We start from the raw sequence: 48,196 nt of genomic DNA on the forward strand, positions 1-48,196 counted from the left end.
TTATAAAAAAGGTATTCAACTAGCAAAATTGATTTTTCAATTATTAAATCACAAACCGTTTGAAAAGGAATTTGGTTTTAAAGATCAGATAAAACGAGCCGTAATTTCTATTACAAACAACATTGCAGAAGGCTCTGAATATAACAATAACAAACAATTGATAAGGTATTTAAAAATTTCAAAAGGAAGTTGTGCAGAAGTAAGAAGTATGTTGATATTATCTCGCGAACTTGGTTTTTGTAACCAAACAGAAATTCAAGAAAGCTATCAAATAAGTATTGAGATTTCACAAAATTTATCAAATTTTATAAAATATCTAAGTACAAAAATTAAAGATTAATTTATAAACACACTGAATTTTTAAATCATTAAATCTTTCAATTTTAAATAAAAAAAATAACAATCATGAACATCCTAGATAAAATAATAGTTGACAAGAAACGTGAAGTCATTCTCAAGAAATCAATAATTCCAGTTTCGCAACTAGAAGCTTCTGTTTTCTTCGAAAGAAAAACTATTTCTTTAAGTCAAAAACTAAAAGTAAGCTCAACAGGAATCATTGCCGAACACAAACGTCGTTCACCATCTAAATCTGTAATAAACCAAAGTTTTACGGTAGAAGAAGTGGTAAAAGGATACGAAAATGCAGGCGCTTGTGGAATTTCGGTTTTAACCGATGGAAAATATTTTGGCGGTTCACTCGATGATTTACTTTTGGCAAGAGCATCGGTAAATATTCCGTTATTGCGAAAAGAATTTATTGTTGATGAATATCAAATTCTAGAAGCCAAAGCTTATGGGGCCGATTTAATTTTGCTTATCGCTGCGGTTTTAACAAGAGAAGAAATCAAGTCATTATCTGAATTCGCAAAAAGCTTAGGATTAGAAGTTTTACTAGAAGTTCATAATCAGGAAGAATTAGAGAAATCGATTATGCCAACGCTGGATATGATTGGGGTTAATAACAGAAACCTAAAAACGTTTGAAGTTAGTCTGGATTTCAGCAAACAATTGGCAGCACAAATTCCTGATGATTTTGTAAAAGTTTCCGAAAGCGGAATCTCCTCTGTCGAAGCCATTAACGAATTAAAACCTTATGGTTACAAAGGTTTCTTAATTGGTGAAAACTTTATGAAAACCGATAACGCAGGACAAGCAGCTATTGACTTTATTAGTCAGCTATAAGCTTTATGCTGTAAGCAATAAGTCTTCTTAACATTACTAATTTAGCTTAAAGCCTAAAGCTTAAAGCTTAAAGCATCAAAAAAATGAAATTAAAAATCTGCGGTATGAAATATCCCGACAATATAACCGAAGTAGGTTCGCTCCTACCCGATTATATGGGATTTATATTCTGGGAGAAATCGGCTAGATATTTTGACGGAATCATTCCCGATTTACCAAAGTCGATTAAGAAAGTTGGTGTTTTTGTGAATCAAAGTCAGGAAGATATTCTAGATAAAATTTCAAAATACAATTTACAAGCCATTCAATTACACGGTCACGAATCGGTTGAATTTTGTCAGGAATTAAAAAATAACATTGATCCTAAAATCGAACTTATCAAAGTGTTTTCTGCCGATGAAAATTTTGATTTTGAAGTATTAAAACCATACGAATCAGTTTGTGATTATTTTCTTTTTGATACCAAAGGAAAATTACCCGGCGGAAACGGAACTGCATTCAATTGGAGCATATTAAACAAATACAATTCGAAAAAACCATTCTTCCTTAGTGGCGGAATCGGAATAGAAGAAGTAGCAACAATAAAAGAGATTTCGAAAACCAATTTACCTATTTATGCCATCGATGTAAACAGTAAATTCGAAATCGAACCAGGATTAAAAGATAAAAACATATTATATAGTTTCAAACAAAACTTGCAACTTTAAACAGTAAAGACGCACCAAATGTATCTCTACGCATAACAATATAAAAAAATAAATCATGTCATACAACGTTAACGAAAAAGGCTATTATGGAGAGTTTGGAGGAGCCTACATTCCAGAAATGTTATATCCAAACGTAGAAGAACTACGCCAGAACTATCTGAAAATTACTGCCGACCCAAGCTTTCAAGCCGAGTTCGATGCACTATTAAAAGATTATGTAGGTCGCCCTACTCCACTATATTTTGCCGAAAGACTTTCGAAAAAATACAATACCAAAATCTACTTAAAAAGAGAAGATTTATGTCATACAGGAGCACATAAAGTAAACAATACAATTGGACAAATTTTGCTTGCAAAACGTCTTGGTAAAAACCGAATTATTGCCGAAACCGGCGCTGGTCAACATGGAGTTGCAACTGCTACAGTTTGTGCATTAATGGGATTGCAATGTATTGTATATATGGGCGAAATCGACATTAAGCGTCAAGCACCAAATGTGGCTCGTATGAAAATGTTAGGTGCCGAAGTTCGTCCGGCACTTTCAGGTTCTAAAACCTTAAAAGATGCTACAAACGAAGCCATTCGCGATTGGATCAATAATCCTGTAGATACCTATTATATCATCGGTTCTGTGGTTGGTCCACATCCTTATCCCGATATGGTAGCTCGTTTTCAGAGTGTAATTTCAGCTGAGATAAAAACTCAATTATTAGAAAAAGAAGGACGCGAAAACCCAGATCACGTTATTGCTTGTGTTGGTGGAGGAAGTAATGCTGCCGGAGCTTTTTACCATTTCTTAGACGAAAAAAACGTAAATATTATTGCTGTCGAAGCAGCAGGTTTAGGAGTTGATTCAGGCGAAAGTGCTGCTACATCGGCATTAGGGAAAATCGGAATCATTCACGGAAGTAAAACATTATTAATGCAAACTCCCGACGGACAAATTACCGAGCCCTATTCTATCTCGGCAGGTTTAGATTACCCAGGAGTTGGACCAATGCATGCCCATTTATTTGCATCTGGCAGAGCCGAATTTATCTCGATTACCGATGATGAAGCAATGCAATTTGGCTTACAATTATCCAAAACCGAAGGAATTATTCCAGCAATCGAAAGCGCACATGCCTTTGCAGTTCTGGAAAAAAAGAAATTTGGACCAGACGAAATTGTAGTTATTAATTTATCAGGTCGTGGCGATAAAGATTTAAATACGTATATCGATTATTTCAAGTTATAGTTGGGCGTTACCGTCAGAAAAAGACGGTCGGGCTTCCCGATAACTATCGGGACGCTATATCTTTTTAAGGCTAAAAAAAAGCCTAAAAAAGGATGTCGCTTTTATCCCTAACGCAAATCGAACATCAGTAGAATTAGTTCCAAAAAAACAATTAAAAATTAAGAATATGAACGGTATAATTCATTATGAAACTTTTATTTTAACGGGATTACTTTTAAATATAACTCCAGGTAATGATACTATTTTCATATTAAGCAGAAGTATGGCACAAGGAAAAAAAGCTGGATTTATGTCTGTATTAGGAATTGCTACAGGCTCCTTAATACACACAATCCTTGCTGCATTTGGACTTTCTATTATTATTGCCAAATCTATACTCGTTTTTAGTATTATTAAATATGCCGGTGCCGCTTACTTATTATATATTGGTTACCAAATGCTCACGGACAAAACTCGACTTAATACAGATGTTTCTTTTTCGGAGAAATCAATTAATCTAAAAAAAATATACAGAGACGGAGTAATAACAAATGTATTGAATCCAAAAGTCGCATTGTTTTTCATTTCGTTTCTACCACAATTTATAGATTCTGGTTTAAAAAATACTATTGTCCCTTTTATAACACTTGGAATAACATTTACAATTACAGGAACAATATGGTGTTTATTTTTAGCGAACTTTTCTTCTATAATTTTTGCAAAACTAAAGTATAACAAGAAACTTTCAAATTATATAAACAAAAGTTGTGGAGCTGTTTTAATAGGTTTAGGAATAAAAGTAGCACTAACAAATAAGAACTAAATAACACAAATTATTAAAATGATATTAGCAGCAGCTCAGACCAAACCAAAACGAGGAGATATAAATTCTAATTTATTAGATCATTATCGTCTTATAGAATTGGCAATAACAAAAAATGCCGATCTAATCGTATTTCCAGAACTATCGATTACAGGTTACGAAAGAGAAAATGCAAGTGAACTTACCTTCACCGAAAATGATACACGCTTAAATCATTTAAAAAAATTAGCAGTAGAAAATAAGATTGTAATTGTAGCTGGAGCACCAATAAAAATTAAGGACGAATTATTTATCGGAGAATTTATCATTTCGCCTGACGATTCGGTTTCTATTTATACCAAACAATTTCTTCATGAAGGCGAAGATGTTTATTATCAATCGTCATTTGATTATAATCCGACAATCGAATTAGAGAATAAAAAAATCTCTTTTGCTATTTGTGCCGATATTGATAATCCGCTGCACCCGAAAAATGCAAGCGAGAATAAAACTGCAATTTATATTGCCAGTATTTTCTTTACGCCAAACGGAATTCCTGTTGCGTATAAAGCGCTACAAGATTACGCCAGCACCTACAAAATGAATGTGCTTATGTCTAACTTTAGTGGTGAATCATGGGGATATCCTTCGGGCGGGAAAAGTGCATTTTGGAATAATAAAGGTGAATTAATCGCTCAAATGAATGATTCGGATGCTGGATTATTGATTGTAAAAAATCAAAATGATACTTGGACAAGTGAGATTGTAAAAATTTAAAAAAATAATGCCACAGATTAAAAGGATTTTCACAGATTAAAGAAAAAGTGAAATAATTTTACAGTAGAAATCAATGATAATTCTTTTAATCTGTGGCAAAAAAAATTAATAATGTACCTAACAGTCCCGAGGCTTCGTGATAAAACTGTTAGACTAAAAAATAAAAAAATGAACAGAATAAATCAAAAACTACAAGAAGATAAAAAGATACTTTCTATCTATTTTTCTGCGGGATATCCTAATCTTAATGACACCGTTCAAATCATTCAGGATTTAGAAAAAAGCGGAATCGACATGATCGAAATCGGATTACCATTTAGTGATCCTTTGGCCGATGGACCAACAATTCAGGCAAGTTCTACTCAGGCATTGCATAACGGAATGACAACTCAGGTTTTATTTAACCAACTAGAAAAAATTCGCGAAAGCGTAACAATCCCGTTGGTAATAATGGGCTATTTTAACCCGATTCTACAATATGGAGTTGAAGAATTTTGCAAAAAATGTGCTGCAATAGGAATCGATGGATTAATTATTCCTGATCTTCCTGTAGATGTTTATGCAGAAGAATACAAAGAGATTTTCGAAAAACACGGCTTAATAAACGTATTCTTAATCACGCCACAAACGTCTGATGAACGTATAAAATTTATTGATAGCGTTTCTAACGGATTTATATACATGGTAAGTTCTGCAAGCGTTACTGGTTCTCAATCTGGTTTTGGTAGCACGCAAGAATCATATTTTAAACGTATTGCCGATATGAACCTTAAAAATCCACAGGTTATTGGTTTTGGGATTAATAATGCTGAAACATTTAATCAGGCAACACAATTTGCAAAAGGAGCCATTATCGGAAGTGCTTTTATCAAACATTTATCTGAAAAAGGAACAGGAAATATTGCTGAGTTTGTAAAGGCTATTAGATAGCATATTAATCTTTTTAATTTTATCTCTCTTTGCGAGCCTGGATTATCTATATAAGGAACGCGGATGACACGGATTTACTAAAGTAAAGACGCGGATAAAAACGGATTTTTTAAAAGGAATAGAAAGAAATCTGTTTTTATCCGCGTTTTCGCCCTGGCGAATCTGCGTCATCCGCGTTCCCTTCGCAAAGAATTAAACACAATTTATTCTGAATAACGTCTATACAAAATGGATTTAGCCTCTCATTACAACAATTTGTTCACAGAATCCTGTGAGAAAATATCGAATGACAATTATGTCATCGATACGCAAATTGATGATTTGAGTGATAACCGTTTAGGAATTACATTATTAATTAGACCTTCAGAAGAGATTAAAAATAGCATTCAACTTTTTTTAAATGAATTAAAAGAAGTTGATGCTTCTCAATATTATTATCCTAATTCGGATATTCATATTACAATACTATCTATTATATCTTGTTATGATGGATTTGATTTAAACAACATTACAATACAAGATTATGTTGCTGTAATTAATAAATGTATTGCTGGTTTAAATAAATCAGTAATTAATTTACACGGAATTACTGCCTCCCCTTCGGCAGTTATGATTCAGGGATTCCCAAGCGATACAAGTATAAACGATTTACGAGATAATCTTCGTACAGCGTTTAAAGAAACTACTCTCGAACAAAGTATCGATAAACGATACTCTTTATTTACTACACATTTAACGGTTGTACGGTTCAGAAAACCTATAAAAAACAAGGATTTATTCTTAAAAACACTACACAAATACCGTGATTATAACTTCGGAAAATTTGAAATAAAAAACCTCGAATTGGTACATAATGATTGGTATCAAAGAGCTGAATTTGTCAAAACTTTATCTGATTTTAAAATCTAATAATTCCTTAAACCCTAAATATTCTATATCGTTATAATTGAGTCAATCTATTAATAATCAATACAATATAACAAAATAAACATTCACTTATAAAGGAATATTTTAGTTAAAATTATGTTAAATAAAAACTAAACGACTGTTTAAATTAAACACTTGTTTAATTTTGTACCCGATTAGAAACTCACTCATGTCACACATCGAATTAAACGAGAAAAAAATTCAAATTCTCAAGGTTGCAGAAAAGCTTTTTTCTGATAAAGGATTTGAAGGAACTTCGATACGAAATATTGCCAAAGAAGCAAAAATTAACATTGCCATGGTGTCGTATTATTTTGGTTCCAAAGAACGATTACTCGAATCGTTGATTATATATCGAACATCGGATCTGAAACTACAATTAGAAAATTTACTACAAGAAGATTTAGAACCTATCGATAAAGTAAATAAGTTAATAGAACTTTATATCAACAAGATTAACTGCAATGGTGGGATTTTCAGAATTATGCATTTTGAATTGACATCTAAAAAAAGAGAAAAAACTTTAAATCACTTTACCGAATTAAAGAAAGGCAATCTTAAATCATTGGAAAGCATTATCCATGAAGGTCAGGAAAAAGGTGTTTTCCGAAAAGATGTTATTATCCCATTAATCACTCCTACTATTCTTGGAACTTTTTTTCATTTCCACATGAATAAAGTCTTCTTCGAAAAAATATTGAATTTAAATACCGAAGCTTTATATAACGATTACATAAAAACACACTTAACAAAACACATTCAACAAACTATAAAAGCCTTACTTGTTTATGAAAATTAATCCAATTATGCTCTTTGGGATTTTCCTAGTCGGAATTTCCTCATTAGAAGCTCAAGAAAAAACGAGTCTTACCCTAGATGATGCTGTACGAATAGCATGGGAGAAGAGTGACGAAGTCACGTTGGCTAACACAAAAGTCAACACTAAAAAGTATGAACTTAGATCTATTAAAAACAACCAATATCCAGATTTAAAAGCTTCTGGACAATACCAAAGATTGGTTGGTGCTGAAGTAGATTTAAAAATGAATCAAGAAAGTGGTTCTGGTTCTGGATCAATGCCAAATCCTGATCAATTAATGTTAGGTCAACTTAGCGCAAGTTTACCAATATTTGCAGGTTTTAAAATTCAGAATAGCATTAAAATATCTGAAAATTTATACCAGGCAGAAATTGCTACTTCATTAAAAACTAAAGAAGACATTGCTTTAAGAGTTGTAAATTACTATGCTGATTTATACAAAGCTCAGAAGACAATTGACCTTTTAAACGAAGATCAAAAACAAGCTAAACAGCGTGTAACTGATTTTATCGAATTGGAAAAAAATGGAATTATTCCGAGAAATGATTTATTGAAATCTCAATTGTTAGTTTCTAAAATCCAATTATCTATAGATGAGGCAAATAAAAATTTAAATATTTTGAATTATTATTTGATAACCTTACTTAAATTAGATCCTACAACTAAGCTTTATGTTAGAGAAAGTGATTTTATCAACTATAAAATGGATAATATCCCTACAAATGAGCAACCTGCTTTAGAGAATCGTAAAGATCTTGAAGCATTACGTTACCAAGAAAAAGCAAGTGAGTCTAACATAAAAATGGCAAAAAGTGCTTACTACCCTTCTGTTTCTTTATTAGGTGGTTATGCTGCTGTAGATGTTAGAAATATTCTTACGGTACAAAACGCAATGAACTTTGGAGTTGGCGTTTCTTACGACCTTAGTGGTATATTAAAAAAAGGAGCTGATATAAAACAAGCGCAAAGCAAAGCAGATGAAGTAAAAAGCTCTGAAGAAATTTTGACAAATTATATTAAAGTCGAAGTACAACAATCTATCGAAAACTATAATCTAGCTGTAAAACAAAGTGCTGTTTATGACTTAGCATTAGAGCAAGCATCTGAAAATTATAGAATCCTGAAAGATAAATTCGACAATGGCCTTGCTGATACCAACGATTTACTTGAAGCTGATGTAGAACATCTTAGTGCCAAAGTAAATACAGCAACATCTAAAGCCGATATCATCCAGAGATATTACGAGATGCTTTCAAAAACAGGACAATTATCACAATCATTCAATCTTACAAAAATATAATCGACAGCCCACATGGAAAAGAAAAAAACAAATACCAAATTTATAATTATACTAGCACTTTTGGTTCTAGTTGGTGGAACTTACGGGATCTACAAATACATGCACTCTCTTGCTCACGAAGAAACGGATGATGCTCAAATAGAGAAAAAAATGAATCCAATTATCCCAAGAGTATCGGGATATATTAGTAAGGTTTATGTAAAAGATAATGACTTTGTAAAAAAAGGAGATACTTTATTTACAATCGACAAAAGAGATTACCAATTAAAAATTGATGAAGCTAATGCTGCTTTATTAGGTGCTGAAGGTTCATTTGAGGCTGCAAAAGCAGATATCGGAAGTGCTTTGGCAAACATCTCAGTTTCGGATGCAAATGTAAGATCTGCTAGTGGTAATATCGAAAGTGCTAAAATTAGATTGGTACAAATAACAAATGACTACAACCGTTACAATAACTTGTACAAAAGTCATACGATTACAAAACAACAGTACGAAAAAGCATTAACAGCAAAAGAAGAAGCAGAAAGTCAAGTACGTGTTTTACAACAACAAGAAAAAGCAAGTTCTTACCAAAAATCAGTTATTCAGGCAAAATCTAAAGCTACTGATAAGCAAACTGAAGTTGCTGCTGCAAATATCAAAAAAGCAAAAACATTATTAGATGTTGCACATTTAAACTTGTCTTATACTGTGGTTACTGCAGCAATTGACGGTCAGGTTTCTAAAGTAGATATCCAGCCAGGACAATTAGTTCAACCAGGACAATCTTTATTTTATATCATCAATAACTCTGAAGCTTGGGTTGTAGCTAATTTTAAAGAAACTCAACTTAACAAAATGATTGTTGGTCAAAAAGTAACTTTAAAAGTAGATGCTTATCCTAATCATGAATTTAAAGGAACTCTTACTTCATTTTCTCCAGCAACAGGATCACGTTTTTCTTTACTTCCTCCTGATAATGCAACTGGAAACTTTGTAAAAACAATTCAAAGATTACCTGTAAAAATCAACTTGGACGCTGATAATGATATCGAAAAAGTAAAATTATTGAGACCAGGAATGAACGTGGATGTAGATGTACATATAAAATAAAATTACACTTATCCAGGATTAAATATACTGGAAAGGATTATACATTCATTTTAGAAAAGTATTCTAATACAACAAAATGGTAAAAGTAGAAGATGATTTAGTAGAATATGGCTACAGACGAGTTTTAATTACGATAACCGCAGTACTTTGTGCTTTGCTGGAAATCGTAGATACAACTATCGTAAACGTAGCTTTAACCGACATGAGAGGAAGTCTCGGTGCTACATTAACAGACGTTGCATGGGTTATTACAGCTTATGCTATTGCGAATGTTATTGTAATCCCAATGACGAGTTGGTTGTCACAACAATTTGGAAGACGAAATTATTTTGTAACGTCGATTATAATTTTCACCTTGTCTTCTTTTTTATGTGGTAATGCCTCCAATATTTGGGAACTTATTGCATTCCGATTTATTCAGGGGCTTGGTGGTGGAGCATTATTAGTTACTGCTCAAACCATTATAACCGAGAGTTACCCTATTGCCAAACGAGGAATGGCTCAGGCTATTTACGGAATGGGAGTTATTGTAGGTCCAACTTTAGGCCCGCCTTTGGGAGGATATTTAGTAGATAATTATTCTTGGCCGTATATTTTTTATATCAATATTCCATTAGGGATTATTGCTACAATTTTGGCAATTTCTTTCGTAAGAAGTCCAAAATATGGCGAAAAACTAAAAGCCAATCAAGTCGATTGGTGGGGAATAATATTCTTGGCGTCCTTTATTGGTTCTTTACAATTTGTTTTAGAACACGGACAACAAGACGATTGGTTCAATGATTCATTGATTGTAACATTAAGTGTAGTAACCGTTTTTGGGCTAGTATTATTTATCTGGCGAGAACTCACCTATAAACATCCAATTGTAAATTTGAGTGTACTTAAAGATGGAAATCTCCGTATTGGTACCATAATGTGTTTCATTCTTGGGTTTGGACTTTATGGATCAACATTGATTATCCCGATTTATACACAATCTGTCTTAGGATGGACAGCGACCGATGCCGGATTATTACTTATTCCGGGGTCGATTACAACCGCTTTTATGATGCCTATTATTGGTAAATTAATTCAGAGAGGAGTTCCGCAAGGATATATGGTAGGAGTTGGATTCTTGATTTTCTTTTTCTTCACCTTTATGATGTATAATAATATGACTCCCGACACAGGAGTTGAACATTTATACTGGCCATTAATTTTAAGAGGTATTGGTTTAGGATTACTTTTTGTACCTATAACAACATTATCACTTTCGACCTTACAAGGAAAACATATTGGTGAGGGAGCTGCATTTACAGGAATGATGCGACAATTAGGAGGATCATTTGGTATTGCGATTATCACCACCTTTATTACGCGATTCAGTCAGAAACATCGTGTAGATTTAGTATCTCATTTAGACGCAAGTAAATTTGAAGTACAACAAAGAGTTGCTATACTACAAAAAGGATTTATGTCTAAAGGATTTAGTAGTAATGAAGCTTTAAATAAAGCCTATCAGGTAATCGATTATTCGGTAATGAAACAAAGTACCGTTTTGGCGTACATGGATATATTTATGTACTTAGGTATTATGTTTTTATGCTGTATTCCTATTATCCTTTTGATTAAAAAAGGAAAAAATAAAATCAACCCTGCCGATGCGATGCATTAATAAAGCAGATCTAGAATAAATAATCTTAAGTATTTATATTTAAAGCCGTTGCGAAAGTTTTTTCGCAACGGCTTTTTATTTTCACGTACATTATTTAGGATAAAAAACTATCTTTATTATTAAATACGAACCACATAATATAAAACTTTCTTACGAATAATTATGCTGTATTACCAAACACAATAAAGATTTATTTCATTGCGAAATAATATTTATAGAGTATATTTGCACTTGCTTTTTAGCAGCAATAAAAACAAAAAAATAGTTAAGTTATGGTTTATAAATTTAGAGTAATTCTAGATGCAGAAGAAGATATTTTTAGAGATATAGCAATTCTTGAAGAAGATACTTTAGAAGATTTACACAACGCCATCTTCAATTCTTTTGGTTTTGACGGAATGGAAGTAGCTTCATTTTATACCTGCGATGAAACTTGGAATCAAGAAGATGAAATTCCACTTTTTGATACCGGAGATGTTCCTGGCGAACAAAAAACAATGAGTGATTATACTTTATCAGATATACTAGATAAAGAAAACACTAAGATTATATATGTCTACGATTTTATCCATATGTGGACATTTTTGGTTGAACTAGCTGCAGTAGAAGACCAAGTTGCTGGTAATCTTTATCCAGAAACACTTTTCTCTCATGGTGAAATGCCAGACGATTCAGGAGAAAAAAACTTCGAAGCAGATATGCATGATGATATCTATGGCGAATTTGAAGATGATTTAGACGAAGACGATTTAGATATGTTCGAAGGAGACGATAGTTTCGAAGATTATGGATTTGAAGAGAATTGGAATTAATTTTTTTTTAGAGGTTCAAAGGTTCTGAGTAGCAAAGGTTCAAAGGTTTTTTAAAATCTTATATTTTAAAACAAAATAAGAATATTCTTGCTTTATATTTGCTTTTTTAAATATAAAACATATGAATACTTTTAGAGACCTTTTGATTTGGCAAAAATCAATGACTTTAGTTACCGAAATCTATCAATTTACAAATTCATTTCCCAAAGAAGAAATATATAGCCTAACTTCACAAATTCGTAGAAGTTCAATATCAATACCGAGTAATATAGCTGAAGGATACGGTAGAGACGGAAATAATGATTATTTACGTTTTTTAAATATCTCTATTTCATCATTATTCGAAATGCAAACTCAGCTTGAAATTTCTTTCAATCTAAAATACATAAACGAAATTCAATTTAATAAAATAAACGGAGACAGTAGAGAAATAGAACGAATGTTAAGTGCTTTTATTCGAAAAATAAAACAACGAAACTAAACCTTTGAACCTTTGCCACTCAGAACCTTTGTACCTTAAGACATATGATAAACCTTTTCAACACCCACATCGACACGCTTGCGATTCACCGCGTAGGAAACAAGAGCAGAAACGAAGCTATTTTTTTATCAGACCAGCCATTTAATTTAAATGACGAAATCGTTCCTCTGATAAAAGAATACTTTTTCAAGCCTTTTAGAGAGAAAGAAGAAAACTATTATCAGTTTGCACACGAAGTCGATTTGGATTATAACGACATGTTTAAATATGCTACTGAGATTTTTGACAATCCAGGAAATTTACAGGAAGTTTCAAAAAGAATTACGACACATTTATACGAGCAATCAAACCACCCGCACATTAAAAACGGTGAGGTTTATGTAACGTATTTAACCAATTTAAGTATCGATAATAATGTTGTTGATGCAATTGGAATTTTTAAAAGCGAATTACAAGCAGACTTTTTACAATTTGAAGAAAAAGACAGCAACCTTGAAATGATTTTGCAACAAGGTATCAACCTTAATAAATTAGACAAAGGGTGTTTGATTTTTAATTATAAAAAAGACGAAGGGTATAAAATCCTAACTGTAGATAGCAACCGTTATGACGCACGTTACTGGTTAGAGCACTTTTTATCTGTAGATGCCTTTGAAGATGAAAACTTCATCACCAAGAAATACTTAAAATTCTGTCAGAGCTTTGCAAAAGATGTAGTATTGCCAGCAGAAGATAAAAAAGAAGAAGTAATGTTTATGAACCGTTCTGTGAATTATTTTGCAAAGAACGATCAGTTTGAAGAGCAAAATTTCCTAAACGAAGTATTAGACAATCCAGATTTAATTCCTGAATTTAAAAACTACAAAGTTGATAAAGGAGAGAAATACAGTATCGAAGATATTACAACCTTCCCTATTGCCAACTCTGCAGTTTCTGATGCAAGAAAATCAATCAAAAACGTTATCAACTTAGACACTCATATACAAATCAAGATGGATTTTATTAATCCTGAAAGTGCCGAAAAATTTGTAGAAAAAGGTTGGGATGAAGAAAAACAAATGTATTATTACTTAGTTTATTTCAACAAAGAAGAGAAGAGTTAATATTAATTCTTATTCAATTTCACACTTACTCAAAATCAAAGCCTCAACTACCATAGTTGAGGCTTTTTTTATAAAAATAAAGGCAAAAATAAAGGGCTTAGATTCTGTTTATTAGTAATTTTGTATACTAATAAATAATACTCCTATGAAATATCATTTATTCAACGAAAGCCCTTTTAAAACTCTAATCTCATTTCATAAAATTATTGAAGTTTTAGAGCAAATTGCACAATCAGATATCGATTATCGTTCTAATTATGCCAAGGCGCTTTTGAAAGAAGTAGAGAACTTTCCTGAATTTAGAACAGGAATTGAAGATTTCTCAGTGATTAAAAAGAATGAAACTTTAATCAGTCATTTATTAGCCGATTTATTCCCAACAGCATTAACCAATAATGAAATTAAAGCTGTTACGGTACCATTTCAGAACTTCACATTCAATTATACCGAAAGATTCAAAAAGATACTTAAAGACGCAGGTACAAATTTTGACGTAACCATACGCGACTTTGATGAACAAGAATTTTATATAACTAATTGTTGCCTAATTTTGGGAGTTTACTACAAACAAAATATAGACTTTAATAAACCTTTCTTTTATGATATTCCAGATGCTAACGGAATCATAAATCATTATCGTATTTTGTATAATGCTGATTTCATGGAAATCATTCCTTCTGATAATGCTCCAAAACTAACACAAGAAGACATCGATCTATTGATTGACAATTACGATGATATTGCTTTGTGGAAAGAGAAATTTCCTGTTGGGAGCTGGACTCTAAAAGGTTTTGGTATTATTGTTTTATTTGATGCTACTACAGAGAATGCTATTTCTAATTTTAAAAGTAATCTATTAAAATCTGATGCAAAAACTGTTGCAACCGACGAAATCATAACAAGCATCTTCAAATCAATCTTTAAGGTTCCTAATTTAAAAGTAGGTTTCATCATTTATAATCCTGAAGAAGAAAAATTTATTAGACCGATGAAGTTTGAAAATAAACTGCAAAGTTTTTTACTTTCAAAAGATCAGGAAATAGATTGTAAAAATGCTTTTTTTGGATGTTCATTTGAAAATCTATTAAGTAAAAAAGAACCTCTTGTAATTTCTAATGTCAAAAAATTTATTGAGGAATCAGAAAATAAAAAACTTGGAGAACATTTACTAAAACAAAACATAAACAGTTGTGTTTTTGCACCAATTATAAAAGATGGTCATTTATTGGGCGTTGTCGAATTGGTTTCATCTGACCCAAGAGTGCTTAATTCAATAAATGCAAACAAACTAAACTTGGTAATCCCCTATTTAGTCGATACTATTGAAAGATACAATATCGATATGCAACACCAGATAGAAGCAGTAATTCAAAGAGAATACACTACTATCCACCCGAGTGTTTATTGGAAATTTAGAAAAGAATCCGAAAAATATTTCCAAAACAGCAATCAGACAAAAGATTATATTTTTAAAGAAATTGTCTTTAAAGAAGTTTTTCCTTTATACGGACAAATTGACATTAAAGGTTCATCGGAACACCGAAATGAAACAGTAAAATGCGATTTGAAAAATCAATTAGAAATGTTACTGGAAATCTTTGAAAATCAAAAAGAAAATTCAAATCTAATTCTTCTGGAGCAACGCAAGTTCGAATTACATTCCCTTCTGGAAGAACTTGATTCGCCATTAAAAGCAGATTCTGAACAACACATTCAGCGATATATTGAAGACGAAATACATCCGATTTTAAAAAATACTAAAAGCAATTCTAAAGCAGAAAAACTTGAACAAAAATACTTTGAAAGTCTAGACGAAAAAACGGGTTTATTTTATCAGGAAAGAAAGAAATTTGATAATGCAATGTCTATTATCAATAAAAAACTTGCTGCCATTCTTGACAAAAAACAAATTGAAGCACAACAAATATATCCGCATTATTACGAACGTTTCAAAACGGATGGTGTTGAGCACAATTTGTACATAGGAGCTTCTATTGCACCTACAAAACCATTTGATGTCATGTATCTGCATAATTTAAGATTGTGGCAGTTACAAACATTATGCGAAATGGAACTAGAGCATCATCAGCTTAAAACTTCATTGCCATATGACCTTGATGTTACCTCGTTAATTTTGGTCTTTAGCTCCCCTATTTCTATCCGTTTTAGAATGGACGAAAAACGTTTTGATGTGGACGGAACTTATAATGCACGATATGAAGTTGTAAAGAAACGTATAGACAAAGCACACATCAAGGATAGTAAAGAGCGTATTACCGAAAAAGAAAAAATAACAATTGTATATTCTCATAATAGTGAAGAAGCAGAGTATTTAAAATACATTAAATACCTACAATTCAAGAAAATTCTAGAACCTCAAATAGAACAATTTGAGGTAGAAGATTTACAAGGTGTATCTGGTCTAAGAGCTATTCGGGTGAAAGTGGTAAACAACGTACCAGCTGCTCTAAAAATCACATATCAAGATTTATTAGATGAATTAAAATAAACCACTATTGACCAAAAGTCCAAGATTTGGTTGGCAGACTCAAAGTCTGCAAGGCTACAGTACCTATTTATTAACCACAAATTAGCGCTAATTAATTTGTGAAAATTTGTGTAATTTGTGGCTAAAATATTTTTTTTAGAAGCTAAAGCGAAATGCACTAAAGCACATAGTTTTAAACTATATATGAGACCAATAAACCTAAAGCGTTCTAAAAGCAATAACGAATGCTAAGACTGTAATGATAATACCAATCATAAAAAGATTGTATGCAACTCTTAGCAAGCGGTATTTTCTTTCGAGTACAACTCCTAGATAATATAAATCTTTGATCATTGTACCGTATAGATAATCTTTGTCTTTCATCATTTCATTCATTGCCCACTCATACTCGTGTAAAGGCATTTTGTAAAAATTTCCGAAGAACAATAAATTGATTTTTTTTGCTTCGATATCTTCACGCGTAAAAACTCCAGTTGTAACTTTTGGTCTTGTCGAGAGTATGGCAAAAATTATAGTAATAACACTAGATATCAACATTATAAAAGTGGGAATTACTAAATGTGCATTCTTAGGGCTATCTAATTTGGGAATAATTGTAGAAAGTGCTATCGAAATAATAATAGCATTTACAGACAAAAGAATATTGGCTTTGCTATCGGCAATACCACTTAATCGGGTATGATTACCAAGTGTTACTCTAAAAAGAGTATCAATTCCTCTATCAGGTTTTTCTAATTTATTTTTCTTCTTTTTAGTTACTTCTCCAAACTCTTCGCTAATTTTCGATTCTTGCTTATCCATTTTTTTATGAATCTTTTTTAAATTTTTTTCTTTCAAAGGTTGCCATTTTTCTTTGGCATAATCAGTATAAAAATGATGTTTATTTTCTAAAAAGTCCAAATTTACGATTGCCCATTCTTCATCCGAAAATACTTTATTTTCAGTATTTTGCCACTCCATTCTTAAACATTCACAACTGCTAACATACTCGCTGGTTGTAATATGAACGTAATCAGCATCTTTTATAATTTTTTCTAAATGAGTATTAGGCTCATAACATTTTGTAGTTGCTGCTATTAAATCTGAAACATTTTTGATAAACTCAAGAGATTTATTTTTATCACTTAAAAAATCGGTTACTATTCTTACACTCTCTTTTTCATGATTGTTATTACCTTTAATATACCCCGTATCATGAAACCAAGCCGCAACCAAAAGCACCTCTTTATCATCTACCCCTACATTTTCATTGGCACACAGCTCTTTAACAGCATTTACAACATTCGTTGTGTGGTTAAAATTATGGTATGAATATAAAATAGAAAGTTTATCTTTGAGTAAGTTATAAACAAAATCTTCGGACTGCTCTAATAGGGTCATAAACATATTTTTATACTACTAAATTATGAAATTGTTTTCGGATAATCATTTTATAAATAAGATTAACGCTTATTTAATTGGAATTTCAGGTTTATTTTTAATTCAATCTTGTGCAACACATCACGCCCAATTAGGTAAAGATGTCAAAAATCCTATTTCACAAAACGCATTAGATACTTCAAAAATTGCCCATACTTTATATTTAGTTGGAGATGCAGGAAATGCTGACGAAGAACAAGCGCAACAAACGCTTGAGCTTTTGCATAAAAGACTTCAAAATTCAAATACAAACTCAACCCTTTTATTTTTGGGCGATAATATTTACCCTAAAGGTTTTCCTAATACTGACAATCCTGAAGCAAAAGCTCTCGCCGAAAAAAAACTAACAAACCAGCTAGAATTAACTAAAGGTTACAAAGGAAAAACAATCTTTATTCCTGGTAATCACGATTGGTATAGTGGAATTAAAGGAATGGAACGTCAATCAAAATTTGTGACTACCTACCTAAACGATAAAAAAGCATTCTTGCCACAAAAAACTTGTGCTATCGAAGAATTAAAAATCAATAAAAAAACTACATTAATTGTTATAGATAGCCAGTGGTTTCTGGAAGATTGGGATGATAATCCAACTATCAATGACAATTGCGACATTAAAACTCGTGAAGCCTTTTTTGATGAACTGGAAAGTATCTTAAATAAAAATCAAGACAAAACTGTTCTTATTGCAGTTCATCACCCTTTAATGAGTAATGGTACACATGGAGGTCAATTTTCTTTAGAAAAACAATTATTCCCTTTAGAACAAAAGATTCCACTACCAGTAATTGGTTCAGTAATAAACTTAATCCGAAAAACATCCGGAGTAAGCCCGCAAGACATCCAAAATAAAACTTATACACAGTTTATAAAAAGAGTAAAAACGCTTTTACAAAGTCAAGATAATGTAATTGTAATTTCTGGTCATGACCATAACCTACAATACATTAACAATAGTAGTATTAAGCAAATTATAAGTGGTGCAGGTTCAAAATCTGAAGCTGCAAAAGCTGTATTCCCTAATGATTTTTCATACGGCGGAAATGGTTATGCCACATTGTCTCTTTATAAAAATGGAGATACAAGACTTGCTTTTTTCGGTAACGAGAACAATAAAGAAAAGCTCTTGTTTGATCAGAATATTATAACAGTAAAAGATACTGTTTACCATGAGAATCTGCCAAGTAAGTTTAATGCAATTACCAAAGCTTCTATTTACTCGCCTGAAATGACTAAAAAAAGTATATTTCATAAATTCTTATTTGGGAAACATTACAGAAAATATTACAGCATGCCAATTGATGCTAAAACAGTTTCTTTAGATACTCTTTTTGGAGGTATAAAACCAAAACGCGAAGGCGGAGGACATCAATCTAAATCTTTACGAATTGTAGATAAAGACGGTAAAGAATATGTAATGCGTGCTCTGAAAAAAAGTGCTTCCCGTTTTATACAAGCCGTAGCATTTAAGGATCAATTTGTCGAAAATCAATTTGATAAAACCTATGCCGAGAACTTTCTATTCGACTTTTATACCACTTCTCACCCATATACTCCATTTGCAGTAGGTAATCTGGCAGATAAAATAGGTGTTTCTCATACAAATCCCGAATTATATTACATCCCTAAGCAAGAAACACTTAAAGGGTATAATTATAATTTTGGAGATGAATTATACATGGTCGAAGAACGCCCATCTAGTAGTCAGATAACTCAAAAAACTTTTGGTAATCCACTGGATATTATCAGTACCGATGATGTAATGAAAAATCTTCATAAGGATGAAAAATATACCATCGACGAAAAAGAATACATAAAAGCAAGATTATTTGATATGCTTATTGGCGATTGGGACAGACATAATGATCAATGGCGTTGGGGCGAATATCATCAAGGTGATAAAATAGTTTACAAACCAATTCCCAGAGATAGAGATCAGGCTTTTACAAAATATGATGGAGCATTACTTTCTCTTTTAATGCATATGCCTGCATTACGCCATATGCAAACGTTTAAAGATGATATTAAAAATGTAAAATGGTTTAATCGTGAACCTTATCCACAAGACATTGCTTTCCTTAAAACGGCTCATGAAAAAGACTGGATTGATCAAGCCAAATACATTCAGGAGAATCTTAGCGATGCCGATATTGATGCAGCTTTTAATAATTTACCGAAAGAAGTACAAGATGGAACTATTACTGACATTAAACGCAAATTAAAACTACGAAAAAAAGAACTTCAAAAATATGCGACTGAATATTATAAGGTTTTAGAAAAAACTGTTTTAATAGTTGGAACCGATAAAAAAGATAAATTTATAATCACGCATAAAGCAAAAAACAAACTCGATGTAGATGTATATCGCATCAAGAAAACAGGAGAAGAATTTCTTTATACCAAAAATTTCACTGCAGGAAAAACCAAAAATCTTTGGATTTACGGATTAGATGATGATGATGTTTTTGAAGTAAAAGGAGATTTTAATTCTCGAATAAATATTCGTTTAATCGGCGGACAAAATAATGATACCTATGCTGTAACTAACGGAAAAAGGGTGAAAATTTATGATTTTAAATCAAAAAACAATACATACGATTTAGATTCCAAAACCAAAACAGTACTTACAGATGATTATGATACAAATCTTTATGACTATCAAAAAGTAAAATACAATGCTTTCTCTGGTTTGCCTTTTGGTGGTTATAATCCAGATGACGGGGTAAAACTGGGTATTATTGCAAACTATACTGTAAACAGATTCAAGCAAAATCCATATACACAAAAACACATATTAAAGGCTAATTACTTTTTTGCAACCAATGGGTACGAACTTATTTATGATGGGCATTTTCCTAAAGTTTTAGGCAAATGGGATTTTGATATCCAATCGATTTTAACCAGTCCTAACTTTACGATTAACTATTTTGGTTATGGTAATGAAACTGTTAATAATGATGAGGATTTAGGTATGGATTATAACCGTGTTCGTATGCGAGCTCTAAAAGTAACTCCATCTATTAAAAAGGTTGGTAAATATGGTAGTGAAATAAACTTCGCTACAACATTCGAAAAAATCAGAATAGAAGAAACCTCTGGAAGATTTATAAATGTTCCCGGAGCTGCAAATCCTGATGTTTTCCAAAGTCAGCAATTTGCTGGAGCAACAGTAAAATATAGTTTTGAAAATTACGATTTACAATCATTCCCATCTATGGGATTTGGATTTTCGGTAGCCGGAAGCTGGAAAATGAATCTGGATGATAGCAAACAAAATTTCCCAACTTTAGAAAGTAAAATCAACTTTAATCACAAAATTGATTCTAATGGTAAATTTGTTTTTGCAACTATTATTAAATCAAAAATTCTCTTTAATAATAATTTCGATTTTTATCAAGGAGCAACTTTGGGCGGAGATTACGATTTAAGAGGTTACAGAAACCAACGTTTTTTAGGAAACCAATCTTTTTATCAAAGTAGCGATATCCGTTGGAATTTAGGAAAAATAAGAAAAAGCATTTTACCTATGTCTTACGGGATTCTTGGCGGATTTGATTATGGTCGTGTTTGGGTTACAGGAGAAGATTCTAACAAGTGGCACCAATCCTTTGGAGGCGGTTTATGGCTCAACGGATTGGATGTGATCACTGCTAGACTTACTTATTTTAAAAGTGTAGACGAAAGAGCTAGAATTGCGTTTGGTATAGGGTTTGGGTTTTAATTATTTTTTAAAACTATACTCATATACCTTACCTCCTATTTTTTTTGTTTTTTCATCGGCTATTAATAACGTTTTATTATCCTTAAAGGCAACAGCTTCTTTTTGAGAAAAATGATCTAGATCAATTTCTGTTTGTGTTCCTTTAAGGAAATTATCTCCTTGAAAACCTTGAAAAAGTATTACTTTATCATGACATAAGATAACTACTTTTTTAGCATCTGGACTAATTGCAGCACTAGTAATTGCACAATGATTGTAATTACTACATGTTTTAAACTTGCCTATCAAAGTCGCTTTTTGCTTTCCAGCCGCATTTGGTATTTTATAAATGGAAGCAGTTCCGTCAAAATTCTTGCTTCTGTTTTTAGTAAATAGATAGAAGTTATTGTTAAATTCGAAAAAACCTTCGACATCGTAAAACATTTCGGATTTCTTAGGAGGAAAATCTTTTTGTTCAGGATATGCAAATGAAATTTTATAACTAGAAACAGCATTTTCTTTTCCTAAAGCCGATTTATCGATTTTATAAATACATAAATCTTTACGAATGTTATCGTTGTTTCCAAAATCGCCAATGTATAAATTCCCTGCTTTATCTTTGGTAATATCTTCCCAATCTACATTTGTTGCATTTGTAATAGTTACCGTTTTTGCTATTTCGCCTTGAGCGTTTAATCCATAAATTTCATTAGCATTACCACTATCTTCTAATGTCCAAAGTGTACTATTTTCAGAAGAATAAATTATTCCTGAAACTTCTTTTAATTTTTTAGGCAAAGAATATAATGTTTTTAATACAGTAGAATCTTGCTGACAAGCCAACAAAATAAATGCAACAATAATTGAGATATAATTTTTCATATAATAAGTAATTTAAGATTCTAGATTAAATTAGTGTTTTTAAAATTCCTAGTGATAAAACCAAATGCAGCCGACATAATATGCCCCATTGATTTTGCATTTTTAAAATTCAAATCATTAGTATAACGATACAATTCCATTTTTAGTTGATTCAAATTTGCTTCAGGCGAAATATTATCTTCGCACATAATATGCAATAATTTTTTGATTCTGTTATCTGCCGAGTGAATACGCTTGGCCAAAATAGCCCGCTCTTCATCTTTATACTGAACAATTGAACGCTCTTCCAATTTATCTTTAACTAACAAAATCATTGGGTAATTCTCCTTGAAAAACTGAGGACGATAAACTTTAAAATTCCCTTCGTAACATTGCTGATCAAAATCGATTGGGCGAATTTTATATACTACTTGGTCAAAATCATGAATTGGGACAATTACATAATTATATGCCCGCATATCTCCCAAAAGCCTAATCATACAACGCTCATTAAACTTCACAAACTCTTTGGCGATTTGAGATTTTTCGGTTTCCGTACAATTTTTAAGCAATGTGCTCATAAAAATATCTCCAGGAATACCAATTATATGTTCCTCGATTAAAGTGTCTTTATAAACCAAAAAATTTATTTTATCCGGGGATAATATTTCTTCTAATTCAAGACCATAGATTCGAGAAGCATCTGCCTTTTTTATATAAAAATGCACATAATTATCATTTAAAATATTTCGTACTTTAATCCTGAAAGGCTTCGAATTTCCAAACGTACAGTAATCTATCGCATCTACATTTAAGAACTGAATAATATCAGTATTACCATCGGAATGCAAAAGAGAGTAGATTTTTTTTAGATTTAAATCAATTTCATTTCTTTCAAACTCATTATAATAAACCCGAATCCACAAAGTATCTTTATCATTTTTATCATACACCGTTATAGATCCGGAAAACCGCAATAAGTCATCATAAAAAACCGAAACTTTTGAGATTCGTTCATAACGCTCTAAATAATCCAAAAGCGAATTTGTTAATGGATAAGATGGTTTTTTAAAAAACATTAAAGGCTCACTCATTTTGAATATATTTGATACAAATTTACATTAAATAAAAATTGAACAGTAACAAAAACTAAACTCACACGTCTTACTAAAAACTAAAACCTCAAATAATTTTGGAAACAATACTCACAATACAGAACCTTCATAAAAGATATGGGCGTATTCAGGCCCTTAAAGATATTTCTTTTGAGATTCAAAAAGGCCGCGTTTATGGAATTCTAGGTCCTAACGGAAGCGGAAAATCTACCACTTTAGGAATTGTTTTAAATGTTGTAAACAAAACTTCTGGTCAATACAGTTGGTTTGGTGGACAAGTGCAAACTCATGAAGCATTAAAAAAAGTAGGAGCTATTATCGAAAGACCTAATTTTTATCCATACATGACTGCCGAAGAAAACCTGAAATTGGTTTGTAAAATTAAGAGTATCGATTATTCTAAGATAAACGAAAAATTAGAGTTGGTAGGTTTAAACGAAAGAAAAAACAGCAAGTTCAGTACTTTTTCGTTAGGAATGAAACAACGTCTGGCTATTGCATCGGCTTTATTAAATGACCCTGAGATATTAATTCTGGATGAACCTACTAACGGTTTAGATCCGCAGGGAATTCATCAGATTCGTGATATTATCAAAAAAATAGCTTCACAAGGCACAACAATTTTACTTGCTTCCCACTTATTAGATGAGGTCGAAAAAGTATGTTCTCATGTTGTTGTTTTAAGAAAAGGCGAAATTTTATATTCTGGTCCTGTTGGCGGAATGTCAGCAAATGAAGGCTTCTTTGAGGTTCAATCAGACGATACTGAAAAATTAATTTCTGTAATCGAAACTCACCCTGCAGTAGACCGTGTTGCTAAGGAAGAAGGAAAAGTTTTAGTTTACTTAAAAAATGATTTAAGCGCAACAGACTTAAATAAATTTTTATTTTCACAAAACATTACTCTAAGTCATTTAGTAAAACGTAAAAATAGTTTAGAAGAACAATTCCTAGAACTAACCAATAACGCTTCTGCAAAAAATAATTAAACCATGAACAGACTTCTCTCTATAGAACTACAAAAAATCTGGAAAAATAAAGCCAGTCGTATATTAACATTAGCCTATTTTATCCTTCTTTCATTTATCGCATTAATTGCCTCAATAAAATTTGATTTAGGTGTTTTTAAATTTCATTTGGCCGAAATGGGAATTTTTAATTTTCCTTTTATTTGGCATTTCAACACTTACATTGCAGCTTGGTTAAAGTTTTTCTTAGCAATTGTAATCGTATCTATGATGGCCAATGAGTATAGTTACGGGACTTTAAAACAAAATCTTATCGATGGATTAAGCAAGAAAGAATTTATTTTATCAAAATTTCTAACAGTAGTTTTATTTGCTTTTTGCTCAACCGTTTTTGTATTTATAATGAGCTTAATACTTGGATTATGCTTTTCTTCTTATACTGAAATTGGAATCATATTTTCAGGAATGGAATATCTTTTGGCCTTTTTTGTAAAACTAACAGGCTTCTTTTCTTTCTGTTTATTTTTAGGCATATTAGTAAAACGTTCAGCATTCGCTTTAGGATTCCTGCTAGTTTGGAGTATTCTAGAAGGTATTTTAAAAACTGTGTTTGCTTTTATACTCTTTCCTGGAAGCAAAATTGCTGATTATTTAATTAGATTACTTCCTCTAGAAGCTATGTCTAATTTAATTATTGAGCCATTTTCCCGATTATCAGTTATAAAAAGCATTGGAGAACAGATAGGTGTTGAAAACACAAAAAACTATAGTGTAGACTATATTTCGGTTATAATTGTTCTAATCTGGACGTTACTATTTGTTTTCTTCTCTTATAAACTACTAAAGAGTCGAGATTTGTAGTATATTTGCTATATTTTTAGCAAATCATGGAATCAAAAAAATTAATAATAGCGAGTTTATTTATATTTTGCTTTGGAATAAAAGCCAATGCACAATACATAACTGTTGATGATACAAAGACCGCACAAGACTTAGTAGAAAGAGTATTAGTTAATAGTTCTTGTGCGACTACATCGGATCCTAAAGCATCGGGAGATAATTATACTACTGGAAGAAAAAGTTATGCTTACTTTACTGCTGGTACAAGTGACTTCCCTTTTAAAGATGGTGTCCTACTTAGTACCGGAACTAGCCGAAACTCTGTGGGGCCTTTTAACAAAAGTAATGGTGGTAACTCAAGCCCCTTGTGGGCGGGAGATACAGATTTAAATCAGGCATTGGGTATAACTACCTCCATAAATGCTACCGTTTTAGAATTTGATTTCACACCATTAACAAACTTCATAAGCTTCAACTATATTTTTGCTTCAGATGAGTACCAATCTTACTACCCATGTGAATATTCAGATGGATTTGCCTTTCTTATAAAAGAAGCTGGTAGTACAGACCCCTATAAAAACTTAGCAGTGTTACCAAACACCGATTTTCCTGTTTCATCTACTACAGTTCACCCAAAAATAGATCCTGCCGAGGGAAGAAAAGGATGCCCTCCTGAAAATGACAAATACTTTAATGGATACAACTCAACAAATCCTATTTCCAGCCCTGTAAATTATGCTGCACAAACTGTTGTAATGAAGTCAGAAAGCGATGTAATTGCTGGGAAGACATATCATATAAAATTAGTAATTGCCGATGATAGAAACATATATTATGATTCTGCTATTTTTCTTGAGGCCGGTAGTTTTACTTCTAAAATCAACTTGGGTATAGATCGAGATTCAAGCACAGACAATCCTGTATGTTATGGCGAAGAAGTAATACTAGACACAAAACTTGGTTCGCCTGCTGGAACAAACTACGCTTACGAATGGTATAAAGATGGTATAAAAGATGCTGCCGCAACTGGCCCTACCTACACCGTTAAAGAGGGTGGAACATATAGAGTAAATGTCCTTATGCATCCAACAACCTGTGAAGCTGATTCCGAAATAAAAATAGAATATGCTCCAGAAATTGTAGTTACTAATAGCACATTGGTTCAATGCGACATAGACACTGATGGGTTTACAACCTTTAATTTAAGCAAAGCGGATGCACTAATAAAGAACAATGACCCAAAGGTAACTGTTGTATATTATGAATCATTATCTGATGCAGAGGCCAAACTAAATCCAATTCTCAATCCTACAAATTACACCAACACACAACATATTGATGCGCTACCAGCTAATGGAGTAGATCAACAAATTCTTTATGCAAGAGTCGAAAACAAATATGGTTGTAGTAAATATGCCGAACTTTCTTTAAAAATTGCTGGTAACATTGTACTCTCTCCACCTCCTATTGAAGTATGTGATCAAGATACTGATGGGATATATGAATTTAATTTAAACACACAGGTTACCCCACAGCTTTTAATTGGATTGCCTACCGGATTATTGGTCAATTATTATTTGAGTAGCAACAATGCTATCACTGAAACAAATCCTTTACCGAATAATTTTAAAAACACAATCCCTTTTGGTCAAACCATATATGCCCGCATCCTTAATGGCCCTGATTGTTATGCTGTAACTCCAATAGAATTGATAGTACATGTATTTGATCCCATTAATTTTGGTGATGAAACTGAGTATTTATGCAAAAACGCTACAATCTATTTATCTGTAGCAAATGGATTTGAAACTTATCAATGGAATGGTCCATCAGGCCCAATATCTACCTCTGCATCTATTCCGGTAAACACCCCAGGTAATTACTCTGTAACAGTATCAGATATAAATGGATGTTTGAAAACGAAGAAGTTTAAAGTCATAGCTTCTGATGTAGCAGTAATTACAGGAACACAAGTCAAAGATTTTTCTGCAAATGAAAATTCAGTTTTAATAGAATATACAGGGATAGGAAATTATGAATTCTCATTAGACGGAGAAAACTATCAAGCTGAGCCTTTATTCAAAGGTACTCCTGCGGGGATTTACAATGCCTTTGCAAGAGATAAAAATGGCTGCGGAACAACAATGTCTGCTCCTTTTTACGTTCTTGACTACCCAAGATTCTTCACTCCTAACGGAGATGGATATAATGATACCTGGAGAGTTAAGTATCTAGAACATTTACCTGACTATACTATTTCTATTTTTGATCGTTATGGTAAATTATTAAAACAAATGAATACCCTTAGCATGGGATGGGATGGAACTTACGGAGGTCGCCAACTACCATCAGATGATTATTGGTTTACATTGAAATTTGTAGATGGAAAAGAAGTTAAGGGACACTTTAGTTTAAAGAGGTAAAAAAAAGAAGGGAAATTCCAATCAAAAAATTCCAAATTCCAATATCTTAATCAAGTATTAAATTCTAAATTCCAAAAACTTTTTAATCAAAAAAAATCCCAAACTCCTTAATTGGAATTTGGGATTTTTATATTGAAATTTAAATCTTTTAGATTTTAAATCTTTTTCTATCAGTTTCAGTCAAATAGATTTTTCTCAAACGAATAGATTTTGGAGTTACCTCTACATATTCATCTTTTTGAATGTACTCTAAAGCTTCCTCTAATGAGAAAATAATTGGAGGGATGATTCTTGCTTTTTCATCATTTCCAGATGAACGAACGTTAGATTGTTTTTTCTCTTTAGTTACGTTCACACACATATCATCAGCACGAGAGTTTTCTCCAATTACCTGACCTTCGTAAATTTCAGCATTTGGTTCAACAAAAAACTTACCACGATCTTGTAATTTATCGATAGAATAAGGAATAGCTTTTCCTTTTTCCATAGAAATCAATGAACCTTTGTTACGTCCAGCAATTTCTCCTTTGTAAGGCTCATATCCAATAAAACGGTGAGACATAATAGCTTCACCAGCAGTAGCTGTAAGTAATTGATTTCTTAAACCAATAATTCCACGAGATGGAATATTGAATTTAATAATCATACGCTCGCCCTTAGTCTCCATACTTAACATTTCACCTTTACGAAGTGTTACGAACTCAACTGCTCTACCTGAAAGATTTTCTGGTAAATCAATTGTTAACTCCTCAATTGGCTCACATTTTTTACCATCAATTTCTTTGATGATAACTTGTGGTTGTCCGATTTGTAATTCGTAACCTTCTCTTCTCATTGTTTCAATAAGAACAGATAAGTGAAGTACTCCACGACCAAATACCATGAATTTATCAGCAGAATCAGTTTCACCTAACTTCATAGCTAAGTTTTTCTCTAATTCTTTTGTCAATCTTTCTCTAATATGACGAGAAGTTACAAATTTACCCTCTTTACCAAAGAAAGGAGAGTCATTAATTGTAAACAACATACTCATTGTAGGCTCATCAATAGCAATTGTTTGTAAAGCTTCTGGATTTTCAATATCAGCGATAGTATCACCAATCTCAAAACCTTCAACTCCAATAATTGCACAGATATCACCTGCAATAACTTCTTCTACTTTTTTACGACCAAGTCCTTCAAAAGTGTGTAATTCTTTAATTCTTGATTTTATAACTTTACCATCTCTTTTTACCAAAGAAACTGCCATACCTTCTTTTAAAACTCCTCTTTCAAGACGACCAATAGCGATACGACCTGTAAATGCAGAGAAATCTAAAGATGTAATCAACATTTGTGGAGTTCCTTCAGAAACTTTAGGAGCAGGTACATTTTTTATTACCATGTCCAATAAAGGCTCAATGTTTTCAGTTTGGTTTTTCCAATCGTCAGACATCCAGTTGTTTTTAGCAGAACCATAAACAGTTGGGAAATCCAATTGCTCTTCAGTAGCTCCTAATTCAAACATTAAGTCAAAAACTTTTTCATGTACTTCTTCTGGAGTACAGTTTTCTTTATCAACTTTATTGATAACCACACAAGGCTTCAATCCTAAATCAATTGCCTTTTGTAATACAAAACGAGTTTGTGGCATTGGTCCTTCAAAAGCATCTACTAGCAAACATACACCATCGGCCATGTTTAGTACACGTTCTACTTCACCACCAAAATCGGCGTGACCAGGAGTATCAATAATATTGATTTTTGTTCCTTTATATTGAACTGATACGTTTTTAGAAGTAATAGTAATACCTCTCTCACGCTCTAAATCATTATTATCAAGAATTAAATCACCTGTGTTTTCGTTGTCACGAAATAACTGACAGTGATACATAATTTTATCAACCAAAGTGGTTTTACCGTGATCGACGTGGGCAATAATTGCAATATTTCTAATAGATTCCATCTGAGATTTTTAATGGGTGCAAAGGTACACTTTTTTTTAATATAAAAACTATTTAGACAATAGTTTACATATTCTTAACTGATTACACCCAAAAAATAGTTTTAAATCAAGGCTTTTAAATATCTTGTAATTGATGTTTAATAATTTGGTAATTATTAATTATATTTGAGTAATGAAAAACAAAACCAATCAAATTACATTAATTTACTTTGTCATTTCTCTATTTCTGGCAATCATTTGCCATAAATACCTGCTTAACAATATTTCAAACACGCAATACTACTACTTCAGCTTCATAAAAGACCTAGTTTTCATCATTTTAACAGGTTTGCTTTACAGGTTTATCCTATCAAAAAACGACGCCAGAAACATTACAGTGTTCGAAAAACTAAAGAAATCGAATGATGAAATCAAAGAATCAAATGAGAAATATAATATAGTTGCAAAAGCAACCAGCGACACTATTTGGGACTGGAAAATTCAAGAAGACAACATCACCTGGAACAAAGGAATCGAAAATGTGTTTGGGTACAAACCTGAAGAAGTTGGAAACAATTCCAGATGGTGGTTTGACAAAATTCATCCAGAAGACAGTATCAGAATGTCAGTAAAACTATATTCATTTATAGAACAAAAAACCGAAAAATGGCAAGACCAATATCGTTTTAGATGTGCCGATTCTACTTACAAATATGTCCTTCACCGAAGTTTTCTCTTAAAAGACGAAAACGGAAGAGCCATTAGAATGATTGGAGCTATACAAGATATTACAAAGCAAAAAGAGGAAGAACAACGACTAAAATTACTAGAAACAGTAATTACTCAATCCCGAGATTCTATACTAATTACCGAAGCAGATTCTCATGACGGTAAAATCCCACGAATCGTATATGTAAACCCATCTTTTACCAGAATGTCAGGATACCAATCCGAAGAAGTAGTAGGCAAATCTCCTAATATCTTTAAAGGCCCTAATTCCGACTCAAGCGAGCTTCAAAAATTAATAAAAGCAATAAAAAACAAAGAAGAATGCTTAATAGAAACCATTAGCTATACCAAAAGCAAACAAGAATACTGGGTTCGCTACTCCATGATACCTATTTTTAATGCTGAAAATATAGTTTCGCACTGGATCTCAATACAAAGAGACATAACTGAAGAGAAAAAACTTGAAAAAGAAAAAGAACACCTTATTCGAGAACTAACTCAGAACAACAAAGACTTAAAACAATTCTCATATATAACCTCACACAACCTTAGATCCCCTTTATCAAATCTAACCGGACTACTAAACCTCATAGAAGATATTCCGATTGAAAATGAAGAATTAAAAGAAATCTTAAACGGCTTTAACAAATCGACTCATTTACTAAACGAAACAATCAACGATTTAGTAAAAGTTATCATAATCAAAGACAATCCATCGATACAAAAAGAAGAAGTCTTACTAAATGAAGTTTTCGAAAATGTCTTCAATCAGCTAAACTTTCAAATTGAATTATACAAGCCAATAATAAAACTAAAGTTTGAAAAAGTAACCGTATTAAACATAAACAAAGCATACATTGAAAGCATACTACTAAACCTATTAACCAATTCTATCAAATACAGATCTGAAGACCGTAAATTAAAAATTACCATTTCGGCCAATCAAATTGATGACAGCATAAGTTTAATATTTAAAGATAACGGAATTGGAATTGACCTTGAAAGAAACAGAGATAAAGTTTTCGGACTTTACCAAAGATTCCACAACTATCCCGACAGTAAAGGACTTGGCTTGTACCTTGTAAAATCTCAAGTCGAAACAATGGGAGGCACAATTAGCATAGATAGCGAAGTCAATAAAGGAACTTCATTTACTCTAATATTCAAAAACAAATAAAATGTTTGATCAAATTTTATGCATAGACGACGACCCCATAGCACTAATGCTATGCAAAAAAGTAATCACCAAAGCTGCATTTTCTAATGAAATAATAACCGCACAAAACGGAGAAGAGGCTTTATTATACTTCAACACCCTTAAGTACAACACCAAACCCAACGATCTTAACAGCAAAAAACCAAGACTTATCTTCTTGGATTTAAATATGCCCGTAATGGGAGGCTGGGAATTTCTAGACCATTTCTCTACAGCCAACTACTCAGACTTCAACACCATCAACATAATCATACTATCCTCTACTATAGATCCAGATGACCTGGAAAAAGCAAAAAAATACCCCATGATACTTGACTTCCTATCAAAACCCATCACCCTACAAATGCTTGAATACATAAAAGACAAAATGGGTATTTAAACAAAAAAAACTCCTTAATAAATAATTATTAAGGAGTTTTTTTTAGAGCATAAAAAAAGCTCTCTAAAAGAGAGCTTTTTAATATATTTTAAGCAAATTGTATGATTACAATTTAGCTACATGTTTCGTTAATTTAGATTTTAAATTAGACGCTTTGTTATCATGAATGATATTCTTTTTCGCTAATTTATCAATCATAGAAATTACAGTTGATAATTTTGAAGTAGCATCTTGCTTATCAGTAGCTATTCTTAATGCTTTAATAGCATTACGAGTAGTTTTATGTTGATATCTGTTAAGAACTCTTCTTTTTTCGTTACTTCTGATTCTTTTTAACGCTGACTTATGATTTGCCATTTTTTTTTAATTTTAGATGTAATAATTATTATAAATACTAGTTAAAAAAGAAAAGCCTCCCACAATTGTAAAACAATCACTTTAGCTTTAACTAATAAAACAAAAACCGAGACACCAGCTTCTATTTTACAAAACTTATTTACAACTAATTTAGTAGTCCGTAAGGGAATCGAACCCCTGTTACCAGGACGAAATCCTGAAGTCCTAACCCCTAGACGAACGGACCAGTATTCTTCTAAGTTTTTAATAAATTATTAAAAATTGAAATTGTAGCCCGTAGCGGAATCGAACCGCTCTTACATGGATGAAAACCATGCGTCCTAACCGATAGACGAACGGGCCATTGTATTTTCAATATTCAAATAACTTTTAACCTGCAAAAAAGTAGTAGCCCGTAGCGGAATCGAACCGCTCTTACATGGATGAAAACCATGCGTCCTAACCGATAGACGAACGGGCCTGCTTCTGTATTGCGGTTGCAAAGATACAACTGTTTTTTAGATGCACAATAGCTGAAGCAAAAAAAATTAAAAAAATTAATACGCCTTAGCAAAAAGCACTCTTCTTGAAGAAGAATTACCAGTAAACACACAGGCTCCCGCCTCTTCTACTCCATCCAAAGGAATACATCTAATTGTTGCTTTCGTTAAATCTTTAATCTTCTCTTCTGTAGCTGCAGTACCATCCCAATGAGCTGATACAAAGCCACCTTTATTCTCTAAAACATCTTTAAACTCATCAAAATTATTTACCTCTGTAATATGAGTATTTCGATAATCTAATGCTTTATTATACAAATCAACTTGAATTTGACTCAATAAATCGTTCACATAAGTCACAATTCCATCTTTCGAAACCGTTTCTTTAGTTAACGTATCTCTTCTTGCAATTTCAAAAGTTCCATTTTCTAAATCTTTAGGACCAACCGCAATTCGAATCGGCACTCCTTTTAATTCATATTCATTAAACTTAAATCCTGGCTTTTGTGTAGTTCTATCATCATACTTCACAGCTATATTCAACTTTCTTAACTGAGAAACCAATTCATTTACCACAACAGTAATTTCACCTAGCTGCTCATCTGTTTTATGAATAGGAACAATCACTACTTGTATAGGTGCTAAATTTGGAGGCAAGACCAATCCTTTATCATCTGAGTGCGTCATTACTAAAGCTCCCATTAATCTCGTAGAAACTCCCCAAGAAGTTCCCCACACATATTCCTGCTTCCCTTCGGCATTTGCAAACTTCACATCAAATGCTTTTGCAAAGTTTTGTCCTAAGAAATGAGAAGTTCCTGCTTGCAATGCTTTACCATCTTGCATTAATGCTTCAATACAATAAGTTTCTTCAGCACCTGCAAATCGTTCCGTTTCTGTTTTTATTCCTTTTACAACTGGAATCGCCATAAAATTTTCAGCAAAATCAGCATATACATTCATCATTTTCTCTGACTCTTCAACAGCTTCACTTTTCGTAGCGTGAGCTGTATGACCTTCCTGCCACAAGAATTCGGCTGTTCTTAAAAACAATCGAGTTCTCATTTCCCAACGAACCACATTTGCCCATTGATTAATTAATAAAGGCAAATCACGATATGACTGTACCCATCCTTTATAGGTAGACCATATAATAGCCTCACTTGTAGGACGAACAATTAACTCTTCTTCTAGTTTCGCATTAGGATCAACCATAAGCTTTCCTGGCTTATCGGGATCATTCTTTAATCTATAATGAGTAACAATAGCACATTCTTTTGCAAATCCTTCTGCATTTTTCTCCTCAGCTTCAAACATGCTTTTTGGAACAAATAACGGAAAGTAGGCATTTTGATGTCCTGTTTCTTTAAATTTTCGATCTAACTCAGCCTGCATTTTTTCCCAAATAGCATATCCGTACGGCTTAATAACCATACATCCTCTAACTCCTGAATTCTCGGCTAAATCCGCTTTTACAACCAGCTCGTTATACCATTTTGAATAATCTTCTGATCTTGTAGTAAGGTTCTTACTCATATTGAATAGTTTGGCACAAATTTTGTTTAACTTATTTTAACTAAATAGTTCCACAAAACTAACTATTTTTGTATTGTCCAACAATAAAAAAATCCACAGATATGAAAACTAATATTTTTTTCCAAAAAAACACGGCTCTTTTTTCCATTACAGCCTTATTGTGTTTTCTAGTAACTTCGTGTGGTTCTTATCAAAATAGTTCTTATTATGACAACGATGGCATATATAGAACATCATCTAATAATTACACAGAAAGAGTTACTACTAGCAGCACCAATAATCAATACAAAGATTATTTTAGCTCCCTACAAAACAATGACGAACCTACAGAAATCTTTACAAATGTTGACAATTATGGTTCTTATAACGAATCTGATGACAGCATAGCAAACTCAAGCATTAGTTATGCAGGTTGGGGAAGCAATGTTCAAGACGTATCTGTAAACATATACCCTAATACTTGGGGATTGTCTTTTGGTTTTGGTTACCCTTATTATGGTGGCTTTGGTTACGGTTACGGTTGGGGTTACCCATATTATGGTGGCGGATGGGGCTACCCATCGTACTATCCTTATTATGGATACAGACCTTATTATGGCTACCGATACAACGACTACTCTTATAACTATGGCCGCAGAGGTTCTTACTACAATAATAGCGTAGGCCGTAATAATAGCTATTACAACAATAGAAGTTATTCTAGAAACTCTAACTACTCTGTAAACAGAAGAGGAAGTAGTGATTATACTAATTCCCGAACTACAAACTTCACCAACAGAAGAGGAAACAGTAACTATACCGACTACAGAAGAAGTGATTCTCAGAACTCTAACTACAACACTAACAGAAGAGGAAATACCAACTCAAATTATACAGATTACAGAAGAAACGACTCTTACAATACAACAAGAAATACCAACGGTAATTCTAATTACACTAGAAGAGATCAATCTTCGGGTTCACAAAACAGCACTTACACCCCAACACGAAGAGATAACAGCGGTAGCACTCCAACCAGAAGCTATAATCCTGGTTCATCTAGTCCAACTAGAACCTATACCCCTTCTAGCTCTCCATCCAGATCATACAGCCCTAGCTCATCAGGAGGCGGCGGAGGAAGAATGTCTGGCGGTGGCGGAGGCGGCGGAAGATCTTCTGGCGGCGGAAGAAGATAATTTACATCTTCTTTAAAACGAATTAAAACCTATTTATCTGAACATGAAAAAGTATATATTCCTAATCCTTACTGGACTATCTATTAACGCAATACACTCTCAGGGTATTTCTGACGCAATGCGTTATTCACAAGACAACCTAAACGGAACTGCTCGTTTCCGTGCTATGGGTGGTGCATTTGGAGCGCTTGGTGGTGATTTATCATCTTTAAATATCAACCCTGCCGGTTCTGCTGTATTTGCAAATAACCAGTTTGGTGTAACATTAAGTAATTACAACACAAAGAACAACTCTAATTATTTTGGCGCAAAAACCAACGAAAGCAATAATTCATTTATACTGAATCAAGCTGGAGGAGTTTTAGTTTTTAATAATTATCATTCAAAAAGTAACTGGAAAAAAATATCCGTAGCTGTTAATTACGAAAACACTAACAACTACAACAACGATATATTTTCTGCTGGAGTAAACCCAACAAATTCTATAGACCAATACTTTTTAGACTATGCTAACACAGGTAATGGTGGCGCGCCAGTGCCTCAAGAATTTGTTAGAACAAATAAAGGAGAAAGTATAAGTAGCCTATATCGATATCTAGGCAATAGCTTACCTAGCTACCAATACCCTGGCCTAAGCGGATATTCAGCACAGCAAGCCATGTTAGGTTACCAAGGATTCATAATCGACCCAATGGACGCTAATAATCCAAATAGCCAATACCTATCTCTTGTCCCTGCTGGAGGAAATTATTATCAAGAAAATGAAATTCATACCAATGGCTATAATGGCAAGCTATCCTTTAATGCTGCAACATCCTATAAAGACAAACTATACGTAGGAATAAACTTAAACTCTCATTTTACTGATTATACAAGAAATACAAGTTTTTACGAACACAATAACAACAACACAAGCGCAAATTACAAGATAGACAGAGCCTTTTTTGACAATCAACTATATACGTACGGAACAGGTTTCTCTTTCCAAGTAGGTGCTATTGCCAAAGTAACTGACCAAGTACGATTAGGTCTTGCTTACGAATCGAATACTTGGTACAAACTCTACGATGAAACGACTCAATCATTAGTAACTGTACAAAGCAATAACACTGGAGAATTATCTCCTACTATAGTTGACCCACAAATAGTGAACATATATGAATCATACAAACTGCAAACTCCAGGAAAATGGACCGCAAGTTTTGCATACGTATTTGGAAAAACTGGATTATTAAGTGTTGATTATGCGATTAAAGATTATGGCAACACTAAGTTTAAACCAACAAACGACAGTTTTTTTAGAGGAGTAAATAATACTATGAGCGACCAATTGACTAATAGTAGCGAAGTACGAGTTGGTGCGGAATATAAAATCAAACTACTTAGCTTAAGAGCTGGTTACAGATTTGAACAAAGCCCATACAAAAACAGCTCTACAATTGGCGATTTAAATGGATATTCAGGAGGTTTAGGATATAACTTTGGCTCTACTAAGGTAGATCTAGCCTATTCTTATGCTAAGAGAAATTCTCATCAAGCATTCTTTAGTCAAGGATTTACTGATGGCGCTAATATTAACACAAAATTCAATAACGTTTCATTGACTATGTTATTTGAATTATAATTAGCATAAACAAAACATATAAAAATCCGTCTCGATAAGAATCAGACGGATTTTTTTTAGCCCTGATGGAAGCAGCATCCTTTTTCTGGCTTCTTTAGACAGAAAAAGATATAGCGGACAGCAGGTTCCAGCTCCTAGAACTCATAACAACAACTTCAGAAAAAAGAAGGAATCATGGTGTTTCTAGGAATAAAAAATGTAATTTTGCACTCCAATTTATAAAAGTATGAGAACCAAGTCTTTAAAAAAGAATAAAATCAACGTAATCACTCTTGGGTGTTCGAAAAATGTATATGATAGTGAAGTACTTATGGGTCAACTTCGCGCCAGCGGAAAGGAAGTAACACATGAAGCTCCTGCTGCCGAAGAAGGCAATATTATTGTAATAAACACTTGTGGTTTTATTGATAATGCTAAAGCAGAATCAGTAAACATGATTTTAGAGTACGCAGATAAGAAAGAAAAAGGATTAGTAGATAAAGTTTTCGTGACAGGATGTCTGTCTGAACGTTACAGACCTGACTTAGAAAAAGAAATCCCAAATGTTGACCAATATTTTGGTACAACTGAGTTACCTCAATTATTAAAAGCACTAGGAGCTGATTATAAACATGAATTATTAGGTGAACGTTTAACTACAACTCCTAAAAATTACGCTTATTTAAAAATTGCTGAAGGTTGCGACAGACCTTGTAGTTTTTGTGCTATTCCGCTTATGCGTGGAAAACACGTATCGCAAACTATTGAAAAATTAGTAAAAGAAGCTGAAGGCTTAGCTAAAAATGGTGTAAAAGAATTAATCTTGATTGCTCAGGATTTAACTTATTACGGCCTTGACATATACAAAAAAAGAAATCTAGGCGAATTACTTGAAGCTTTAGTAAAAGTAGAAGGTATTGAATGGATTCGTTTGCATTACGCCTTCCCTACTGGTTTCCCGATGGACGTTCTTGAAATCATGAAACGCGAGCCAAAGATTTGTAATTATATTGATATTCCGTTGCAGCACATTTCGGATTCGGTTTTAAAATCAATGCGTCGTGGTACAACTCAAGAAAAAACAACAAAATTATTAAAAGATTTCCGCAATGCTGTTCCTGGAATGGCTATTAGAACTACACTTATTGTAGGTTACCCAGGAGAAACTCAAGAGGATTTTAATATTCTTAAAGATTTTGTTCAGGAAATGAAATTTGACAGAATGGGTTGTTTTGCTTATTCTCATGAAGAAAATACACACGCTTATTTACTTGAAGACGATGTTCCGGATGATGTTAAACAAGCTCGTGCTAATGAAATCATGGAATTGCAATCTCAAATTTCATGGGATTTAAACCAAGAGAAAGTAGGACAAACTTTTAAATGTATTATTGACAGAAAAGAAGGTGGTCATTTTGTTGGAAGAACAGAGTTCGATAGTCCTGATGTTGACAATGAAGTATTAATTGATGCGTCTAAAAACTATCTAAAAACTGGAGAATTTGTTAATATTAAAATAATAGAAGCTACAGAATTTGATTTATACGGTGAACCTGTTTAAATTTACAATACATTTTTTTTGAATATTTGATTTTAAAACATAAGACATGAAAACAATTCAAACAGCAATAGTATTTGCCTTTATGTTATTTTTTGCAAATTCTGTTTCTGCTCAATACGGAAACGGGTATGGTAATGGCTATGGTGGCGGTGGCTACGGTGGTGGTGGCTACGGCGGCGGCAGAATGAACGGTAGTATGAGCCAAGGTATGGGACAGATGGGTAATACCAGCAAACCCAAAGAGACTCCTGTTGAGGAAATTGTTGCCACAATAATGGAAGAACTAAAGCCTGAACTTAACCTTGATGCGTTACAAGAAATTGCAGTATCGAATGTTTTGATTGAAAGTATAAAAGAACAAGGTATACTTTTGAAAAACGAAAGTAGCAGCCAAGATGATAAAATAAAACAAATTCAAGCTCTTTCTGAAGTTACCAATAAACGAGTATCTGATTTTTTAAACAAAGATCAAAAAGAGAAGTACACTGTTTTTATGGAGCAACGCAAAAATCAAACTGGTTCCAAAAAAGCTAAGAAAAAGAAAAAATAATTGTTTTCTCTAAACATAAAAACAATTTCAAGATATGAAAAAGTATTTTTACTGTCTGATTACAGCAATTGCAATTACTTCTTGCTCAACGAATCCTTATAAGAGTAGCGAAAAAGTATACGACCAGCAACTTAAGACTCTTGAAGACAAAATTACTAGCAAAGAGGCTCAGCCTATACCAGCACCAACAGTAGCTGTAAGTATAGACACTTCGTACGCTAAGCAATTACATATTTACAGAGACTCTCTTTCGATAACTGGATCGACTCCATTACAAAATGGTATTAATACGGAATGGATTGGTACCGTAAATTTTAATTTACGCAAACCAAACTTCATCATTATTCACCATACAGCACAGGATTCTTTGCAACAAACTGTAAATACTTTTACTAAAGTAAAAACGCAAGTAAGTGCTCACTATATTATCTCCAGAGATGGTAAAGTGGTACAAATGCTAAACGATTATTTACGTGCTTGGCATGCTGGTAACTCGACTTGGGGAAAAAATACCGATCTTAATTCTTCTTCGTTAGGTATCGAATTAGATAATAACGGAACTGAGCCTTTCTCTGAAACACAAATAAGTAGCTTAATTGCTCTATTAACGAGATTGAAAAAAGAGTATAATGTTCCTGCGCAAAACATTTTGGGACATGGAGATATTGCTCCGGGAAGAAAACAAGACCCTAGTAAATTATTTCCTTGGAAAACACTAGCTGGTCTAGGTTTTGGGATTTGGCAAGATGAAATTCTGGAAGAAGCTCCGTTTGATTTTAAAATAGAACCTGCTTTACGCATCATAGGTTACAATACAAAGAATCTTACATCGGCAATTACCGCTTTTAAACTCCATTATATTCAAACCGAAGTTGATAGCGTATTAGATAGAAAAACAATAAATACTATTTATTCTATCTACAAGAAACAATAAAAAAGATTATACAATATATAAAAACACGTTTTAGCCTTTCTAAAACGTGTTTCTTTTTATAGAAACAATTCTAAATAAAAAAACTGCCAAAACATAGTTATGTTTTGACAGCTTAAAAAAAAAAAAAAAATATCAATCTTAATATCTTAAAAAGAATAAGTAGCAGCTACCAATGCGAAGACCATCTTGCCAGTTGGGGCAGAATTACTGTCAAGAAAAATATCTTCGGAAGCGCTATCTAATCTTACCTCTGGAATTATCGTCATATTTCCAACTTTATAATTAAGTGATAACGTATTTGCAAAAACACTAGAACCCGCAAGCGTTCCTAAACTTACGGCAGCATCTTTAGCGTCAAAATATTCTATTCTGTAAGCTAGCCCAAGATTATCCTTGAACTTATAATATGCATATCCTACTAATGAAAACCACTCTCCATCAAGATCACTATCAAAATCGTTTGTAGTTTTAGCATAAGTAGCATTAAATCCTAAAGAAAATGCATCGTTAATTGCCTTTGTTCCCACAAAATCAATTTGCGTTTTATTTTCCCCAGTTGGCACAACTGTAGTTCCCGGAGTTGGATTTGTACTTCCTGAAGTAAAATTCAAATAAGCACTCCCAGTATCAGCTATATATGCCAATTGCCCAACATAGGTTTTCTGGCTAGAACCTGCCTCCATTGCCGATTTAAAATCTGTTGGGTTGGTGATACCAAACATAGCACTGAATTCTCCGTTTGTATATTGTGCTTTTACTCCTGTATTAAAGAACGGCCCGTATGAAAACGCGTAAGACATACTGTAATTTTTATTATCTACGGCATCTAATAACTCATATCCTATATGAGTACCAAAACTACCTGCTGTTATTGAAAAACTATCCGATAAATCATATTTAAGGAATAACTGTTTAATTAAAAAAGACGGTTCATTATTATTATACTCATTATAAGAGAACTCGGCCGCTCTTGTTCCAAATCCTAAATCGACAAAAGCAGAAGCTTTTCCAAATTTATGCGAAGCTTCAAATGACGCCATTCCTAGTTCGAATGAGTCCTGAGAATTTGTAAAACTAGTTAAACCGTTTTGTTGTTTAGAAAAATCATATTTGTAATAAACATCTGCTGACCCTCCAAATGTAGTTGCTGGAGCAGTAGTTTCTTTATCTTCTTGGGCAAAAGCAAAAGAACTCGTTAACATCAAAGCTAAAATATGTATTACTTTTTTCATGTTTAAGATGGTTTTAGTTAATAATTTGGTTATAGTTAATAATTGGTTTGGTTATTTTATAAATGCCATTTATATTCTATATGATATCAAAGAACTGCAGTAACTTAAAACATGTTTCTGAGGCGAATTTATTAACTTTTAGATTAGATAATCATATAAAAATTATTTTTTTGATGCGTTTTTGAAAGAATTACGGATTACAAAAATTACACTACTTAATTATTGTTATTTTACATTTTACAGGTACGTTTTTAAAAAATACAATAATCAATAAAAACAAAAAATACCGCATTTAACACAAAAAACAAAAATACACCCAAAAATAAATAGGGGTTATTATAAAAAATAAACGCTATAAATACTCTACACCCATAAAAAACGTAGACGAAAGTGTTTTTAATTAAAAATAACAAAATCATCAATATAAACACACACAGAAAAACACTTAACCATAATTCCTACAAAAACAAAAGACACAAAATACACAATCACGCCTCTAAAAATGCATTTTAAAAGAGCGAAATCCAACTAACTAAAAAGGAGAAAATCCTACCTATTAAATATTATAGCTAATAAAAACCCAAAATGCTCACAGATACAGCATCACAACTATGCATTAATAAAACAACCTAAGAGATCTATTAATAGACAAAAACACTATCTAAAAAAATTAAAAGAGAATATCTCCCAGAATGGGAATTACAAAAAGAAGAGGATTATTTTTGAGCAAAAAAAAGTCCCAATCCGAAAATTCGGATTGGGACTTTACTATTTATTTAAAGCTGACTATTTCTTAGCTAAAGCTGCACTCATTTCCATAGAAATTGCTGAACGCTCCATCTTTAATTTTCCTGACATTGTTTCGATAACTACAGTTGTTTCTGCAAGTTCTGAAACTTTACCATGAAGACCACTTTTTGTTATTATCTTATCACCTACTTTTAGGCTACTTTCGAATTCTTTTTCATTTTTTGCACGTTTTTGTTGCGGTCTAATCATAAAGAAATAGATTACCACAAACATTAATAGAAACGGTGCAAATTGAGTTAATTGTTCCATAATTTAAATTCTGTTTTTATTTAATTGATTATTACATTAAACCACGACCAGCTTTAATTAACTTTTTGCTAGCCTCTAGTTCTTTTACAAGATTATCTAAAATCCCGTTGATAAAAATACTACTTTTTGGTGTAGAATACTCTTTTGCAATTTCTAAATATTCGTTAAGAGTTACTTTCACTGGAATTGAAGGGAATTTCAAAAATTCACAAATTGCCATTTTCAAGATAATTGTATCAATTTCGGCAATACGATCACTATCCCAGTTTGGTGTTTTATCTACATATTCTTTAGCAAATTCGGTTTCGTTTAAAACTGTTTTTCTAAACAAGTCTTTTACAAAATCTCTATCCTCATTGTCTTTATACAATTTCGGAACTCTAAAATTATCATCTTCTCCAGCCGTAATCGCTTTTAATTGTTTGATAATATGTGTATTTACAACAGGAATATCATCTACCCAAGTAAGCTTATCATCTTCTAGATACTCATATAATTTTTCATTAGGAACGATTACTTCTGTAAATAAATCAACAATAAACTGTTTGTCTTCTTCAAACGTATTTACTGTATTACTCATGTATTTAGCATACTGCTTACTCGCTTTTATATCGTTAAGAAGTAATAAAATATAATCGTCATTTAATGACCAATTATCAATTTTACGATTCTCCATCGCTATACTAAAAGAATTATTTTCGGCTAGGATTTGAAAAATTGCATTTTTAACGAATTTTTCATTTGGATTACGCTCTTGAGGAGTTGCAAGATGTTTTTTGCTTGATAAGTGTAAAAATATAGTTTCTTTTTTACAAATTTCGATTAACGAAGAAAGCATCACAAGATATAAATCCTGAATATTGTCAATACTATAAAAAAGAAACTTTTCTTCTTTTTCAAGATTATCAGAACCGTTTTGATGCATCGCATAAATGGACTGCATTACTTTAACGCGTATGTGTCTTCTATTTACCACCTTGTAAGAACATTTAAAAATTAGTTTGCAAAAATAAGAATTTCATGCCTTATAATAAAATTTATATTTACTTTATTTAAGAATAGTTTTCAGCCGCAGTCGCAGTTTGTACCAATAAAAAAGAGTCGCAGTTTTCAGTACAAAAAAAAAGTCTCAGTTTTCAGTCTCAGTTTACACTTAGGCACTGAGACTGAAAACTGAGACTATAAACCAAACTAGCTTTTATTTTTTGCTATTCTCAATTTTTCTTAAATCGATACGATTTTGAGCAATTGTTAACGCAGCTTGGTGTGTAGTTATACCATTTTTAATAGCATAATCAAAAATCTCAAGCGTTGTATTGTAAATATTTTCTGTCTTACGCATGATCTCAGCTTTGTCATAATGCTCTAACTCAGCGTAAACATTAATAATTCCACCAGCATTAATCAAGAAATCCGGAGCATAAAGTATTCCTCTTTCTTGTAATATTAAACCGTGAACATTCTCGTTTGCCAATTGGTTATTAGCCGCACCAGCAATAACTTTAGCTTTTATTTTCTTTACAGTATCATCGTTTAATGTTGCTCCCATTGCACATGGTGCATAAACATCAACATCTGCACTATATATATCATCTCCTGCAAAAATAGTCGCACCGTATTTAGCCGCTACTTCATACAATTTTTCTTCGTTGATATCTGTAATAGTAACTATAGCTCCTTCTTTAGTTAAATAATCAACCAAAGTTTCTCCTACGTGTCCAATTCCTTGTACCAATACTTTTTTACCAGCTACACTATCCGAACCAAATTGTTGTTTTACTGCAGCTTTCATTCCTAAAAACACACCGTAAGCTGTAACAGGAGAAGGGTTTCCTGAACCACCTCTTTCTTCAGAAATTCCAGTAACATAAGGAGTAACATCTCTTACAATGTCCATATCTCTGGTTTCCATACCAACATCTTCGGCAGTAATATATCTTCCGCTTAAAGAATGTACAAATTCTCCAAACTTACGCATCAATTCTGGTGTTTTCTGAGTTTTAGCATCCCCGATAATAACGGCTTTACCTCCACCAATGTTTAATCCCGTAATAGCTGCTTTGTAAGTCATCCCTCTAGAAAGACGCAAAACATCATTTAATGCTTCCCATTCGTTAGCATAATTAAACATCCTTGTTCCTCCCAAAGCAGGTCCCATAACTGAATTATGAATACCAATAATTGCTTTTAAACCTGTATCTTTGTCGTTGCAAAATACAATTTGTTCGTGATCATCAAACGATAGTTGACCAAAAACGGGATCCATTTTTTGAAGTTCCTTTCCAGTTGCAAAAGCTGCATTCATAGCAATAATTTTTATTAGTTAAAATTACGAATTTGTCAAAAAGACATTTCAAATTTATACAAAAAATATACATACAGCATTTTTTTAATTAAAAAATAACAATCCAACAATTAAATATTTTCTAACGAAAATCCTGTAAATTGCTTTAAATCGACACTTATTAGCAAAATAATTTTATTTCAACATAGAATATCTTAAAAAAATGAAAGAATTACGTTATTTAAACAAATATTTTATTAAATATAAATACAGTTTTTCCTTAGGAATTTTTATCACAATAATCGCACAAATATTTTCATTATTTACGCCTAAACTTATAAGTAAATCATTAAGTGCTATTGAGAAGTTTGATAAACTCCCAAAAGCCGAGAAAGCATCTGAAGCCGTATTGTCTTTTTACAGAGAAGAACTCATACACAACGTTTTACTAATTATCGCTACAACTATTGTTGCCGGTTTCCTTACTTTTTTAATGAGACAAACCTTAATTGTTATGTCTCGTCATATCGAATTTGACCTGAAAAATGAGGTATTTCAGCAATACGAAAAACTATCCCAGAATTTCTACAAACAAAACCGAACCGGAGATTTAATGAATCGTATCAGCGAGGATGTTTCTAAAGTACGTATGTATGTAGGTCCAGCGGTAATGTACACGATTAACACCTTTATTCGTTTTGCAATCGTAATTATATATATGTATAATGTTTCGCCTCTTTTAACCTTATACACCATTTTACCATTACCAATATTATCGTATTGTATTTTTAAATTAAGCACCGAAATCAATAAACGAAGTACTGTTTTTCAACAATATTTATCGAAAGTTTCGAGCTTTACTCAAGAAATTTTCTCAGGGATTCGAGTTATTAAAGCCTATTCACTAGAAAATCAACACCAAAACAATATGGTTGATTTAGCAAATGAAAGCAAAAGCAAAAGTTTAAACCTTGCCAAAGTACAATCCTTATTTGGCCCATTAATGATTGCTTTAATAGGAATCAGTAATCTTGTCGTAATTTATTTTGGTGGGGTAATGTACATTAACGGAAGCATCAAAAGCCTTGGAACAATAGCTGAGTTTATTTTATATGTAAACATGCTTACCTGGCCTGTAGCTTCTCTTGGTTGGGTTTCATCAATGGTACAAGAAGCCGAAGCATCACAAAAAAGATTAAATGAGTTCCTGAAAATCGAACCAGAGATCAAGAACAACAATCCAAACCATTCGCCTATCGATGGTACAATTGCTTTTGAGAATGTGACCTATACTTACGAAGACACTAATATAACAGCTCTTAAAGATGTATCGTTTACAGTAAAAAAAGGTGAAACCTTGGCTATTTTAGGTAAAACAGGCTCAGGAAAATCAACGATATTATCTTTAATTTCACGCTTATATGATGTTCCTCAAGGACAAATCACGATAGACGGTAATGAAATAAGTAAATTAAATCTCAACGATTTACGCAACAACATTGGGATTGTACCTCAGGATGCATTCTTGTTTTCAGATAGTATTAAAAACAACATTAAGTTCGGTAACCAAAACGCAACCGACGAGGAAGTTATTGAGGCTGCAAAAAATGCTGTTGTTCATGATAATATTATTGGTTTTAACAAACAGTACGACACAATATTAGGAGAAAGAGGAATTACTCTTTCGGGCGGACAAAAACAACGTGTTTCTATCGCTAGAGCTATCATCAAGAACCCAGCTATCTTACTTTTTGACGACTGTTTATCTGCTGTAGATACTGAAACCGAAGAAACGATTTTAAACAACTTATTTGAGATTTGTAAAGACAAAACTACCATAATTGTGAGTCACCGTGTGTCGTCTGCCAAAAACGCAGATAGAATTATCATACTAGAGGAAGGAAAAATCATTCAACAAGGTTCTCATAATCAATTGATAAATCAAGAAGGGTATTATTCGGCACTATATTTAAAACAACTTTCCGAAAAAGAATTACTTTAATTGTTGTATAATAGATATTTTTTTAAGATTTTTGATTGCTATTAAATAAAAAAATTGATAGAACGGATTATGAGAGAAAATGACATGTTAGAAAAAGAAGAGATTTTTTCTAAAGTACTACGAGCAGGAAGAAGGACCTATTTCTTTGATGTAAGAGCTACAAAAGCAGACGATTACTATATCACGATTACCGAAAGCAAAAAATTTACAGAAGAAGACGGTTCTTTCCATTTTAAGAAACATAAAATTTACTTGTATAAAGAAGATTTTAACGCTTTCGCTGAAATTCTAGGAGAAATGACTTCTTATGTTTTAAACCATAAAGGAGAAGAAGTAATCTCAGAAAGACATCAGAAAGATTTTAAAAAAGAATACAGTTCTGAAAAAGAAGAAGTTGTATCTCACAGGTCGAGTTTTACAGATATTGATTTTGATGATATTTAATCAAATCACTGATAAGAAGTAGAAAGTCCAAAATCTAGTCAATTTTTGGACTTTTTTTATATCTTTTAAATTTCAAAAACATCTACAATGGAAGCAAATCTATTAATATTACCAGGTCTTGGTGATTCTGGCGAAAAACATTGGCAAATTTATTGGCTTAAAAAATTTAAAAATGCTACTAAACTCGTTCAGGATAATTGGGATGAACCTGTATTAAAAGATTGGCTCGAAAGATTAAATGAAATAATTTCTAAAATAGATAGTCCAACTATTTTAGTTGCTCATAGCCTTGCTGTTTCTCTTGTTATGCATTGGGCAAAGACTAATAATAACCCACACATTATAGGCGCTTTACTTGTTGCTCCTGCCGATGTAGATTCTCCTATACATACACCCGATTCTATTCGTAATTTCTCTCCAATACCAACTACAAAATTACAATTCCCGTCTATTGTCGTAGGAAGCCAAAATGACGAATATGCCACTATAGAAAGAACCGCCTATTTTGCCGAAATGTGGGGAAGTGATTTTATCGATGTTGGCTTAAAAGGACATATCAATTCAGCATCAGACCTGGAATATTGGGAAGAAGGACAAGAAATATTAAAGCAATTGATTGCGAAGATTAACTTGAGTTAAGTATTCAGTTTTCAGTCGCAGTTTCGGATTACAATAACTCAAACTGAGATTACAAACCTAAAATGCAAACTGAAACTGCGACTGAAAACTAATTATCCAATTCTTAACCCGTTTTCAATTTTAAAATCTGGCGCTAATAAAATAACGTCACCGTCCTCACCTACCGCACCAATTACTAGGCATTCGCTCATAAATTTCCCTATTTGTTTTCTCGGAAAATTAACCACACCAACGATTTGTCTGTTTAATAAATCTTCTTTTGAATATCGTTTGGTAATTTGTGCCGATGATTTTCGGATTCCGATTTCTGTTCCAAAATCTATTGTAAGCTGATACGCTGGTTTACGAGCTTCGGGAAAATCATCTACTTGTGTAATTGTTCCCACTCTCATTTCTACTCTTTCAAATTCTGACCAAGTTAAATCCATATTTTATTGAATTATTATTTT

At 32.5% G+C, this 48,196-nt stretch carries 41 protein-coding genes and 3 tRNA genes; 30 read left to right on the top strand and 14 right to left on the bottom strand.

The window, feature by feature from the left end; translation table 11 throughout:
• From B8T70_RS13780 to B8T70_RS13855, 16 genes are all read left to right on the top strand, one after another.
• Positions 1-340, top strand: a 340-nt coding sequence (locus tag B8T70_RS13780) for a four helix bundle protein (RefSeq protein WP_242667478.1), incomplete at its 5' end; no start/stop codon positions are given.
• 65 nt (positions 341-405) lie between these two features.
• Positions 406-1,185, top strand: coding sequence for an indole-3-glycerol phosphate synthase TrpC (gene trpC, locus B8T70_RS13785; RefSeq protein WP_086895212.1), 780 nt, complete (start codon positions 406-408; stop codon positions 1,183-1,185).
• A 104-nt stretch (positions 1,186-1,289) separates the two neighbouring features.
• Positions 1,290-1,892 carry a phosphoribosylanthranilate isomerase gene (locus B8T70_RS13790; RefSeq protein ID WP_242667479.1) on the top strand — a complete coding sequence of 201 codons (603 nt, stop codon included), beginning with the start codon at positions 1,290-1,292 and terminating at the stop codon, positions 1,890-1,892.
• A 55-nt stretch (positions 1,893-1,947) separates the two neighbouring features.
• Positions 1,948-3,129: a tryptophan synthase subunit beta gene (gene trpB, locus B8T70_RS13795; RefSeq protein WP_039116046.1), complete on the top strand. Its 1,182-nt coding sequence runs from the start codon at positions 1,948-1,950 to the stop codon at positions 3,127-3,129.
• A 166-nt stretch (positions 3,130-3,295) separates the two neighbouring features.
• Complete coding sequence (locus tag B8T70_RS13800; RefSeq protein WP_039116047.1) at positions 3,296-3,931, top strand: LysE family translocator; 636 nt, start codon at positions 3,296-3,298, stop codon at positions 3,929-3,931.
• 18 nt (positions 3,932-3,949) lie between these two features.
• Positions 3,950-4,687, top strand: a complete 738-nt coding sequence (locus B8T70_RS13805; RefSeq protein WP_086895214.1) for a carbon-nitrogen hydrolase family protein — start codon at positions 3,950-3,952, stop codon at positions 4,685-4,687.
• 168 nt (positions 4,688-4,855) lie between these two features.
• Positions 4,856-5,617, top strand: a complete 762-nt coding sequence (trpA, locus tag B8T70_RS13810; RefSeq protein WP_086895231.1) for a tryptophan synthase subunit alpha — start codon at positions 4,856-4,858, stop codon at positions 5,615-5,617.
• Positions 5,618-5,845: 228 nt separating this feature from the next.
• Entirely contained in the window at positions 5,846-6,526 is a 681-nt protein-coding gene (locus B8T70_RS13815) for a 2'-5' RNA ligase family protein (RefSeq protein WP_086895215.1), read from the top strand.
• A 187-nt stretch (positions 6,527-6,713) separates the two neighbouring features.
• Positions 6,714-7,343, top strand: coding sequence for a TetR/AcrR family transcriptional regulator (locus B8T70_RS13820; RefSeq protein ID WP_039116052.1), 630 nt, complete (start codon positions 6,714-6,716; stop codon positions 7,341-7,343).
• Positions 7,333-8,664 carry a TolC family protein gene (locus B8T70_RS13825; RefSeq protein ID WP_086895216.1) on the top strand — a complete coding sequence of 444 codons (1,332 nt, stop codon included), beginning with the start codon at positions 7,333-7,335 and terminating at the stop codon, positions 8,662-8,664. Before B8T70_RS13820 ends, B8T70_RS13825 begins: the two co-directional genes overlap by 11 nt.
• Before the next feature lie 12 nt (positions 8,665-8,676).
• Positions 8,677-9,756, top strand: a complete 1,080-nt coding sequence (locus B8T70_RS13830) for an HlyD family secretion protein (RefSeq protein WP_039116055.1) — start codon at positions 8,677-8,679, stop codon at positions 9,754-9,756.
• Between the two features lie 76 nt (positions 9,757-9,832).
• The gene (locus B8T70_RS13835) at positions 9,833-11,413 is read left to right on the top strand and encodes an MDR family MFS transporter (RefSeq protein WP_039116057.1); all 1,581 of its coding nucleotides are present in this window, start codon (positions 9,833-9,835) and stop codon (positions 11,411-11,413) included.
• Positions 11,414-11,685: 272 nt separating this feature from the next.
• Positions 11,686-12,225, top strand: coding sequence for a hypothetical protein (locus B8T70_RS13840; protein WP_039116059.1), 540 nt, complete (start codon positions 11,686-11,688; stop codon positions 12,223-12,225).
• Positions 12,226-12,346: 121 nt separating this feature from the next.
• Positions 12,347-12,706, top strand: a complete 360-nt coding sequence (locus tag B8T70_RS13845; protein WP_086895217.1) for a four helix bundle protein — start codon at positions 12,347-12,349, stop codon at positions 12,704-12,706.
• 44 nt (positions 12,707-12,750) lie between these two features.
• The gene (locus B8T70_RS13850) at positions 12,751-13,809 is read left to right on the top strand and encodes a nucleoid-associated protein (protein ID WP_039116062.1); all 1,059 of its coding nucleotides are present in this window, start codon (positions 12,751-12,753) and stop codon (positions 13,807-13,809) included.
• Positions 13,810-13,954: 145 nt separating this feature from the next.
• Positions 13,955-16,318 carry a GAF domain-containing protein gene (locus tag B8T70_RS13855; protein WP_086895218.1) on the top strand — a complete coding sequence of 788 codons (2,364 nt, stop codon included), beginning with the start codon at positions 13,955-13,957 and terminating at the stop codon, positions 16,316-16,318.
• Positions 16,319-16,516: 198 nt separating this feature from the next.
• Here the strand turns inward: B8T70_RS13855 and B8T70_RS13860 are convergent, their stop codons facing one another.
• A complete protein-coding gene (locus B8T70_RS13860; RefSeq protein WP_086895219.1) occupies positions 16,517-17,698 on the bottom strand; it encodes a Pycsar system effector family protein in 1,182 nt (393 codons plus the stop codon).
• 25 nt (positions 17,699-17,723) lie between these two features.
• On the opposite strand from B8T70_RS13860, the gene B8T70_RS13865 reads away from it, so the two are divergent.
• Positions 17,724-21,458, top strand: a complete 3,735-nt coding sequence (locus tag B8T70_RS13865) for a metallophosphoesterase (RefSeq protein ID WP_086895220.1) — start codon at positions 17,724-17,726, stop codon at positions 21,456-21,458.
• On the opposite strand, the gene B8T70_RS13870 is transcribed toward B8T70_RS13865, so the two are convergent.
• Both B8T70_RS13870 and B8T70_RS13875 read right to left on the bottom strand, forming a co-directional pair.
• Positions 21,459-22,319 carry a hypothetical protein gene (locus B8T70_RS13870; RefSeq protein ID WP_086895221.1) on the bottom strand — a complete coding sequence of 287 codons (861 nt, stop codon included), beginning with the start codon at positions 22,317-22,319 and terminating at the stop codon, positions 21,459-21,461.
• Positions 22,320-22,339: 20 nt separating this feature from the next.
• A complete protein-coding gene (locus B8T70_RS13875) occupies positions 22,340-23,392 on the bottom strand; it encodes a hypothetical protein (RefSeq protein ID WP_039116070.1) in 1,053 nt (350 codons plus the stop codon).
• A gap of 98 nt (positions 23,393-23,490) precedes the next feature.
• Between B8T70_RS13875 and B8T70_RS13880 the strand changes: the two genes are divergently transcribed.
• From B8T70_RS13880 to B8T70_RS13890, 3 genes are read left to right on the top strand one after another with little or no spacing between them, the layout of a single operon-like run.
• Positions 23,491-24,402 carry an ABC transporter ATP-binding protein gene (locus tag B8T70_RS13880; RefSeq protein ID WP_086895222.1) on the top strand — a complete coding sequence of 304 codons (912 nt, stop codon included), beginning with the start codon at positions 23,491-23,493 and terminating at the stop codon, positions 24,400-24,402.
• A 3-nt stretch (positions 24,403-24,405) separates the two neighbouring features.
• Positions 24,406-25,242, top strand: a complete 837-nt coding sequence (locus B8T70_RS13885; RefSeq protein ID WP_039116074.1) for an ABC transporter permease — start codon at positions 24,406-24,408, stop codon at positions 25,240-25,242.
• A gap of 26 nt (positions 25,243-25,268) precedes the next feature.
• Positions 25,269-27,644, top strand: a complete 2,376-nt coding sequence (locus tag B8T70_RS13890; RefSeq protein ID WP_086895223.1) for a T9SS type B sorting domain-containing protein — start codon at positions 25,269-25,271, stop codon at positions 27,642-27,644.
• 148 nt (positions 27,645-27,792) lie between these two features.
• On the opposite strand, the gene typA is transcribed toward B8T70_RS13890, so the two are convergent.
• Complete coding sequence (gene typA, locus B8T70_RS13895; RefSeq protein WP_039116078.1) at positions 27,793-29,589, bottom strand: translational GTPase TypA; 1,797 nt, start codon at positions 29,587-29,589, stop codon at positions 27,793-27,795.
• 172 nt (positions 29,590-29,761) lie between these two features.
• On the opposite strand from typA, the gene B8T70_RS13900 reads away from it, so the two are divergent.
• The gene (locus tag B8T70_RS13900; protein WP_086895224.1) at positions 29,762-31,474 is read left to right on the top strand and encodes a PAS domain-containing protein; all 1,713 of its coding nucleotides are present in this window, start codon (positions 29,762-29,764) and stop codon (positions 31,472-31,474) included.
• Position 31,475: 1 nt separating this feature from the next.
• Positions 31,476-31,892: a response regulator gene (locus tag B8T70_RS13905; protein ID WP_039116081.1), complete on the top strand. Its 417-nt coding sequence runs from the start codon at positions 31,476-31,478 to the stop codon at positions 31,890-31,892.
• A 105-nt stretch (positions 31,893-31,997) separates the two neighbouring features.
• On the opposite strand, the gene rpsT is transcribed toward B8T70_RS13905, so the two are convergent.
• The 5 genes from rpsT to proS all read right to left on the bottom strand — a co-directional run bounded on the left by rpsT (position 31,998) and on the right by proS (position 34,264).
• The gene (gene rpsT / locus B8T70_RS13910; protein ID WP_035622425.1) at positions 31,998-32,249 is read right to left on the bottom strand and encodes a 30S ribosomal protein S20; all 252 of its coding nucleotides are present in this window, start codon (positions 32,247-32,249) and stop codon (positions 31,998-32,000) included.
• Between the two features lie 154 nt (positions 32,250-32,403).
• Positions 32,404-32,475, bottom strand: a tRNA-Glu gene (locus B8T70_RS13915).
• A gap of 44 nt (positions 32,476-32,519) precedes the next feature.
• Positions 32,520-32,591 (bottom strand) — tRNA-Glu (locus tag B8T70_RS13920).
• 46 nt (positions 32,592-32,637) lie between these two features.
• Positions 32,638-32,709 (bottom strand) — tRNA-Glu (locus B8T70_RS13925).
• A 76-nt stretch (positions 32,710-32,785) separates the two neighbouring features.
• Complete coding sequence (gene proS / locus B8T70_RS13930) at positions 32,786-34,264, bottom strand: proline--tRNA ligase (protein WP_086895225.1); 1,479 nt, start codon at positions 34,262-34,264, stop codon at positions 32,786-32,788.
• 101 nt (positions 34,265-34,365) lie between these two features.
• Here proS and B8T70_RS13935 point away from each other — a divergent pair, with 101 nt between their 5' ends.
• The 5 genes from B8T70_RS13935 (at position 34,366) to B8T70_RS13955 (ending at position 40,087) form a co-directional block, all read left to right on the top strand.
• Complete coding sequence (locus B8T70_RS13935) at positions 34,366-35,439, top strand: hypothetical protein (protein ID WP_086895226.1); 1,074 nt, start codon at positions 34,366-34,368, stop codon at positions 35,437-35,439.
• Between the two features lie 43 nt (positions 35,440-35,482).
• A complete protein-coding gene (locus B8T70_RS13940; RefSeq protein WP_086895227.1) occupies positions 35,483-37,063 on the top strand; it encodes an OmpP1/FadL family transporter in 1,581 nt (526 codons plus the stop codon).
• 226 nt (positions 37,064-37,289) lie between these two features.
• Complete coding sequence (rimO, locus tag B8T70_RS13945; protein ID WP_039117583.1) at positions 37,290-38,603, top strand: 30S ribosomal protein S12 methylthiotransferase RimO; 1,314 nt, start codon at positions 37,290-37,292, stop codon at positions 38,601-38,603.
• A 46-nt stretch (positions 38,604-38,649) separates the two neighbouring features.
• Positions 38,650-39,153: a hypothetical protein gene (locus tag B8T70_RS13950; protein ID WP_039116094.1), complete on the top strand. Its 504-nt coding sequence runs from the start codon at positions 38,650-38,652 to the stop codon at positions 39,151-39,153.
• Positions 39,154-39,187: 34 nt separating this feature from the next.
• Positions 39,188-40,087, top strand: coding sequence for an N-acetylmuramoyl-L-alanine amidase (locus B8T70_RS13955; protein ID WP_086895228.1), 900 nt, complete (start codon positions 39,188-39,190; stop codon positions 40,085-40,087).
• Positions 40,088-40,233: 146 nt separating this feature from the next.
• Here the strand turns inward: B8T70_RS13955 and B8T70_RS13960 are convergent, their stop codons facing one another.
• The 4 genes from B8T70_RS13960 to B8T70_RS13975 form a co-directional block, all read right to left on the bottom strand.
• On the bottom strand, positions 40,234-41,319 hold the full coding sequence (locus B8T70_RS13960; RefSeq protein WP_086895229.1) for an outer membrane beta-barrel protein: 1,086 nt from the start codon (positions 41,317-41,319) through the stop codon (positions 40,234-40,236).
• A gap of 786 nt (positions 41,320-42,105) precedes the next feature.
• On the bottom strand, positions 42,106-42,378 hold the full coding sequence (gene yajC / locus B8T70_RS13965) for a preprotein translocase subunit YajC (RefSeq protein ID WP_039115484.1): 273 nt from the start codon (positions 42,376-42,378) through the stop codon (positions 42,106-42,108).
• A gap of 31 nt (positions 42,379-42,409) precedes the next feature.
• Positions 42,410-43,321: a transcription antitermination factor NusB gene (gene nusB / locus B8T70_RS13970; RefSeq protein ID WP_086895232.1), complete on the bottom strand. Its 912-nt coding sequence runs from the start codon at positions 43,319-43,321 to the stop codon at positions 42,410-42,412.
• Between the two features lie 255 nt (positions 43,322-43,576).
• The gene (locus tag B8T70_RS13975) at positions 43,577-44,683 is read right to left on the bottom strand and encodes a Glu/Leu/Phe/Val dehydrogenase (protein ID WP_039115485.1); all 1,107 of its coding nucleotides are present in this window, start codon (positions 44,681-44,683) and stop codon (positions 43,577-43,579) included.
• 202 nt (positions 44,684-44,885) lie between these two features.
• Between B8T70_RS13975 and B8T70_RS13980 the strand changes: the two genes are divergently transcribed.
• The 3 genes from B8T70_RS13980 to B8T70_RS13990 all read left to right on the top strand — a co-directional run bounded on the left by B8T70_RS13980 (position 44,886) and on the right by B8T70_RS13990 (position 47,747).
• Positions 44,886-46,664, top strand: a complete 1,779-nt coding sequence (locus tag B8T70_RS13980; protein ID WP_039115486.1) for an ABC transporter ATP-binding protein — start codon at positions 44,886-44,888, stop codon at positions 46,662-46,664.
• A 69-nt stretch (positions 46,665-46,733) separates the two neighbouring features.
• Positions 46,734-47,108, top strand: a complete 375-nt coding sequence (locus tag B8T70_RS13985; RefSeq protein ID WP_039115487.1) for a PUR family DNA/RNA-binding protein — start codon at positions 46,734-46,736, stop codon at positions 47,106-47,108.
• Between the two features lie 87 nt (positions 47,109-47,195).
• Positions 47,196-47,747, top strand: a complete 552-nt coding sequence (locus tag B8T70_RS13990) for an alpha/beta hydrolase (protein WP_039117587.1) — start codon at positions 47,196-47,198, stop codon at positions 47,745-47,747.
• A 92-nt stretch (positions 47,748-47,839) separates the two neighbouring features.
• Here the strand turns inward: B8T70_RS13990 and B8T70_RS13995 are convergent, their stop codons facing one another.
• Positions 47,840-48,175, bottom strand: coding sequence for a tRNA-binding protein (locus B8T70_RS13995; protein ID WP_039115491.1), 336 nt, complete (start codon positions 48,173-48,175; stop codon positions 47,840-47,842).
• Between the last annotated feature and the right edge of the window lie 21 nt (positions 48,176-48,196).

Source organism: Flavobacterium sp. AJR, from assembly GCF_002156885.1.
Classification (GTDB): Bacteria; Bacteroidota; Bacteroidia; order Flavobacteriales; family Flavobacteriaceae; genus Flavobacterium.

Excerpts from the sequence above, each read along its gene's own strand:
- B8T70_RS13825 (WP_086895216.1), top strand. The coding sequence starts at position 7,333 with ATGAAAATTAATCCAATTATGCTCTTTGGGATTTTCCTAGTCGGAATT.
- trpA (WP_086895231.1), top strand. The coding sequence starts at position 4,856 with ATGAACAGAATAAATCAAAAACTACAAGAAGATAAAAAGATACTTTCT.
- trpB (WP_039116046.1), top strand. The coding sequence starts at position 1,948 with ATGTCATACAACGTTAACGAAAAAGGCTATTATGGAGAGTTTGGAGGA.
- yajC (WP_039115484.1), bottom strand. The coding sequence starts at position 42,378 with ATGGAACAATTAACTCAATTTGCACCGTTTCTATTAATGTTTGTGGTA.
- B8T70_RS13990 (WP_039117587.1), top strand. The coding sequence starts at position 47,196 with ATGGAAGCAAATCTATTAATATTACCAGGTCTTGGTGATTCTGGCGAA.
- B8T70_RS13935 (WP_086895226.1), top strand. The coding sequence starts at position 34,366 with ATGAAAACTAATATTTTTTTCCAAAAAAACACGGCTCTTTTTTCCATT.
- B8T70_RS13790 (WP_242667479.1), top strand. The coding sequence starts at position 1,290 with ATGAAATATCCCGACAATATAACCGAAGTAGGTTCGCTCCTACCCGAT.
- B8T70_RS13805 (WP_086895214.1), top strand. The coding sequence starts at position 3,950 with ATGATATTAGCAGCAGCTCAGACCAAACCAAAACGAGGAGATATAAAT.
- B8T70_RS13845 (WP_086895217.1), top strand. The coding sequence starts at position 12,347 with ATGAATACTTTTAGAGACCTTTTGATTTGGCAAAAATCAATGACTTTA.
- B8T70_RS13855 (WP_086895218.1), top strand. The coding sequence starts at position 13,955 with ATGAAATATCATTTATTCAACGAAAGCCCTTTTAAAACTCTAATCTCA.
- proS (WP_086895225.1), bottom strand. The coding sequence starts at position 34,264 with ATGAGTAAGAACCTTACTACAAGATCAGAAGATTATTCAAAATGGTAT.
- B8T70_RS13865 (WP_086895220.1), top strand. The coding sequence starts at position 17,724 with ATGAAATTGTTTTCGGATAATCATTTTATAAATAAGATTAACGCTTAT.
- rpsT (WP_035622425.1), bottom strand. The coding sequence starts at position 32,249 with ATGGCAAATCATAAGTCAGCGTTAAAAAGAATCAGAAGTAACGAAAAA.
- B8T70_RS13960 (WP_086895229.1), bottom strand. The coding sequence starts at position 41,319 with ATGAAAAAAGTAATACATATTTTAGCTTTGATGTTAACGAGTTCTTTT.
- B8T70_RS13890 (WP_086895223.1), top strand. The coding sequence starts at position 25,269 with ATGGAATCAAAAAAATTAATAATAGCGAGTTTATTTATATTTTGCTTT.
- B8T70_RS13840 (WP_039116059.1), top strand. The coding sequence starts at position 11,686 with ATGGTTTATAAATTTAGAGTAATTCTAGATGCAGAAGAAGATATTTTT.
- B8T70_RS13830 (WP_039116055.1), top strand. The coding sequence starts at position 8,677 with ATGGAAAAGAAAAAAACAAATACCAAATTTATAATTATACTAGCACTT.
- B8T70_RS13875 (WP_039116070.1), bottom strand. The coding sequence starts at position 23,392 with ATGAGTGAGCCTTTAATGTTTTTTAAAAAACCATCTTATCCATTAACA.
- B8T70_RS13800 (WP_039116047.1), top strand. The coding sequence starts at position 3,296 with ATGAACGGTATAATTCATTATGAAACTTTTATTTTAACGGGATTACTT.
- typA (WP_039116078.1), bottom strand. The coding sequence starts at position 29,589 with ATGGAATCTATTAGAAATATTGCAATTATTGCCCACGTCGATCACGGT.
- B8T70_RS13885 (WP_039116074.1), top strand. The coding sequence starts at position 24,406 with ATGAACAGACTTCTCTCTATAGAACTACAAAAAATCTGGAAAAATAAA.
- B8T70_RS13940 (WP_086895227.1), top strand. The coding sequence starts at position 35,483 with ATGAAAAAGTATATATTCCTAATCCTTACTGGACTATCTATTAACGCA.
- B8T70_RS13950 (WP_039116094.1), top strand. The coding sequence starts at position 38,650 with ATGAAAACAATTCAAACAGCAATAGTATTTGCCTTTATGTTATTTTTT.
- B8T70_RS13835 (WP_039116057.1), top strand. The coding sequence starts at position 9,833 with ATGGTAAAAGTAGAAGATGATTTAGTAGAATATGGCTACAGACGAGTT.
- B8T70_RS13900 (WP_086895224.1), top strand. The coding sequence starts at position 29,762 with ATGAAAAACAAAACCAATCAAATTACATTAATTTACTTTGTCATTTCT.
- trpC (WP_086895212.1), top strand. The coding sequence starts at position 406 with ATGAACATCCTAGATAAAATAATAGTTGACAAGAAACGTGAAGTCATT.
- B8T70_RS13870 (WP_086895221.1), bottom strand. The coding sequence starts at position 22,319 with ATGAAAAATTATATCTCAATTATTGTTGCATTTATTTTGTTGGCTTGT.
- B8T70_RS13850 (WP_039116062.1), top strand. The coding sequence starts at position 12,751 with ATGATAAACCTTTTCAACACCCACATCGACACGCTTGCGATTCACCGC.
- B8T70_RS13820 (WP_039116052.1), top strand. The coding sequence starts at position 6,714 with ATGTCACACATCGAATTAAACGAGAAAAAAATTCAAATTCTCAAGGTT.
- B8T70_RS13815 (WP_086895215.1), top strand. The coding sequence starts at position 5,846 with ATGGATTTAGCCTCTCATTACAACAATTTGTTCACAGAATCCTGTGAG.
- B8T70_RS13995 (WP_039115491.1), bottom strand. The coding sequence starts at position 48,175 with ATGGATTTAACTTGGTCAGAATTTGAAAGAGTAGAAATGAGAGTGGGA.
- B8T70_RS13980 (WP_039115486.1), top strand. The coding sequence starts at position 44,886 with ATGAAAGAATTACGTTATTTAAACAAATATTTTATTAAATATAAATAC.
- nusB (WP_086895232.1), bottom strand. The coding sequence starts at position 43,321 with ATGCAGTCCATTTATGCGATGCATCAAAACGGTTCTGATAATCTTGAA.
- B8T70_RS13985 (WP_039115487.1), top strand. The coding sequence starts at position 46,734 with ATGAGAGAAAATGACATGTTAGAAAAAGAAGAGATTTTTTCTAAAGTA.
- rimO (WP_039117583.1), top strand. The coding sequence starts at position 37,290 with ATGAGAACCAAGTCTTTAAAAAAGAATAAAATCAACGTAATCACTCTT.
- B8T70_RS13905 (WP_039116081.1), top strand. The coding sequence starts at position 31,476 with ATGTTTGATCAAATTTTATGCATAGACGACGACCCCATAGCACTAATG.
- B8T70_RS13955 (WP_086895228.1), top strand. The coding sequence starts at position 39,188 with ATGAAAAAGTATTTTTACTGTCTGATTACAGCAATTGCAATTACTTCT.
- B8T70_RS13860 (WP_086895219.1), bottom strand. The coding sequence starts at position 17,698 with ATGACCCTATTAGAGCAGTCCGAAGATTTTGTTTATAACTTACTCAAA.
- B8T70_RS13975 (WP_039115485.1), bottom strand. The coding sequence starts at position 44,683 with ATGAATGCAGCTTTTGCAACTGGAAAGGAACTTCAAAAAATGGATCCC.